This is a genomic window from Bifidobacterium sp. MSTE12 (genome assembly GCF_000513015.1).
GTDB classification, from domain to species: domain Bacteria; phylum Actinomycetota; class Actinomycetes; order Actinomycetales; family Bifidobacteriaceae; genus Bifidobacterium; species Bifidobacterium dentium.
In genome coordinates this window covers 1-51,278 of sequence record NZ_AZYA01000008.1, presented here as the reverse complement: position 1 = coordinate 51,278, position 51,278 = coordinate 1, and the positions used below count along the sequence as shown (strand labels likewise).

Genomic DNA, 51,278 nt, shown 5'->3' with positions numbered 1-51,278 from the left:
AACCACTCACCGTCGGTAGATTGAGCAACCACCCAATCCACCGACGCTCACAACCACTCACCGTCGGTAGATTGAGCAACCACCCAATCCACCGACGCTCACGGCCACTCAGCGTCGGTGGATTGAGGAAGTGCCTATAACTGCCGACGGTGAGAAGAGGCGTTACCGGAAGTCCTTGCCGTCGTAATCGGCCCAATCCGGGGGTTGCGTACCATTCTCATAACTGCTCTGCAGATCCTTGTACAGATGCAGCTTGCGCAACACGTGCATATACGCCTCCTCCAACGAGGCACGCTGTTCGACGATAACGTCACGGCGATTCTCCAACAGCTCCACCATGTCCGAAATATGCGTACGTTCGTCGCCTTCATAGGCGAAGAACCGCTTGAGCTCGTCGATACTCATGCCCGCATGCTTGAAGCAGGCGATCGCCTCCAGCCGCCCGATATGCTCGTCGCCATAGACACGACGCCCCGCATCGTCGCGGCCGACGTCGGTCAGCAATCCCTGATCTTCGTAGTACCGCAACGTGGACGGCTGCATGCCAAACTTCCTCGCCATCTCGCGAATCGTGTACGAGCCCATCTCCCCTCCTCAAATCCTTTTCCTGAGATTCCCTCATGGCAGAAGGTGCATCACCTGCCACGATTTGCGTTCAAGTTTACTTGAGGTGCGACGATGGATTCAACGGCGCCGCGCAACGCATCGCGGCGAACAGCCCCGTTTTTTCAAGGAGGAACCTTGCTCGAACCAACCACCGTCTACACGCCATCGCCTGCACGCTATGACAGCATGACCTACAACCACGTGGGCGCAAGCGGCCTGAAACTGCCGGCCGTCTCCCTCGGCTTCTGGCACAACTTCGGCGACATCACCCCATACGACACCATGCGGCAGATCGTGTTCACCGCATTCGACAACGGCGTGACCCACTTCGATCTGGCCAACAACTACGGCCCGGAACCCGGCTCAGCCGAAAAGAACTGCGGACGACTGCTGCACGAATATTTCCACCATCACCGCGACGAACTCATCATCAGCACCAAGGCCGGCTACGAGATGTGGCTCGGCCCTTACGGCGACCTCGGAAGCCGCAAATACCTGCTCGCCTCGCTCGACCAAAGCCTCGAACGCCTCGGTCTCGACTACGTGGACATCTTCTACCATCACCACATGGATTCACACACTCCGCTCGAAGAGACCATGGGCGCACTGGCCACCGCGGTACACAGCGGCAAGGCGCTCTACGTGGGCCTGTCCAACTACGACGGCCCGACGCTCGAACAGGCCACCGCCATCCTGGACGAATTGCATGTGCCGTTCATCATCAACCAAAACCGCTACAACATCTTCGACCGCACCGTGGAACGCAACGGATTGAAGGAGACCGCACATCGCCTCGGCAAGGGCCTGATCACCTTCTCACCGCTCGATCAAGGATTGCTGACCGACCGATATTTGAACGGGATTCCGGCCGATAGCAGAATCGCGCACGATGGGCGGTTCCTGCAGGAGAATGCCCTGACCCCGGCAAAGCTGCAGCAGATTCGCGACCTGAACGGTCTGGCCGCCGAACGCGGGCAGACGCTCGCGGAGATGGCACTCGCATGGCTGCTGCATGACGGCATGGTGACTTCGGTACTGGTCGGCGCCTCCCGCCCGCAACAGTTGCTCGACAATATCGGCGCGCTGCGGAACATCACGTTCACCGACGAGGAGCTACGTCGCATCGACGAAATCTCGTCACGCTGATCTGCCACATCGACTCGGCATAACACGGGATTCACGCATACGGGGGCTCACGCAAGACTGCGCGAACCCCCGTATATGTCCTCCGCATGCGCCCGCTTTTGCCCGCTTTCACGGAACCTCTGCGGATCCGCCGACGCCATAGGCTCGTCAGAAGGAGGAATTCATCATCTCGTCATAGATGCGCTTGCAATCAGGACACACCGGATACTGGGAAGGATCACGCTTAGGCACCCACACCTTGCCGCACAGCGCCACGACCGGGCGACCGGTGAGCTTCGATTCCTGGATGCGGTCGCGCGACACGTAATGCGCGAAACGGTCGGCATCACCGTTGCCGCCGTCATCAAGCTGCGTCTTTTCCTCCGGACGCTCCAGCACCGCAGTGCCGGTGCCCGCATCCGGGTCGGAAAGCGGCGAAACCGGGTCGGCGTCATCATAGACGCCATCAACAATCGCATGCCAAGCCATGGTGTGCTCCGTCCTTACAAAACCTCGGCAGCGGACTCCGCAGCCGGAATCCCATGCAATACGCTGCCATCAACTGTCCTCTATCATAACCTCGTAAACCACGCACCGTTCATATATAAAGGAGATGCTCAGCTTCTTCGCCCGCGCGCGGTACCCTTAAGACTATGACGATTGCAGTATGTCCCGGGTCGTACGACCCCGTCACCGCCGGCCATCTGGACGTTATCGAGCGGTGCGCGCATTTCTTCGACGAAGTGCATGTGGTGGTCGCGGTGAACGCGGCGAAAACACCGATGTTTTCGGAAGACACTCGTGTCGATATCATCCGCCAGGCGCTGAAAGAGCGCGGTTGCCGCAATATCAAGGTCGCTTCGACCACCGGGCTGATCACCGACTACTGTAAGCGGGTCGGAGCCACGGTCATCGTCAAGGGACTGCGTCAGAACGGCGACTATGAGGCCGAACTGGGCATGGCCTTGGTCAATCGCAAGCTCGCCGACGTGGAGACGCTGTTCCTGCCGGCCGCGCCGGATCTGGAACATATCTCCAGTTCCATCGTCAAGGACGTGGCGCGTCACGGCGGCGACGTCACCGGCATGGTGCCGGATTGCGTGATTCCGCTGCTTGGCGAGGCGCTGAAGAACGAAAAGAGAGCATGATGACAGACGAAACGCAACCCTATGACGTTGCGCAGGCCGATGATGACGACCAGACTTCGCAGCAGCCGGTGCAGGCCGCTTCCGTAGCCGCACGGACCTCCGGCAAGCCGTCCTTCTCGATGTCGGATCTGCCGGATTTGCGCGAGACCCTCGATCCGGACGCTTCCGCCGAGGGCCCGACCGGACACAGTCGTGAGGAGTTCACGACGGTGTACGACATCATCGACAATATGGAGGCCGCATTGACGGAGGCCAAACCAAGCCTGTTCGCTCCCAGCGTGGTCAAGGTGGATCGTGAGATGTTCACCGACCAGCTCGATCAGCTCAAGAAGATGCTTCCGGTACAGCTCGAGCGCGCATCGGCGCTGATGCGCGAGGCCGAACGTCGGTTGGAGAGCGCGCAGACGCAGGCGAATGCGATCGTGGCCTCCGCGCAGTCGCGAGCGGCCGATACGGTACGTGAGGCGAATGAGCAGGCGCAGTTCCTGGCCGGGCAAGAGAACGTCACCGAAATCGCACGGCGGAAGGCGCGTGATATTCTCGACCAGGCGCAGGCGAAGGCGGATCATCTCACGCAGGGCGCCGACAAGTACTGTTCCACGGTGATGGAGTCGCTGCAGCAGCAGCTCGGCAAGCTTGACCATGATGTTCAAGCGGGATTGCGGGTGCTGTACGACCGCCAGCGCGAGGCCGGCGAGCACCTGCCCCACCTTGAATCGAACGACTATCCGGAAGGCTGAATATGGCACGTATCGAAGACTCCCCTTGGGCGGTTTCCGTGGCGCAGGTGGCATCCCGCGCAGGTCAGAGCAAACCGCTCGACGCGATGTTCCCCGCTCCCAGCGGCATCGGCGATGAAATCGTCGGCGTTGACGAGAGTGCGGATGTGCAGGTCGTCGGCTCCTTCGATTCGATCGTCGACGGTCTGATTCTTTCGGCGCGCATCAGCGCACCGGTACATGCGGAGTGCACTCGTTGCCTGAAGCCGATTCAGCGCAACTGGGACGTGAACGTCACCGCCTTCTTCCCCTATGAAGACAAAACCGCCGTCAAGGGCGGCAAGAATGGCGCCAAGGCCTCCGAGGAGGAAGTCGACATCGTTGCGGGCGAAGACGAGTCCGAAGACACCTATCCGCTGCTCGAAGGCGGTTCATGGGCCGATTTGGAGGCGCTGCTGCGCGATACCCTGGTGGAGGAGCTGCCTCTGCAACCGCTCTGCAAGCCGGATTGCAAGGGACTGTGCTCGCAGTGTGGCATCGATCTGAACGAGCAGCCCGATCATCATCATGATGTGACCGATATCCGTTTCGCCGCGCTGGAAGGACTCAAGGCCCGTCTCGAGGGTACCGCCGATGGCGAATGATGCTCGATTTGGCGTTTGTACGGAGCTCACGTTAAGATACTGAACGCTTAAGCTCATATCGTTCGAACGAAATAGAGGAAACACCATGGCACTGCCTAAGTACAAGACCTCGCGCGCGAATACTCATTCCCGCCGCGCAAACTGGAAGGCCAAGGCCGCCCAGACCGTTACCTGCCCGAACTGCGGCGCCCCGGCGCTGCCGCACATGGCTTGCCCGAGCTGCGGCTCCTTCCGCGGCCGTGTGTACCGCGAGGCCGTCCGCTCCATTCACACCAAGTGAGTGTTGCCGACTAACGGTATATAGCATTGAAACCCTGCCATCGACGGGTGGCAGGGTTTTTGCTATTTGGGGCAGTGCGATTCGGTCCGCGATCCTCCGGTCCCCCATCTCGCTAGACTTGACCATGGTGCGGATCGGCGGAATCAACCTCCGCTCGACGATTATGCACGAATTCGTTGTTTGCGTAGCAATGAGACCAGGTGACTGGTCGCCTCGCCACGTGCGCAACGGCTGATTAACGAAGGAAGCAATCATGGCTCACCATCAGACCGGAACCAAGAACTCCACATCCAAGAACCCCCGGACGCCTGAAGCGTCCAAGACGTCCAAGGCCATACGGCCAACAGCGGTCAAGGGGAAGACGGCACCTGCCGACCCAACCGCCGCGTCTACGGGGAATACACGGGAGAGGACCCATATCTCCACCTCCATCACGACGGAAGGCGAGATGACCGCCAACGTGCTGCTGGAAGCACTCGGCACCACACTCGCCCCCGAGCTGCTGGTCGAGGCGCTCACCCACCGCTCCTTCTCACACGAGCATCCAGGCGCGAAGAACTACGAACGCCTGGAGTTCCTCGGCGATGCCGTACTTGAACTCGTCTCCACGGAAACGCTGTATGCGGCCCATCCCGACATGACGGAAGGCCAGCTCGCCAAGATGCGCGCCAAAGCCGTTTCCGAAGAGTCGTTAAGCCACATCGCCCGCGAGAAGCTGCATGTCGGCCCGTACATCCTGCTCGGCAACGGCGAGGCGGAACAGCATGGCGCGGAGAAGAGTTCCATTCTCTGCGACATCGTCGAATCGCTGATCGGCGCGACGTTCATTCAGCACGGTATCGATGAGGCGCGAAAAGTCGTGCACCATCTGGTTGATGACACTTTGGCCGAAGTCGCCACCGAAGGCCCGGCATTGGATTGGAAGACCTCGCTGACCGTCAAGGCCCATGACATGGGATTGGGCGAGCCGTATTACCGGATGTCGGTTTCCGGCCCGGAATACGCGCAGGTTTTCACCGCGAAAGCCATGCTCGAAGGCTCCGACGAGGTGATTGGCATCGGCAAGGGCTCCAGCAAGCGCAAGGCTCAGCTTGCCGCCGCCGAGGCCGGCTGGAAGGCTTTGAACAATCGCCACTGACCATGCTCATCGGCGAAGGGATGGCAGTGAACTCAGTAGACTACGCCGATGGCTTATACCACGCCCCTTCGCAACACGCCAGCATGTGGGCCGTTGCGGCTTTTCGCCGCTGTCAGCCGTTAGCATAGACTGATTACTAGCGAAGGAATTTGCACAGCCCAGTCGCCACAAGCGATTACGCCGCATTCCGAAAAGGGGCTTCGACACCCGGCGCTCACCGACGCGCCCGCACACGAAGCCCAGCGAGAAGATTCCACGAACGAGCATGAGAGGGAACATGGTGTTACCTACGCCTCTGCAGGCATTCAGCGGCATGCCCAAGGCATCCGCCAACACTGAAAAGCAGACCATTGTCGACGGCGAGAAGATGACCGGCGCCGAAGCGCTGGTTCGTTCGCTGGAGGATCTGGGAGTTCAGGACGTTTTCGGCATTCCGGGCGGTGCGATTCTGCCGGTCTACCATGCGATCAAGGACGATACGAAATTCCGATTCGTACTGATGCGCCACGAGCAGGCCGCAGGCCATGCCGCCGAAGGCTATGCCGTGGCGACCGGCCGTGTGGGCGTGTGCATCGTGACCTCCGGCCCGGGCGCCACGAACATGATCACCCCGATCGCCGATGCGAACATGGACTCCATTCCGTTGGTCGTGATCACCGGGCAGGTGGGCGTGAACGCGATTGGCACGGACGCCTTCCAGGAGGCCGATATCGTCGGAGCCACCTATCCGGTGGTCAAGCATTCCTACCTCGTCACGCGCGCGCAGGATATTCCGCGCGTGCTTGCCGAAGCGCACTACATCGCACGCTCCGGTCGCCCCGGCCCGGTGGTGGTGGACATCACCAAGACCGCACAGACCGGTGACATGTACTACTCCTGGCCGCAGCGCATGATTCTGCCCGGCTACAATCCGACCACCAAGGCTCACGGCCGCGTGCTGTCCGATGCTGCCAAACTGTTCGAGCAGTCCTACCGCCCGGTGCTGTATGTAGGCGGCGGTGCGGTGCGTTCCGACGCGGGCGAGCTCGTCAAAGAGCTGGCCGAGATCACCGATGCACCGATCGTCACCACGCTGCCGGCACGCGGCATCGTGCCGGATTCCGATCCGAAGGTGCTCGGCATGCTCGGCATGCACGGTACCATCGCCGCAACCGGCGCAGTGCAGCGTTGCGATCTGCTGGTCGCAATCGGCGCACGTTTCGACGATCGCGTCACCGGCAAGCTCGATGCTTTCGCACCGGGCGCGCGCGTCATCCATATTGACATCGATCCGGCGGAAATCGGCAAGAACCGTCAACCGGACGTGCCAATCGTAGGCGATGTGGCGACCGTGCTCAAGGATCTCATCCCGGAAATCAAGCGCGAGCAGGCCATGCACGGCAAGCCGGACATAAGTCACTGGTGGGAAGTCATCAACAAGTGGGTCGAAGACTATCCGATCAAGTGGGAGCAGCCCACCGACGGCTCACTCGCCCCGCAATGGGTCGTCAAGCAGCTGTCCGTTATGGCCGACCCCGACACCATCTGGGTTTCCGGCGTGGGCCAGCATCAGATGTGGGCCACCCAAATCATCGAATTCGACAAGCCGCACTCCTGGATCTCCTCCGGAGGACTTGGCACGATGGGCTTCGGCCTACCCGCGGCCATCGGTGCACGCGTCGGCTCCGCACGCGAGTTCGCCGACAAGAAGCCGGTGTGGCTGATCGACGGCGACGGCTCCTTCCAGATGACCTCCGAAGAGCTGGCCACCGCGTTCCTCGACCGCACTCCGATCAAGATCGCCCTGCTGAACAACTCCGTATACGGCATGGTGCGCCAATGGCAGACCCTGTTCTACGAGCATCACTATTCCGCCACGAATCTGCTGGATGGCGAAAACACGCCTGACATCATGGACGTGCCGGACTTCGTGAAACTCGCCGAGGCGTATGGTTGCGTCGGAATGCGCGCATTCACCGAGGAAGAGGCCATCGAATGCATCAAGAAGGCCAACGCGATCAACGACCGACCGGTACTCATCGACTTCCGTGTGTGGAAGGATGCCATGGTATGGCCGATGGTCGCCGCCGGCGCCTCCAACGACGACGTGACCTACATGCCGGGTATCAAGCCGCTGCAGCGAGCCGCGGCCGAGAACGAGTGAATGAGTAAGCGGAAGGAAGGTCCAATCATGGCAAACTATCCTGCATCCCAGCCGGGTTCCAAGCGGCATACGCTGTCCGTGCTCGTGGAGAACCGTCCGGGCGTGCTGGCGCGTATCGCCGGCCTGTTCGCCCGCCGTGCGTTCAACATCAACTCGCTGTCCGTCTCCCCTACCGAACGTCCGGACATCTCTCGCGTAACCGTTACGGCCGACGTGGAGGAGGTGCCGCTCGAGCAGATCATCAAGCAGCTCAACAAGCTGCTGCATGTGCTGAAGATCGTGGATCTCGATCCGAACACCACCGTGGAGCGCGAGCTGGTGCTCATCAAGGTGGCCGCCGATGAGTCCAACCGTTCCGACGTGCTGGAAATCGTACGCCTGTTCCGCGTACGCGTGGTCGACGTGAACCCTGAGTCGCTGACCATCGAGGCTACCGGTGCCGAAGGTAAGATCGACGCACTGCTTGGTCTGCTGGAACATTACGGCATCATCGAGCTGGTCCGTTCCGGCGCGGTGGCCGTGACCCGCGGTCCGAAAGCGCTGAGCGAGAAGGTGCTCGGTTCCGAGATCACCGGTCGCTAATCGGCGTCTGAGTTACATCGAAACACGATGAAGGGCGGTGCCTGCGATTCATCTCGCAGGCACCGCCCTTCATCGTCCTCAGCATCCGACGGCAACGCTGCCATCCATGTTCTGGGTCTATGTTCTTGGGCCTACTCGAGCTGTTCAGAGAGCTCCATCCACTCCATTTCGAGGGATTCGGATTCGTCTGCAACGGCCTGCAACTGCCCGTTGATCTTGCCTAGGCCTTCGTAATCGCTCGGATCATGTTCGGCCATCTGCGATTCCAACTCGGCTTTCCGCTCTTCCAGTTTGGCCAGCTTGCGTTCGATTGCGGCAACGCGCTTGGATGCCTCATGGAATGCCTTGCCGGTGAGTTTTGCCGAATCAGCGGCTGGACTGCCGGCCGAATCGCCGATTGCGCCGGTCGCCATACCAGCGGAAGCCGTAGCCGAGCCGACGTCTGCATGAGAATCGCCGGTATTGCCGTTCCTGCGTCCCTTGTCTGCAGACTTCTCATCGGCGAACGGATTCTTACCGTTCTTGATGGCTTCGGTCATATCAAGATAATCCTGCACACCACCAGGCAGATGACGCACCTTACCGCCGATCAGCGCATACTGCTGGTCGGTGACGCGCTCCAGCAGATAGCGGTCGTGGGAGACCACAATCAACGTGCCCGGCCAAGTGTCGAGCAGGTCCTCCATCACAGCGAGCATGTCGGTGTCGAGATCGTTGCCGGGCTCGTCCATGATGAGCACGTTCGGCTCGTCGAGCAGGATGAGCAGCAGCTGCATGCGGCGCTTCTGCCCGCCCGACAGGTCTTTGATCGGCGTCATGAGCTGCGCGGATTCGAAGCCGAGACGCTCCATCATCTGCCCCGGCGTGGTTTCTTTGCCGTCCACGATGTAGCTCGGCTTGTAGCGGCTCAGCACTTCCTTGATCTTGTATTTGCCGAGTTTCTCCAGTTCGTCGAGTCTCTGCGACAGCACCGCGAATTTCACGGTCTTGCCGATGTTCACATGACCGGCGGTTGGAGTGATCGTGCCGTCAAGAATCTTCAGCAGCGTCGATTTGCCGGCACCGTTCGCGCCGACGATGCCGAATCGGTCGCCGGGGCCGATCAGCCATGTCACGTCATCGAGGATCTTACGACCGGTGACGGTGATCTTCTGCGCGGCGGACGTCACTTGCGGCGCGGAATCGTCAGGCTCCGCACCGTCTTGCGATGGAACCGCAGCCGTCTGCTCAGCTGTTGTCCCGGCCGATTTTCCAACCGACCTTCCGGCTGCTTCAACGGCCTGTTGCGCGGCCGGAACGCCGGCATCTACCAGTCGCGGGTCGGTCAAATCGTCGACGGCGACTTCCACACTGCCGTGCACCTGCGGTTCGGCGTACATGGCCGGCACCACATCCACACGGGAAGCCGAGGCTTCCATTTCCGCCACATCGGGGTCGATGTCGGACTCGCCGTTGACATGCTCGAAAATCTGCGTCACATCGATCAGATCGACCACCTGCTTGCCTAGGCGGGAAGTCGCCATCTGCTTCAGTTCGAGCGTATTGCGCACTGGCGGCACGTCGGCGATGAGTTCGCGTGCGGCCTTCACGTGGAACTTCTGCTTGGTGGAACGGGCGCGGGCACCGCGGGTCAGCCAAGCGAGTTCCTTGCGGGCCAGATTACGGCGCTTCGTCTCACGCACGTCAGCCTGACGGTCACGTTCCACTCGCTGCAACATGTAGGCGGAATAGCCGCCCTCGAACGGTTCGATCACGCCGTCATGCACTTCCCACATCGATTCGCACACTTCGTCGAGGAACCAGCGGTCGTGGGTGACGAGCAGCAATGCGCCGGCGCCGGCGGACCAACGATTCTTCAGATGTTCGGCGAGCCAGTGAATCGTCACGACGTCCAAATGGTTGGTGGGCTCGTCGAGGGCGAGAATATCCCAATCCTTAAGCAACAGGCGGGCAAGGTCGGCGCGACGGCGCTGGCCGCCGGACAACGAGCCGATCCGCGCGTCCAGGCTGATGCCGCCGAGCAACGCCTCGACGATCTCACGTGATTTCGTTTCAGCGGCCCATTCGTAATCCTCACGACCCTCCAGCGCGGCTTCGCGCACGGTGGCGTCGTCATCGAGCGGATCGCGCTGATCAAGCATGCCGAACGTGAGACCGTTACGTTTGGTCACTCGACCGGAATCCGGTTCCTGCGTACCCTTGAACAGGTGTAGTAGCGTGGATTTGCCATCGCCGTTCTTGCCGACGATGCCGATGCGGTCACCTTCGAAAACACCTTGCGTCACATCGGTGAAAATCGTTTTCGTGGCGAAGGCGAGCGATACGTGTTCAAGTCCCAAATCATAAGTCGGCATAATCCACCAATGTAGCGGGAACGGCGGAACATGGAGGATTACCGGAACAATCCCCTTCCTCAATCTACCGACACTCACGGCCCCTCACCGTCGGTAGATTGCGAAGCATCCCAAACCACCGACGGAAATGACCTCCTCACCGTCGGTAGATTGGGGAGCATCCCAAACTACCGACGGAAATGACCTCCTCAGCGTCGGTAGTTTGAGGAGGGGCAGTTCAGCCCTGCAATGACTGCGCGTATGAATTGCATCGGGCAGCGAATCCGGAGAAAACCTGATCGGCAAGAGGCTGCAGTTGCGGATTGCATTCGACGTACGCCTCGCGCAGCTTCGATTTCGATCCGCCGGCGGCTTTCAGATCCTTGACCATACCCGGCTCGTCGAGCCACTCCTCCAGCAGGGTCGGCGTGACTTCCAAGTGAAATTGCAATCCGAGCGCGGAGCCGAATCGGAACGCCTGGTTCTTTGTCTTCTCACTGCGTGCCAGTGGCTGTGCGCCTTCGGGAAGCGTCACCACGTCGTTATGCCAATGCAGCACATCCACCGTCTTGTTCCACATCGAGAAGAAATCGTGTTTATCCACACGCTTGATCGGTGCAAAACCGATTTCCGGAGCATCCCCGCTTTTCAGTTTCGCTCCAAGCGCGGTCGCGATGATCTGGTGCCCCAGACATACGCCCAGCACGGGCTTGCCGACGCTGACCGCGGCACGCGTCAGTTTGGCTTCAGCCTTCAGCCCCGGATACTTGTCGTAGTCGAGCGCACCCATCGGTCCGCCCATGAGCACCACTCCAGCCACCTCGTCGAAATCAGGGAATTCCGGCTTCTTTTCCTTGGCCACATTCATGATCTGGTATGACAACCCCAAGTCATCCAAGCCATCCAAAATGCGTCCCGGTTTCTCCCACGGGACGTGCTGCAGAATCAACACCTGTGATTGCGTCATGCAACCATTGTTACATCACCCACGTAAACAACATTCACAAATTCGACAAATCAGCTACAATCGTTTTCCACTTAGCCTGCGGATTCCATGCATCAGTATGTCCGATTCTGGCAATACTCTCGTGGGTATGACGAACACGCAAGAACCGCAGAATACCAACACTTCCGGCGTTGCCGGCACAGTCCAAACGGTGGCTGGCGCCGCAACCGGACTGAAGCTGTACGACACCGCCTCGCACACGGTGTCAAGTTTCGTGCCGCTCAAACCCGGCCAGGTCGGTATCTACGTGTGTGGCGCCACGGTGCAGAGCTCACCGCATATCGGCCATATCCGCGCCGCCGTCGCATTCGACGTGGTACGTCGCTGGTTCCAGCGTCTCGGCTACAAGGTCACATTCGTGCGCAACGTCACCGATATCGACGACAAGATTCTCGACAAGGCGGCCGCCGCAGGTCAGCAATGGTGGGAACGTGCCTACATCTACGAACGCGAGTTCACTGAAGCATACGATACGCTCGGCGTCGAGCCGCCGACCTACGAACCTCGCGCCACCGGCCACATGATCGACATGATCGACCTTATTCGGAAGATCATCGACAACGGCCACGGTTATGTGGTGACCGACGAGAACGGCAATCCGACCGGCAACGTCTACTTCGACGTGGCCAGCTGGCCGCATTATGGCGAACTGACGCATCAGAAACAAACCGCCGTCTCCGATGATGCATCCAAGATCACCGACGCGATGGGACCGTCCGTCGACAATGCCGGCGACGACAAATACAACCCGATCGACCCGGCCGACATGTCGCCCGACAAGCATGATCCGCGCGATTTCGCGTTGTGGAAGGCCCCGAAGGATTCCGATCCGCTCGACGCCCGTTGGAACACACCGTTCGGTACGGGTCGTCCAGGCTGGCATATCGAATGCTCCGCGATGAGCCATCGCTATCTGAAGGACATGTTCGACATTCACGGCGGCGGCCTCGATCTGCGATTCCCGCACCACGAGAACGAGATGGCGCAGACGCGCGCCGCCGGTTACGATTCGGCCGCCCGTTGGATGCATTCCGCTTGGGTCACCGCAAAAGGCGAAAAGATGAGCAAATCGCTCGGCAACGGCCTGTCCGTTCCGGCGGTTCTGGCGGAAAATTCCGCCTGGGTGGTGCGTTACGCACTTGGTTCCGTACAGTACCGTTCCATGCTGGAATGGTCCGATCAGACGCTGGCCGAAGCGCAGTCCGCCTACGATCGCGTGGCGAATTTCATCGAACGCGCCGGCGCCGCCGTCGGCGAACAGCCGTCCCATGATGAGATCGCCGCGATTTCCGCGGATGCACTGCCGGCCGATTTCGTTGCCGCAATGAATGACGACATCAACGTTTCCGGTGCGACCGCTGCGATTTTCACGGCGATCCGTTCCGGCAACACGTTGCTGTCGAAACTGGCCGACCGCACCGATTCGGATGCCGCCAAAGCCGAAGTGCGCGAAGCACTCGTGAATGTGCGTGCGATGCTCGATACGTTGGGATTGGATCCGCTGGCCGAACCATGGGTGAATGGCGGCGTTGCAGGAGGCGCGGCTGGCGCTGCCGCCGATTCCGCCGAGCATGCGGCGCTCGACAAGCTCGTTTCCGAGCAGTTGGCCGAGCGCGCCGAAGCTCGCAAATCCAAGGATTTCGCCCGAGCCGACGCGATTCGCAACGCACTGAACGCGGCAGGCATCGCCATCGAAGACGGTCCGCAGGGCTCCACTTGGTCGCTGCAGTAGTCGTCCAATCGTCCATCGCATAGTCATCTATCCGAGCAAACGGCTAGACTGGGGAACATTATGGCAGCATTTAGTTCTTTGACAGACAGGCTCTCGAATGCCTTCAAGCATCTGAAGAGCAAAGGCAAGCTTTCCGAGGCCGATATCGACGGTACGATCCGTGAGATTCGCCGCGCGCTGCTCGACGCCGATGTGGCGCTCGACGTGGTGCGTTCCTTTACCGGCCGTATCCGCGAGCGTGCGCTCGGCACTGAGGTTTCGCAGGCGCTGAATCCGGCGCAGCAGGTCGTGAAGATCGTCAACGAAGAGCTCACTGACGTGCTCGGCGCCGGCGTGGATCGTCCGCTGAACTTCGCGAAGAATCCGCCGACGATCATCATGCTCGCAGGCCTTCAGGGCGCCGGTAAGACGACGCTCGCCGGCAAGCTGGGCTATTGGCTGAAGGATTCCGGCCATACCCCGCTGCTTGTCGCGGCCGATCTGCAACGTCCGAACGCGGTGACGCAGTTGCAGGTGGTCGGCGAGCGCGCCGGCGTACCGGTGTATGCGCCGGAAAAGGGTGTGCAGTCCGCCGGCGGTGAGGCCGTTGCCTCTCCGGGCCTGACCACCGGAGACCCGGTGAAGGTGGCCCGCGATTCCGTGGCGTTCGCCAGGCAGAAGCTGTATGACACGGTCATCATCGATACCGCAGGCCGTCTCGGTGTTGATGAGGAACTGATGAGGCAGGCCCGCGATATCCGCGATGCCGTGCAACCGAATGAGATCCTGTTCGTCATCGACGCGATGATCGGTCAGGATGCCGTGCAGACGGCGAAGGCGTTCGACGAAGGCGTGGACTTCACCGGCGTGGTGCTTTCCAAGCTTGATGGCGATGCTCGTGGCGGTGCCGCGCTTTCCGTCGCATCCGTTACCGGCAAGCCGATCCTGTTCGCTTCGACGGGCGAAGGATTGAAGGATTTCGAAGTCTTCCACCCGGATCGCATGGCTTCCCGCATCCTCGACATGGGCGATATCCTCACCCTGATCGAGCAGGCGCAGAAGCAGTTCGATGAGGAGGAGGCCCGTAAGGCCGCCGTGAAGATTTCCGACGGCTCCTTCGGTCTTGACGATTTCCTCGACCAGCTGCAGCAGGTGCGCAAGCTCGGCCCGATGAAGAATCTGCTCGGCATGATTCCTGGCATGGCCGCGCACCGTAAGGAACTTGAACAGTTCGATGAGAAGGAGATCGACCGTACCGAAGCCATCATCCGTTCGATGACTCCGGCGGAGCGACGCGATCCTTCGATTATCGACGGTTCCCGTCGCGCCCGTATCGCCTACGGTTCCGGCGTGACCGTCTCGCAGGTCAATGCGCTGTTGCAACGTTTCGAGCAGGCCTCGAAGATGATGCGCCGCATGAGCAACAAAGCCGGTGCTGGCATGCCCGGTTTCGGCGGCCCGTCCATGGGTGGCGGCAAGGGCAAGAGCAAGAAGGGTAAGAAGAAGGGTTCCAAGTCCGGCAATCCGATGAAGCGCGAGGCTGAGGAGAAAGCATTGCGGGACAAGCTCGCCGGCAAGAACTCCGGCGGCAAGTCGAGTGGCTCCGCTTTCGCCAAGAAACCGCAGAATCCGGCGCTTCCGGCTGGTTTGCAAGATGTGATGGGCGATTCGGGCACGGAGTTGCCGCCGAACTTCGGCGGCGGTCTGTCCGGTCTGCTGCACTGACCCGTTCCGACTGCAGGATCGCCCGCCTGCGGACCTATCCGCTATGGGGGTCGTCCGCTCACGAGCCATCCACCCCTACTGGGAACCACCCGCCTGCGGAACCACCCACCTACGGATCGGTTCACTCGCCAACAGAGGGCATCGGAAGCCAATCCGATGCCCTCTTCGCGTATGCCTTCTCATTCTCCTCAATCTACCGACGCTCATAGCACCTCACCGTCGGCAGTTTGGGAGAATATCCAATCTGCCGACACTCACGGACCATCACCGTCGGTAGATTGCGGTGCTGTCTCAATCTGCCGACGCTCAGGGTGCTGTAAGCGTCGGTAGATTGAGGATGCCGGATTATTTGAGAGTCAGGGTGGCGGCCAGCGCCAGATGATCGCTACCTTCGACGGTGAAGGACCGCACGTCGGAGGCGTCCAGCCCTGACGTGAACAATACATGGTCAAGAATGATGCGCGGCCACGGCAGCCATGAGGGGAACGTGGCACGGCGACCTTTCGCCTCGACCAACGCGGCATCCTTGAATCCCAGCCGCATTAGCTTTCTGAAACTCGGATGATCGGTACCGGAGTTCAGATCGCCCATCACCACGGTGATATCACCTTGATTCTGCGTAGTAGCGAAGGCGCCCAATCCGATAATGCCAGCAGACCAGTCGCGGCAGCCGCGCATCGGCGATTTCGGATGCGCCGACGCAAAGGTGATGCTCCGCATCGAATCAATCGGAAAGCATAGTCCCGGCACATCGGCGGCCGGAATCACCACCGTGACCGGTGAAGCATCACTTGGTTCCACACGAATCCAGACGCCGTTGAACCCGCCATTGTCCGATTCCTTCACCTCGCCCAGCTGACGATAAGGCAACAGATCGGCAAGGCCCGCCGCATCCAGCTCGGCGATCAGGTTCTCCGTAAGTTCCTGCAACGCAAGTACGGCGATGTCATATCGTTTGACGGCTTCCACAATCGCGGCAGCATTTGCACGGCCGAATCGGCAGTTCAGCGTCATCACGCGGAACTGACCATGTCGGGCGTCCTCCGCTCCAGTCTCGGTCTCCTCAGTATTGTTTTCACGCGATGTTTCACGCTTTTCCGCAAGCCTGTCGGCAATCATCTGCGCAGTGTTGTGCGTCTGCAGATTGTTGATCCAATACTGTTCCTTACGCAATAGTGATGCAAGGCAGACGCCCAGCGCAGTGCAGCCGAGAGCGATTTCATGCAGCGCGAACCCAGCAATCGAAATGGTCAGCGTCGGAATCCACATGAACGGAATCAGCGCAATCAGATACGGCAACGGTAGATGGCCGTCCCATCCGGCAGGCATTTCACCGAGCGCAATCCACACGATGCAGACCAGCAACACAATCCAAAGCGCGATAATCATCGAGGCAACTCCCTTTGCAAACCGTTCGTTGCAAGATCGAATACGTAGATTCCCCAGTGTATCCAATTTGGCTGATTCCGGAAGTCCGGACAATCAGACCCGCCCAAACACCTCACGGTTGTCCGATTCTCCAGAATCGGACAACCCGGCAAGTCGTTTCCCAATCCACCGACGCTAAAGGCACGCCACCGTCGACAGTTTGGGAAACCTCACAATCTACCGACGGCAAGGCGCTGCCAGAATCGGTAGATTGAGTGATCTTCACAATCCGCCGACACTGAGACGCTGTCACCGTCGGTAGATTGGGTGGCGCCATAATCCGCCGACGCTAAGGGCACGCCACCGTCGGTAGATTGGGAAAGCAGGAGGATTGCCGACGCGCGATGCCGGCGCGTCCAGACCCTACAGTTATAATTACCCAGTTATTCGCGCGCGCGAAGCCCTCTAACTATCGCGTGACGTGAGGAACACGTGGGTTTCGGATTCCGTGCCCCACACAGAACACGAAACACACACCCCTAGTTACAAGGAGAGCCATTTTGGCAACCAAGATTCGTCTGAAGCGCATGGGTAAGAAGTTCTACGCGTTCTACCGCGTGGTGATCATGGATTCCCGTACCAAGCGTGATGGCCGCGCCATCGAAGAGATCGGTACCTACAATCCGAACACCCAGCCTTCGACCATCAACATCAATTCCGAGCGCGCTCAGTACTGGCTCGGCGTTGGCGCCCAGCCGACCGAGCAGGTGCTGAACCTGCTGAAGATCACCGGTGACTGGCAGAAGTTCAAGGGTCTCGACGGTGCTGAGGGCACCCTGAAAACCGTTGAGGCTGGTCCGGATGCCGCCGCTCGTGTTGAGGCCGTCGAAGCCCAGGCCCAGAAGCTGAAGGCAGCAAAGTCTGAAGCTGCCGCCAAGGCCGCCGCCGAAGCCGAAGCCGCCGCCACTGAGGAAGCCCCGGCTGAAGAGCCGGCTGCGGAAGCTGAGTGATCATGCTCGCCCAGGCTGTGGAACATCTGATCAAGAACATCGTCGATTTTCCCGACGACGTTTCCGTCAAGTCCCATGAGAACGCGCGCGGCGAACTTATTCGCGTGCGCGTGAACCCGGAAGACATCGGTCGCGTCATTGGACGCAGCGGCCGCACGGCCAATGCGATCCGCACCGTGGTACAGGCGCTGTCCGACCATAAGGTGCGCGTCGACATCATGGATGTGCGCAGGTGAGATCCTAGCGTGGTGCGTGAGATGCATGTAGACGACCCTCAACAGCCTGAGCTGCTGAGGGTCTGTCGTATCGGACGTGCGCAGGGACTCAAAGGTGAAGTCACCGTGCAGATCTTTACGGACGAACCGGAATACCGATTCGCTCCCGGTGCTGTGCTGTACACGAAAGACGGCGAAGAAGAGTACGTGGTGGAACACTCCCGTACCTTCAAGAACCGTTGGATCATCAAATTCGAGGGCATCGACAATCGTGACTCGTCAGAAGCCGCCAACGGCACTGTGCTCTATGGCGAGGCCGACGATCCGGAGGAGATGCTTCAGGCCGACGAGTGGTATCCGAAAGACCTGATCGGTCTGGAGGCACGTCTTGCCGACGACAACACACTGGGGCTCGAACCCGGTATGGTAATCGGCAAGGTCGTGGATGTGATTGAGGTGGCCCAATGGCTGCTGAAAATCCGTCTCGCCAACCCGGTCAAGGATGCCGATGGCGTGGTCGTTGAGAACAGTGCGTTGGTGCCGTTCGTCGACGAGCTCGTACCGGACATCGATTTGGAGGAAGGCTATCTCACTTTGAATCCGCCAGGCGGACTCATTCCAGGACTGTAACGGCAATCCCTCAAAAAAACGGATTCCCGCCAAAGCAGATTCCCAGACGCCGCCCCCGAAGTATATTCAGCAGCATATCCCCGATATTCCATCGATTGAATCGGCTCATCCTACGGAGTATCGGGGATATATTCATCTTGTGCGATGTATTTCTTACGATTATGGTGAGCCATGGACCGGAAAACATCCGGCAACCAGGAGGAACACCATGGCACTGACACTGCATACCCCGCAGCGGCCCATCGCGCCGACCCGCAAGGCGCATCAGACCCGAATCGAACACGATTGCATCGGATCGGCCGAAATACCCGCCGAAGCCTACTGGGGCATTCACACGCTACGCGCCATCGATAATTTCCCCGTCTCCGGCATCACCGTCAGCGACCATCCGGAACTCATCCGCGCCTATGCGCAGGTCAAGCAAGCCTGCGCCCGCGCCAACGGCGAACTCAGCAATATCAACGCATATCAGGCGGCACTCATCGACAGAGCCTGCGAAGACGTGGCCTCCGGCGAGCTTAACGACCAATTCCCCATCGACGTGCTGCAAGGCGGTGCCGGCACCTCCACCAACATGAACGTGAACGAGGTAATCGCCAATCGTGCGTTGGAACTCGGCCACCACGCACGCGGCGAGTATGACATCATCCATCCCAACGACACCGTCAACAAGTCGCAATCCACCAACGACACCTATCCGGCGGCATGCCGACTCGCCCTGATCGGCGCTTCCGGCATGCTGGTCGACCGCACCAGCCAGCTCGTCGACGCCTTCCGTGCATTGTCGGAGCGCACCATGCCGATCGTCAAAATCGGCCGCACGCAACTGCAGGACGCCGTTCCAATGACCTTCGGCCAGGAGTTCGGCGGCTTCGCCTCGCAACTCGACGCCGACGCACGACTGCTGTCATCGCAACAAACGCCGCTTGCCGTAGTCAATCTTGGCGGCACCGCAATCGGCACCGGCATCTGCGCCGACGCACGTTTCCGCGAGCGTGCGATCCGGCATCTTGCGGCGCTGACCGATCTGCCGATCCGCGCGGCCGACGATTCGGTGGGAGCCACCAGCGACGTCGGCGATTTCGTCACCTTGTCCGGCGCCATCAAACGTACCGCCCTGCATTTGGGTAAGATCGCCAACGATCTGCGGCTACTGGCAAGCGGACCACGCGCAGGGTTTGAGGAGATTCATCTGCCGGCCCGTCAGGCAGGCTCGTCAATCATGCCGGGCAAGGTCAATCCGGTCATTCCGGAATGCGTGAACCAGTGCGTGTTCATGATCATGGGCATGGACGCCACCATATCCTGTGCCGCCGAAGCCGGGCAATTGCAGCTCAACGCATTCGAACCGGTAATGCTGCATGCGCTGCTGACCGGCATGCACACGCTCGCCAACGCCATGGACACGCTCCGCGAGCACTGCGTGAGCGGCATCACGGTGAACGAGCAAGCCGGCATGGATGAGGTCATGCGTTCCTCGTCACTGGCCACTGCGCTCATCGGCTATATCGGCTACGAACGGGCCATGACCATCGCGCAGGAGGCGCTCGTCAGGAACACCACCGTGCGTGAGATCGCGCAGAAGGAGAAGGTGTTGAGCCCCGAATTGCTCGATTCCATCCTCGATCCGCATAATCTGACCCACATGCATCGCATGCCGACCGGCGCCATGCATGGTTGTCTCAAGAAGTAGACATCGGATTGCCCCGGCATCCATGCTCCGATGCTCGCGGCGACGTTCACGCTTCGGGATCTTCCCGCTTCGATGACCCTTTTGGCAATCCTCTTGGCAGGCATCCCACTATTGTGGAGCAGTATGAAGATCGATATCGTGTCCGTGTTCCCGGAGTATTTCGAAGTGCTGAACCTCAGTCTTCTCGGCAAGGCGCAGGCGAAGGGCCTGGTCACCGTTCAGGCGCACAATCTGCGCGATTGGACGCACGACGTGCATCATTCCGTGGATGACACCCCGGTCGGCGGCGGCGCCGGCATGGTCATGAAACCGGAGGTGTGGAGCGAGTGCCTTGATGATTTGCTGGGACTTGCACCGGCCACGATTGCCGCGGATGCCGTCGATTGCGCTGCCGAACATGCTTGCGGCACTTGCGACGGTGAGGCATCGATTTCCACGGATGATACGACTGCCGAAGTTCCGGATGGTACCGCCGCTGATTCGCCTCGCCCGGTGCTGATCTTTCCGAATCCGTCAGCTCCCCTGTTCACGCAGCAGGATGCGACCGAGCTGAGCCACGCCGATCATCTGCTGTTCGGTTGCGGTCGTTACGAAGGCTATGATGCTCGCATTCCGCAGTATTACCGTGCGCAAGGCGTTGACGTACGCGAATATTCAATCGGCGATTATGTGCTGAATGGCGGTGAGGTGGCGGTTTCCGTCATGTTGGAAGCCATTACGCGCCTGATGCCGGGGTTCATGGGTAATCCGGCATCGATCGTAGAGGAATCCTACACCGGTGGCAATGCGTTGTTGGAGCACCGCCAGTACACGAAACCAGCCGAATGGCGTGGGCTCAAGGTGCCGGATGTGCTGCTTTCCGGCGATCATGGCAAGGTGGATCGGTTCCGTCGTGATGAGGCGTTGTCCAAGACCGACGAACTGCGCCCGGACCTGATCGAGGCTCTCGATTGCACCCAGCTCGACAAGGCTGACCGCAAAACACTGATGTCCTTGGGGTGGGAGGTTTCCGGTCCTCACCCACGCAAGCGCGAATCCCTCAATCTGCCGACGCTGACACACCCCTCACCGTCGGTGGATTGAGGATATACCCAAACTACCGACGCCCAGACACCCCTCACCGTCGGTGGATTGAGGATATACCCAAACTACCGACGCTGGCACGCCCGCCAGCGTCGGTGGATTGAGGACGTCAGAGATTACCGACGCTGGCGGGCTCGATGTAGTACACGGCGGTTTCGCCATAGTCACGGCGGTCGGCGATCGCCCAACCGTCCGGCGGAGTCGGGTCATCGGATCGTGTGGACCGTTCCAGCACGATGATGGTATCGGAGGATGTCATGTCGCCGCCCGCTAGGTCAGACAGCAACTGATTGCAGGCCTCGGTTTCGAAGATATACGGCGGATCGATGAAAATCACGTCGAACGATGCGACGGCGGCCCCTGCCGCATATTTTTCGGCACGCGCCTTGATTACACGCGCGCTCATGCCCGATTCCCATGAACGGTTGCGCTTCAATGCAGTCAGCGTACGCGCGATCAACGTTGCCGCCGGTGCGGAGGATTCCACCGCTATGAGTTCTCGCGCGCCACGACTCAACGCCTCGATGCCCAAAGCTCCCGTTCCGGCGAACAGGTCGAGTACGCGCGCATCGTCCAGCACTCCCCACGAATCCAGATGCGAGAATATCGCTTCTTTGGTCCTGTCGGTGGTCGGCCTGGTACCGGTTTTCGGCGTGGTCAGCGCCACACCCTTGAATCGTCCTGAAATAACGCGCATGGGCACAAGCCTAATTGCTGGTAAGGAAGGTTTCGTTGCCACGGGTGAAGTCGAGCACGGCACCGGCGAGCTGTACCTCTCCAAGCAGGTCGGGGTCGGCGGCCACCAACTCTTCTGCGGCGGTACGGGCGTGTTCGATGATTTTCACATCCTTGACCACGCGCAACAGCTTCAGACTCGACCGTCCGCCCGATTGGGCATCGCCCAGCACATCGCCGGCCCCGCGGAATTCCAAGTCAGCCTGGGCGATTTCCGCGCCGTCAAGCGATCCGCGAATCACTTCGAGACGTTGCGCGGCGTCACTGCCAGCCTCGGCACGTGAGATCAGGAACGCCCACGAATTGGTGCCACCTCGCCCGACGCGCCCGCGCAGCTGATGCAGCTGGGACAATCCGTACCGGTCCGCATCAAAGATCACCATGCAACTGGCCTGCGCCACATCCACGCCGACCTCGATCACAGTGGTCGCCACCAGAATCGGCGTGGCACCGGCTGCGAAATCGGCCATGACCCGCATTTTGGTCTCATCATCATCCCTGCCGGTCAATGTGGCAAAGCGAATGCCGGCGAACTGCGGCAATCCCGCCAGACGTTCCTTGATCTCGGCCACGGAATGCAATGGCGGACGCTGTGCACGCTGTTCGTCGTCCTCGCCCAGCTCATACAGTTCATCGAACGAGCGCCCCGGATCCTCATCAGGTGAGGTGTCGACTTCGGTGGAATCGGCATCGATGCGCGGGCATACCACATAGGCGCGCTCCCCTGCGTCGAGGCGGCTTCGAATCAACGCAAACATGCTGGCCATGGTATGCGCATCCGCTTCGGGCACCACGAAGGTGCGAATCGGTTTGCGTCCGCCCGGCAGTTCGGTAAGCCACGAGATGTCAAGGTCACCGAACCAGGTCATGGCGGCGGTGCGGGGAATCGGCGTGGCCGTCATGACCAGCAGGTGCGGTGCCTTGTCGGCCTTGGCATTCAGCGATTCGCGCTGTTCTACGCCGAAACGGTGCTGTTCGTCAATCACTGCCAGTGCAAGGTTCGGCGCTTGGAAAGTCTTGGAGAATGCGGCGTGCGTGGCTACGACGATGCACGGCGTGCCACTTGCCGCCACGGCGAGCACGCGCCGACGCGCCGACAGTTTCATGCCACCGGTGAGCAGCAGCACCGGAATGTCCCCGCCCGGCGGATTCCCGATGCCCGATTCCCCGGCAGCCAGTCCGCCACCTGTCGGCCCCGTACCAGCCGGTTCCCCACCAGCCGACCTTCCGCCGACTTGTGCACCGCCATCCACACCCTGATTGTGAGTAGATTGTTCGTGGGATTCCCCATATTCCGCAGTGCGTACGGCGACTCCCATACGCTGAACCATCTTGGAGATGCTCTCGTAATGCTGCTCGGCCAGCACCTGCGTCGGCGCGACGAGCACCGCCTGCAGTCCCGATCCGACGGCCTGCATCATCGCGGCAACGGCGACCACCGTCTTGCCGGAGCCCACTTCGCCTTGGAGCAGTCGTTGCATCGGATAATCGCACGCCATGTCGGCGGAGATGTCGGCGATGACCTGCCGCTGCCCGACGGTCAGGACGAACGGCAGGGATGCGATGAAATCATCCAGCAATGCGGTTTCGGAGCAGGCCGAAGCAGCCGCCTTGCGCGAGGCGTCGCGTGACTTGACGAGCGCGGTCTGGCAAATCAGCGCCTCCTCGTAGCGCAACGTATGCAATGCGGCATCACAATCCTTGGTATTCGTCGGATCATGAATCGCCATGAACGCTTCCGCACGATGCATCAGGCCTTCGGCGGCGCGCAGATGTTCCGGAACGATGTCGGGAACGGCTGCAGCGAGCGCCTCGGTCTGCGCGGCGCGGTCGATGTTCGGCTGGTCGAATTCCCCGGCTCGTCCGGATTCTACGGTTGCAACCCGTTGCGCGGCAAGGTATTCGTCACCGCGCAGCGCATCCATGTATTTCAGGATCGACTCGTGGATGTGCTCGCTGGAGATGCGCGAATTCGCATGATATACCGGTCTCGGCCGACAGACGCGGGTCAATGCTTCCTGTACCGTTTCCGCGTCGAATGTGAGATTGGATTGCGGGAGATTGGATTGCAGCGGATCGCACGCGGGCCCGTCGCCGGGCCCGTCGTTCCATTCCCCGGATTCCGCCGGCGATTGCATATCATGGTGCCTATCTGATTGCATATCCGTCGGATTGACGGTGAGCATGTCGGGATGGGTGAACTGCAGACGATCGTTGTAGACGCTCGGCTCCCCCGCGATTACCAGCAGTGCACCGTCATGCAACCTGCGTTGCACCCAGTCGACATATGATTTGCGATACGAGAAGAACACCAATGAGGCAAGCGATCCGGCGACGCGGCGGGATTGCGCGAATCGTGCATCGTCCACGGTGGCGATCAGGCGGAATCCCCGGCGGGCCATCGGGAACACGCGTACTTCCCGCACATGCGCCGCGAATGCCATCTTCTCCCCGATTTTCGCTTCGCGCAGGGCTCGCAACGGCACCGGTTCGGTCACACGGAACGGATAGTAGGTCAGCGCATCACCGATTGACACCACGCCCAATGACTTCAACGCGCCGACGCGGCGGCGATTCGTTTCGATCGAGGTAATCGGGGTTTCCAGTGTGGCGTTCATAACACTTCATTGTGTCACATACCCCATATTCGCTCCGCATCAATATGACCCCCGCAAGGGCGAACAGATAAAGCAAAACCCCGGTGGCCTTGGACCTACCGGGGTTTCAAGCTGTTATTTCGCGATTCACGCTTCAGCACGCTGAACCTTGCCAGCCTTCAAGCACTTGACGCAAACGCGAACGCGAACGTTCTCGCCGTCGATGGTGGTGCGAACCGGCTGCAGGTTCGGGCGGAAGGTGCGCTTATTGCGAATATGTGAGTGCGAAACGGTGTAACCGGTCTGCGGTCCCTTGCCGCACACTGCGCAACGAGCTGCCATAATGGACTCCCTATAATTACTATTGACTTGCAAGTCTGCGCGTTCGACGCCCGCAACTGAATGCGTGGCAGAACACACAACTTCTCAACTATACAACCAGCCCCGACCAATCGCAAACCCTACCGACATGGACCGGCAACATGAGCCGGCAACATGGACCGATGGCACGACTGCCCGATACGACCCGGCGGCACGCTCCTGCCACACGCCCTATGATTCCATCACGCCCATACGCAAACTGGCCGAAACGGAACCCATCACATCGCCTCCGACACGCGACCCCAATACCCAGACGGCATCTTGGGCGAACAGCGGGAATCCCGCATCGGTCAGCTCGATGGCCGCACGGGCCAGCACGTCCAGAACCTTCTCGCTCGGCGCCACCGGTATGCCGCCGGCGCGCATCGCGGAGCAGGCATCGTCGTACGACATCTCCGCAGAAGCCAGTCCCATCTGTTGGCTCAGCTCATATGCCTCGTCGCGGGCTGCGTTACGGAACGGGGTGCCGCCGTTGACCATCATCGTATAGCAGGCAAGCGCCTCCTGCAGACGGCCGATCTGCCACAGTGCGTATCCGAGCCGGTAGTAGAGCACTTCGCAGTCCACAGGCAGCACGGCCAGTTTGAGCGCTTCGATGAGCACATCCGCGGCCTTGCCGTATTCGTCGTTCTTGGCGTACACCTGTGCGAGTTCCTCGCGGAACCTCATGCAGGTCGGGCCGAGTTTGATGCATGTGAGTCCCTCGCTTTCGGCACGCTCCTTGCCGCCGTTGTCTTTGGCGAGCATGCCGAGGTTCTGGTGCACGTCCACCGCAGCGTCCGGCAGTTTCCAGTAACGCGTGTGTTCATCGCCTTCCAGCAACGACACCATAAGGCGGCCAGCCGAACGGCTGCAATATAGCGGAATCTCGCCGTTCGCGCCAATCTTCGCTTCGCCGGCCTCGCCCAGTTGGGTCAGTGCGACTTCAAGCTGCAGCTCCGCGACCATCGGGGAATCCTCGTTCTCCTCGACGATCGCGATCACATCGTCGGTGGAAATCGGCGACTCGTCGTGCATGACGTCCAGCTCGCAGGCACGGTCGGCGCGCAGGAACCCGCGCAACGATTCCGGAAGTTCACGCTGATCCTGCCATTCCGGTACGCGCTTCTGCAGGAACACAGCCGGCATGGTCAACGGTTCAATCTGCGTAAATCCTCGATTCGCGTCGAACTGGCCACGGTAACGCACCGGCTTGAGCAGGTTGAGCAGGGCCAGAGGATCGACGTCCAGCGACATTTCGTCGCATTGGCCGTTCTTCATGGCGGGAAGCGCGCTCATCATGAACGGCACGCGGTCGAATCCCATGGAAATCACGGGCGTACCATCCGTATTGCCGAGGCAGCCGGTCAGATCGACCTGCGTAACGCGCACTCCCGACGAAAATGCGGCCCACGCCAGCAGACCACCCAATCGCACGGCATAGGCTGAAGCGAAACCGTCCGCATGCTGGCGTTCAACCGGCATAATCGCAGGCTTCGGAACGCTGAAACGCACCACCATCACGCCGGCACGGGCGTCTTCGTCAAAACGGTAGCTCATGCGGAACGGCAGCGAGAGACTTTCGCATACGTTGGCGAAGCGAGTGCTGATGTCCCAGTCACCGCCACGCACGCCTTCGACGCCACGCATGGTACGGAACCGGTTTTCACCAGCTTGCAGCCCATCGATGATGCCGATCTTGTGCGATACATCGCTCATAAACTCCTGCGCTTTGCGCAGATAGAAGCGCTCATCGATACTGTCCGCGGACATGCCGCCCTGCACTGCGGCATGGGCCTCGTCATCGGCATAGTCAATGCGATTGAGGGCCGATTCGACCGCATGCAGCAGGTCGCATTGCTCCTGGCTCAGCTCTCCGGCGTCGAAGCGGAGCCAGAATCGTTTCGTGGTACTCAGCCGAATGGCCTCAAGATCGGATCCGGCTGCGATGTCGCGAATCCGCGCCGCACCCGCCTCGACGAGCAGACGGGCCGCGAACCGTTCGAACGGACCGGCTTGCTCGGCATTCGTGGAGCCGCGCCATATGATCATGTCGACGGCGTCCGGCAGCGGCTGGTTCACCAGCAACTGCAGCATATCCGCATTCGCATCCAAAACGTTCGGAACATCCGCGCCCATGTTCAGGCTCCTTGCAATCCGGCGGTCACAGGGCAATCATCGTCGCATAACCGTAACCTGCATCGATTCTCCGCCTGCATTCACCGGGCCTATCGGCCATCGGCGTGAGCAGGTCCTGTTACCCATCCTATCCGACGAAACGGTCCGTTCGGAGACAATCCTCACGCCCGATACCCCCGTAGTCGATGAGTACGTTCACCCGCTGTTCATCTCATGCAAGCGACAGCCCCGTGCGTCAGCCCTAAGATGAATAAGACAGACGAATAAGCCACAATGGAACTGACATTCACCCGAAAAGAGTCAGCGCATGACGTACAGCACCACTGCCGATACCACTTCGAAATCGCCGGAGGCGAATGCGAAGATGACCACCCGCGAGAAGAAATGGATCGTCTACGACGTCGGCAATTCCGCATTCGTACTGCTTTCCACAGCCGTGGTGCCGATTTATGCGAATTCGCTGCTCAAGGCCGCAGGCGAAACGAACATCGTGTCGACGTGGGGCTATGCGCAGACCATCGCATCGCTGGTCATCGCCGTGCTCATGCCGTTGCTCGGTTCCATCGCCGACGTGCAGGGCATGAAGATCAAGTTCTTTACCGGTTTCTTCCTCACCGGCGTGGTCATGTGCTGTGCGATGGCGTTGCCGCTCGGCTGGCTTGCGTTCCTTATCGTGTGTGTGCTGGCTACCATCGGACTCAACGGTTCGCTCACCTTCTATGACTCCATGCTGGTCGACACCACCACCAACGAGCGCATGGACCGCGTTTCCTCGCATGGCTACGCATGGGGCTATATCGGCTCCACCGTGCCGTTCATCGTATGCATCGCGCTCATTTTCGGTGGGCCGGGCCTGTTCGGATGGACCACTGTGGCCTGCACGCGCGCTTCGTTCGTGATCACCGCCGCCTGGTGGGTGGCGTTCACCATTCCACTGCTCACCAGCTACAGGCAGGTGCACTACCGCGCCACCGCCGACCAGACCGGCGAGGCGATCCGCCACACCTTCTCCGAATTGGCCTCCACGTTCCGCGCGATCCGCAAGAACAAGCCGTTGTGGATGTTCATGATCGCATTCTTCTTCTACATCGACGCCGTCAACACGGTCATCTCCATGAGCACCTCGTACGGCACACAGCTCGGCATCGACTCCACCCAGCTGGTCGTCGCACTGCTCGTCACGCAGTTCGTGGCGTTCCCGAGCGCCATCATCTACGGCAAACTGGCCAATCGATTCGGCGCGAAAACCATGATCACCGCGGCCGTGGTCGCCTACATGTGCATCGTGTTCTTTGCGTCGTTCCTTCTGCGTTCCGCCGTGGAATTCTGGATTCTCGCGATTCTCGTCGGCATGTTCCAAGGCGGCATCCAGGCGCTCTCCCGCTCGTATTACGGCAAGATCATCCCCAAACAGCACGCCAACGAATACTACGGCTTCTACGATATCTTCGGCAAGACGGCTTCGATCATCGGCACCTTTCTGGTGGCCACCACCACGTCGGTTACCGGCAACGCCTCGCTCGGCGTGCTCTCCATCGCGGTACTGCTGGTCGTGGCGCTCGCCTTCCTGCTCCTGCAGAAGGATCCGACCCGCGCATAGCCAAGCCACCACGAGCCGCCGCATGCCGCCGCACATGGAACGGACGGCCACGCTTCCCGTTCCATGTGCTAGGATGTCAAACGTTTGCAGCGATGACGCAAGGATGCGTCACTCAACGAAGAGGTGGAGAGAGGTAAACGATGTCATCCGTGGAGGAACTATTTGAGGCAATGCACGCATGGCCCGAAGTCGAGGCGATTGCGTTGGGCGGTTCGCGCGCAACCGGCAACGCCGACGAGAAGTCGGACTACGACGTCTACCTGTATGTGACCGCACCCGTACCGACGCAGCGCCGCAAGAAACTGCTGTCCGACTACTGCAGCCGCATGGAGATCGACAATAATTTCTGGGAGAACGAAGACAACTGCACGCTCAACGACGGCACCGACATCGACATCCTGTACCGTGACCTCGATTCCTTCATGAACGGCGTCGCCGATGTGGTCGAGCATTTTCACGCCAGCAATGGCTACACGACCTGCCTGTGGCATAACGTGATCACCAGCACGATCGTCTTTGACCGGAACGGCCGGTTCGCCGCGGCCCAACGGCGCTTCTCCGTGCCGTTCCCCGAACCGTTGCGCCGCAATATCATCGAACGCAATACGCGACTGTTGCATGGCAATCTGCCGTCGTACGATGCGCAGATCCGCAAAGCCGCGATCCGTGGTGACGAAGTCGCCGTGAACCACCGCGTGGCCGCGTTCATGGAATCCTATTTTGATGTGCTGTTCGCGTTGAACCGGCTTACACACCCCGGCGAGAAGCGCTTGGAAAAGCTCGCCTCCCGCAATTGCGCAATCCTGCCGAAGGATTTCGAAGCCAATCTGGACACGCTGTTCGGCACCATGTTCACCGACGTCGATCAGCTCAGCGGCACCTTGCAGATCATCGTCGACAATCTGCAGCGGAGCGTCGACACGAACCTGTAGGCACCGTAGTGTAGGCACCGTAGACGGACGTCCACGAACGACGCCCTGTCGGCAATCCGGTCTTGTCGGCAATCCGGTTTCGCAGGTAATCTGGATGCATGCACCACAGCATGACGACGGAGGCATCGTGGCTGGCCGTCGATACGATCATCATCGCGGCGGTCGCGAATTGCGTACTCCCGCTGGAGTCCGCCCATCTCGACGGGGCCGCGACGGCGATGAACGTTGCGGTCGCGGTCGTCCTGGCTGCGGCGGTGATCATGATTCCCGGCAATCCGACGCATCCGAAAACGTTGCGGGCGCGCAATCTGAAAATCTGCTACCGGGGAACGGCGGCGCTGAAGGCGTTCTGGTGGTCGGCCGCGTTGTCGATTGTCGTGCAGACCGTACTTGCCTTCCACCTGCTTCCTTCGGGTTGGAAGTTGTGGCTCGGCAGTGCGATCATCTGTTTTCTGGTGGAGAGCCTGCTGTTTTGGCGTGGCATGATCGCCGTGTACGTCAGTTCCGTGCAACTCGGCCTGAAGATTCGCGCCATCGGCCTGATCTGCGGCTGGATTCCGATCGCCAATCTGATCGCGCTCGTCAGGATCATTCGCACGACCGACGCGGAGGTCGTGTTCGAAGAGGCGAAGGAACGGCTTGACGCCGACCGCGAAGCCGAGCGGATCTGCGCCACGACATACCCGATCCTGCTGGTGCATGGCGTATTCTTCCGTGACTCGAACGTGCTCAACTATTGGGGGCGCATTCCCGACGAGTTGCGCAAAAACGGCGCGACCATCCACTATGGCAACCATCAGTCGGCGGCGTCCGTACGCAGTAGCGCATATGAGCTGACCGAACGCATCCGGCAGATCGTGGAACTGACTGGCTGCGGCAAGGTGCATGTGATCGCACATTCCAAAGGCGGTCTTGACATGCGCTACGCGATCGCCCGATGCGGGGCCGCGCCGTTCGTCGCCTCGCTGACCACCATCAATACGCCGCATCGCGGTTGCGGCTTCGCCGATTATCTGCTGTCGAACATTCCCGAGGCCGTGCAGCGTCAGGTGGAGGCCGCCTACAATGCCGCCGCCGCACGGCTTGGCGACCCCCAGCCGGATTTCATGGCCGCCGTACACGATCTCACGCAGGCCGGTTGTGCGAGGCTCAACGCCGAGATGCAGTCCGAATCCGCGAACCCGCCGCAGCGCAAGCAGACCGAAGCGCATGCCGATGCCGTTCGGAGCCCTATGCCGGAACCGTTGAACAACAGCCGTTTCGCGGGTATGGTGTGCCGTAGCGTCGGTTCACGCTTGAAGCATGCGACCACCGGCAAGTTCCCGTTGAATTTCACGTATCCGCTGGTCAAATGGTTCGACGGTCCGAATGACGGTCTGGTGGCCCGGTCTTCGTTCCTTTGGGGCGAGAGCTTCACATGGATTGAGCCGCAAGGCGATCGCGGCATTTCGCACGCCGACATGATCGATCTGAACCGCGAGAACATTCCTGGTTTCGACGTGCGTGAGTTCTATGTGCAACTTGTCGCCGATCTCAAACGACGGGGCCTGTGAGCGCATGCGGGAGGGCGCCCCGGCTATGCGACCCTAGAAGAATTTGAGCGCGCGGGCCACTTCGTCGACGATGTCGAGCATGGCCGTGCGGGCGCGTTCAGGCTCACCTTTGGCGATGGCATCGGCCACGGCGTCGTGCGCATCGAGCGCGGCCGGCTTCGGCTTCATCGGGTATTTGCCCAGTTCCACCCGCCCACGCAGCACGGTGGCGATGGTGCCGGCGAGCGCCGCGAACAGTTCGTTGCCGCTTTCACGCAGGATCAGACTGTGGAATTCCACGTCCAGCTCGTGGAATCGGGAGAGCCCGTCTTCGCCTTCCTCACTGGTTTCGGCGGCTTGACGCATCTGTGCCGCATAGACGGGGAATTTTGCCTTGACGTCGATGGGTGCGAGTCGGGCCGCCGAGGCGGCGGCGGCCGGTTCCACGGCCAGTCGCAGTTCGGTGAGTGAATAGAGCTGTTGTTCGCGTTGCGTGGAGTGCAGTCTCCATTCGATGACCTGACGGTTGAGTGCCTGCCACTCGCTGAACGGCCGCGCCACAAGTCCGACGCGTCTGCGTACCCATACTGCGCTTAGGGATTCGAGTGTTTTCGCGACTTCGCGCGCCACGGTTCGGGAGATGCCGAAACGGCTTTGCATGTCTTCCAGCGTCAGGCTGTCACCAGCCTGCCATATGCCGTCGAGCATTTCGATGGCCAGTGTTTGGCTTACCGAATCCTGCATCAGTTCGCCGCCTGCGTTTTCGGCGATTGCTGCCATGTCCCTCTCCTTACGCTTCCGACTTGTTCCGCATGTGTGCGGCACGCCGTGACGTCTGCATCATGACGAAGACCGCATGTTGCGCGGATTGTCCGCATGCCCTCTTTCCCATGGTGTCCACCATGTGTTTCCACCATTGATTTCCGCCATTTGTACTACCCGAATCATACCAAGTCACACGATTTTTCCGTTTCGTAGTACTTTTGATTTGACAGATACTACCTTTAAGATTTATAGTAGTCTCAATGTCGATGCGAAGCGGCAACGGCAGGCACACACTTGAAGGAGAGCGACAATGAGCATTCACGTAGTGGTGATGGGCGTTGCTGGCTGCGGCAAATCCACCGTTGCGGAGGCAATTCACGAACGACTCGGCTATGCGTACGCCGAAGGCGACGACTTCCACCCGCAGGCCAATATCGATAAGATGTCCGCCGGCATTCCCCTGACCGACGAGGACCGCTGGCCCTGGCTGCAGGTCATCAACAAATGGATGGTGGCACGCGAGGCACTCGGCGAGAACACCGTGGTCTCCAGCTCCGCACTGAAGCGCAGCTACCGCGAAGCACTGTCCGAGAACGTACCGACCTTCTTCATTCACCTCAGCGGCACGCAGGAACTCATCCAGCAGCGCCTGAACGAGCGCAAGGGGCATTTCATGCCACCGGCGCTTCTGCCGAGCCAGTTCGCCATCCTCGAGCCGCTCTCCCCCGACGAGAACGGCGTGGAGGTTTCCATCGAAGGCAGTGTGGACGCCATGGTGGAACGTGCGCTTGACGCTGTAAACGAGTATGCGCGATCCGTCACCCCGCAATCCCAGCAGCAGGCCGCCTAGACCGCAATCCCACGGCAATCCCGTCTTTTCCAAGCAACGCAGCACGTGAATCAAGGAGGATTCATGAATCTTATAGCCGCGGCGATCATCGGCATCGCCATCATCGTCATACTGATCGCGGTATGCAAGGTGCATCCGTTCCTTTCGCTCCTGGCCGGCTCGTTCGCCATGGCCGTATGCGCGGGAGTGGAATACGACAAGGCATTCGACAGCTTCACATCCGGCGTCGGATCGACGATCTCCAATGTGGGCCTGCTCATCGCGTTCGGCTCGATCATCGGCACGATCCTGTTCAAGTCCGGCGGTGCGGACACCATCGTCGACACCATCATGGATAAGACGCCGCTGCAACGCCTGCCTTGGGCCATGGCCCTGATCGCATTCATCGTCGGCATCCCGATGTTCTTCGAAGTCGGCGTGGTCATTCTCATCCCGGTGGTGCTCTTCGCCGCCCGCCGCGCCAAGACCCCGGTCATCCTGCTGGGCATTCCGGCCCTTGCCGGCCTATCCACCCTGCACGCTTTCGTGCCGCCGCACCCCGGACCGCTCACCGCCATCGGCGCACTGAACGCGAATCTCGGCATCACGTTGGCGCTTGGCCTGCTCGTAGCCATTCCGACCGTGATCATCTCCGGCCCGCTGTTCGGCAAGCTCGCCGCCAAGTGGGTGCCGATCTCCGCCCCCGAGAACAAGGCCGAAGCCGAAGCACCGAAATCCGCAGAGAACCGCCCGTCATTCGCTTCGGCCATCACCGTGATCATGTTACCGGTCGTGCTCATGCTCGCCGCCAGCGTGGTTGATCTGACCGGTCAGAGCGAAACCGTATGGGGCCGCGTGCTGGCATTCCTCGGCACCCCGCTCGTCGCACTGCTGCTCACCACGATCTTCGCGATGGTCGTACTCGGCTACCTGCAGAAGTTCACCCGCGACGCGGTCAACGGCATGGTCGGCCAGTCGTTCGGTTCGGTGGCCGGCATCATACTGATCGTCGCCGCCGGCGGCGGTTTCAAGCAGACCTTGGTCGATTCCGGCATCGGCGATGTGATTGCCAGCTCAATCACCGAGTCCGCCATGAACCCGCTGATCGCAGGCTGGCTGGTAGCCGTGCTCATTCGTCTCGCCACCGGTTCCGCGACCGTCGCCACCGTCACCGCATCCGGCATCATGGTGCCGCTCGCAACCGGCATGAGCCCGACGCATCTCGCACTGCTCGTACTCGCCATCGGTGCCGGATCCGTATTCTTCTCGCACCTCAACGACGCCGGCTTCTGGCTGGTCAAGGAATACTTCGGCATGACCGTCGGCCAGACGCTGAAGACCTGGTCGCTGATGGAGACCGTACTCTCGGTCGTCGGCCTTGGCGGAGTGATGCTGCTCTCGCTGGTCCTGTGACAATACTTGCCGTCCGTCCCGTCTTCCGCAACCTTCTTTCCTGCGTTGCGGAAGGCCAGGGAAGACGGAACGGGCGGCAACCTTTCCCAACAATCACCAATCGGATCCATATGCAATCCCCAACCCCTATCCCAACAGTAGAAAGAAGATCATCATGCAGCTCGGAATGATTGGCCTCGGCCGAATGGGTGGCAATATGGCGAAGCGCATCGCCGCGGCGGGCATCGACGTCGTCGGCTACGACCGTTCGCCCGAATCGGACCGCACCGTCGACAGCTTGGAAGCGCTGGTCGCCGCGCTCGACGCTCCCCGCATCGTATGGATCATGGTGCCGGCCGGCGAAGCGACCGACGGTACCGTCAACGAACTGGCCGAGCTGCTTGAGCCCGGCGACATGATCATCGACGGCGGCAACTCACGTTATACCGACGACACCCGTCATGCGGCACAGCTCGACGGCAAGGGCATTCGGTTCATGGACTGCGGCGTTTCCGGCGGCGTGTGGGGCATCGACCGCGGATATGCGCTGATGGTGGGCGGCAGCAAGGAGAATTTCGAATCGGCCCGCCCGATTTTCGAGGCATTGAAGCCGAAGGGCGACTCCGGTCTGGTGCTGGCCGGACCGGTCGGCGGCGGTCATTTCGCCAAAATGGTGCACAATGGCATCGAATACGGCATGATGCAGGCATTCGGAGAGGGTTTCGCCACCATGGTGAAGTCCGAGCTGGTCGAAGACCCTGCAGCCGTAATGTCTTCCTGGCGTGATGGATCGGTGGTGCAGTCGTGGCTGCTGGATCTGCTGGCGATCGCCTTCAGGACCGACCCGACGCTTGCCTCCATGCCGCCCGTCGCCAATGAATCCGGCGAAGCGAAGTGGATGATCGAGGCGGCGCTCGAGCTGGGCGTGCCTACGCCGGCGACCGCGGCCGCACTGTATTCCCGCCAGACCTCACGAGGCGGCGCGGACGACATTCTGCGCGTGGTGTCCACCATGCGCGCCCAGTTCGGCGGCCATGTCACCAAGATCGACGAAATCGCCACTCACTGAACGGCGTACGATCAACGGTACATGAGTGCTCCCTCATCAGAGGGAGCACTCGCCCGTCAACGCCCGTACACCTCGTGCACGAACCTTTCCAGTGCGGCGATGGAACGCTCCACCTTTTCCGTATCGATGCAGTAGGCCATACGGAAGTAGCCCGGCACGCCGAAGCTGTCGGACGGCACGAGAATCAGGTCGTAATCCTTGGCCTTCATGCAGAAGGCGTTGGCGTCGTCCTCCAACGCCTTCGGGAAGATGTAGAACGTGCCGCCGGGGCGCACCACTTCGAATCCGAGGCGGGTGAGCGCGTCGTACAGCAGGTTCATGTTCGTTTCATACACGGAAAGATCGCTGGTCTCGTCGACCACCTTGGCCACGCCCAGCTGGATGCTGGAACTCGGGCAGTTATGCCCGGTTCCGCGGCTGATCTGGCCGCACATCGGCACGATCAGCTCGGCATCGGTGGCACGTGGATTCACCGCCACATAGCCGATGCGCTCGCCCGGCAGGCTCAGCGACTTGGAGTACGAGTAGCACGAGAGCGTATTGTCGTAGAACGTGCTCGGGTACGGCTGGGTGCCGCCGTCGAATACGATTTCGCGATACGGCTCGTCGGAGATCAGGAAGATGTCGTGACCGTACTCAACCTGCTTCGCGCGCAGGAATTCAGCCAGTCGCGTCAACGTCTCGGCGGAATACACGGCACCGGACGGATTGTTCGGCGTATTGATGAGCACCGCGGCCACACCCGGGTTCATCGCGCCCTCGAACGCCTCGAAATTGATCTGGAAGTTCTGCGTATCGGCCGGCACCACGGTCAGACGCGCGCCGGTACCATCCACATACGGCTGGTATTCCGGGAAATACGGAGCAAAGGTGATCACCTCATCGCCCGGCTTGGTCACCACACGCAGCGCATGCGCCAGCGCGCCCGCCGCACCCGTGGTCGGGAAGATGTGGTCGGCCGTATAGTCCATCCCGAAGCGACGGTTCAGGCTTTCGGCGATCGCCGTACGCACCGACGGAATGCCCAACGACGGCGAATAGCCGTGCAGCGCCACCGGCTCGGCGGTGGCATACATGTCGGCCATCACATCGGTGAAGCTCTGCGGACACGGTACGCTCGGGTTGCCCAACGAGTAGTCGAACACGTTCTCGTAGCCGATTTCGGCCCCGCGTGCCGTCGCATACTCGCTGAGTTCACGGATCACGGATTTTCCGCCAAGCATGGCCTTGTAGGCTTCATTGATCATGGGCAACCTCCCTGTCGAGCTTTCGCGTAAACGGACGTAAACGTCTTCTTCGTTTCTACCACCGAAAAGTCACGACGGGCCGTCATGGTGTCATCTGACAGAATCACTGCCGGGGATTCGCACCGGGCACGAATCCGTTGCTGAAGATCCTGCGCCAATAGTCGAGCATGTTCGAGCGGGACATCGACATGAACATGCCTGCCGCGAGTACGGCGAGATCCTCGTTGAATACGGTGTCGATCGGCAGTTGCTCATGCGGTTTCGGCCAGCGCTGCAGCACCGCAAGCATGCCACCCACGGTGAAGTCGAGCATCAGATCGGTTTTGAGGTCCAGATGCTCGGCGTCGAGTCCGAGCACGCTGATCATGGTCAGGCGTCCGAAATCACGTAGCGATTCGATGAGTTCCGGCGAACTGTGCGGGCCGGCGAGCAGGGCCAGACGGTCCAGACGCTGACGTTGGTCGGGATCGCGCAGCAATGCGGTGATGTGCTTGCGCCATTCATCGTCAGGATTGAAGTTCGCACCCGGGCGGCTTGGGATCGGCGTGTTTTCCACTGCATGCAGGATGGCGGAATCGGCCAGTTCCGGCAGTCCGGAGAAATGATAGTAGAAGGAATTGCGATTCACGTCCGCAACGCGCACGATGTCGGTGACGGTGATCTTATGATAGTTGCGTTCGGCCAACAGTTCCCAAAACGCGTTTTCGAGACGTTCCTTGGCCGGCAGTATTTCGGAATCTCGACGTGGACGCGGCATAATTCCCCCTAAACCTAGCTAATTAGTCACGTTGCCTATACCCTCACTTTATTGTACAGACTGTCTACAACACTCCTCCGATGCGTGTCGTATTTCCCGCATTCCTCCCCTGCAGCAAGCGCGCCACTACTTGCGTTGTACCTTGGGATTGCGCGACAGCGCGGCCTGCAGCAGAATCATCAGCGCCTGATTGATATTGCGCCGATCCTCGCCGCTGAGTCCCACATATGTTCCGAGCATATCGGGAATCACCTTCGGCCCGGCCGCCACCATACCGGAGATGTTATCGGCCCCGGAGGCCGCCAATACCGAGAACAACGCGTCCACGGCATGCTCCCGTTGCTCTTCGGAAAGCCCCGAAAGCCAGCCGTTCAACGACTTGTTGAACGTCACGGAACTGTTCGCCACATCCTCGACCTTGGCGAATTCGCCGCCATGCATCTGCCACGAGAACGCGAAATGCTGCATGATGCCGTCCACATCGGACTTCACCACCATGCAACGCTCCGGCGTTTCAAGCACCATGCCCACCACCGAGGAATCCGGCACGATCTTGGTGATCCGCTCATGCACGCTCGCATACTCGAAACTGCGCACCACCGCCTCGGGGAAGCCGGGCCCGTCAAGCGAGTAGATGTGCTCAATGCGGTCCTTCACCTTGTCTTCCGCATTCATGGCGGCGTACACGGCAAGGTTGCCGCCCTTGGAATGGCCCGTCAGGATGATCGGCCCTCGCCATAGCTGCGCCACCTTGCCCAGATAGTCCGCCGCGGAGACCTGCGCCGGCACCGGATACCGGAAGGCCATGTTGAAGTCCTCTTTCCAGCCGACCAGCGAATCATCGGTACCGCGAAACGTCACGACCAACGTATTGTTCGGCAGCCGGTAGGTCACCGCCGCGAACTGCGTCTGTTCATCGCCGTCGAACTGTTCGCAGAACGCGCTCATCTCCACGTCCGCGAAACGTGGATTGGCCGCCACCGCACGGTAGAAGTCATGCGTGATCTGAGGATCGATCAGCCCCACGCTCTCGACATCATGGTCCGGCACGGCACGGTCATGATGCAGCTCGTCGTCGGCATGCGCGATGGTCACTCCGTGAAAAGGTGCGAACCGCAACGTTCTGAGCGATGCGATAGGCCTGCGGAACGAGAACGACTGCACTCGGCGGGCGAACGTACTGTACCTCGCATACAGTTCGTCAAGCGTCGGCACGCATTCGGGTACGTCGTCATACGAGAGCTGCGCCAGCACGAGCGCGTCGGCCGCACGGAACGGCAATGTTTCGAAACTACGCGTTTCGGTACGTGCATAGTCGATGATGTTGCCCATCCCCCGCTCCTTTCCGACGTTTGAGACGTTGCCAAATCAGGCCGGTCCGCGATAGAGGCCCTTATCGATGGCCGTCCCGGTGATCGCACTCCTTTCATTATGCGTCGATTTTCCCCTCCACCACCCGATATTCAGCGTTTTCCCAGCAATCTTCCGCGTAGAACCGAACCGACACTCGCTCACTGCAGGGTTTTCATCTTTCGGCGAGACAATCGCCCCATTCGACCGAACCATCGCGAAGGGTATAACCTGCGAATATGCGATTCGCGATTGAAAAGATTTTCCTGTGGTGGCTGTTCTACAGCGTGGTCGGTTGGGTATGGGAAACCGGCTTGAATCTGGTCTTACGCAAAAAATGGGTTGATCGTGGCATTCTGAACGGCCCGCTCTGCCCGATATACGGCTTCGGGGCGGCCTCGGTGATCGTTCTGCTGCATGATGTCGACAATCCGATCGCATTGTTCCTCAGTTCCGGCATGCTGGCCTGCACGCTGGAATATTTCTCATCGTGGGCCATCGAAAAGCTGTTCCACATAAGACTGTGGGATTACACCGGCAAACCATTCAATATCAACGGACGCATCTATCTGAACGGATTCCTGGCTTTCGGCATCGGCGCGGCCGTAGTCAAGGAATACGTGCAGCCGTGGGTTTCCGACGTACTTGATTCCTGGCAGCCGCTTACCTTGGATATTCTGACGATCATCTTCACACTCATACTCGTCACCGACATCTCACTTACGCTGTCCGGCCTGTTGAGTTTCGACAACCGCATCACCCAGCTGCAACGCGAACTTGCGCAATATGAGGCCCGCGGCCGCGAGCGCTTCGACGAGAAATTCGCCGCCACCGAGGCTCGCGCACGCAAGGTGCTGAGCTGGCAGCAGCAGCGTCTGATTCAGGCGTTCCCGACCATGACATCCGTACGGGACTCCCGCATCATGCAACGTGTGCGCGAATCCATGTCCCGCCACGATTCCCGCACACGCTAGCGCGGATCGAGGGCTTTGGCCGCACTGGCGGGAACGGCTTTGAGCACGTCGCGGATGAGCGCGCGGGTCTCTCGGTCCGTGCCTTTGGCCGCGGCGAGAATCTTAGGCAGCGAATCCGTCCAGTTCGCGGTCAGATCGGCGATATTCGCATACCCCGCCGCCGCGAAGATTTCGTATAGTTGGTCGATTGCCCGCCCGCGCCGTTCCCGCCCTACCGTGTCCAGCCACGTGTCGATGGTCTTCTTCACGACCTGCGCGCCGCCCGACAGTCCGCTCGCCCGTTCGAACGCACCGTCGGCCACCTGCCAGCTCGCGCCGAGATGCTGCATGATGCCGATGGCGTCGGCCTTGACCACGGTATAGTGTGCGGACGTTTGCAGCAGCATGCCCACAATCGACGATTCCGGTACCGTCTTGTCGATTCGCCCGCTGATGGCACGGTAGGCCTGACCATCCACCATGGCCTGCGGCAACCCGGGACCGTCATGCGAATAGATTCTTGGGATTCTGCCATTACGGCCTACCACCGTACCGCCCAACGCCGGCATCAATCCCAGATTCCTTGCCTGTTCGCAGGATTCCTCGATATCATGCTGCGCGACCAGCATGGCCGCATATGCGGCCATATTGCCACCCTTGGAATGCCCGCCGATCATGATGTCAGGTGCCGAAGAGACGGATAGGAATCCTGCGGAACGCTCCATGATCGAATCCACGTATCGGTATGCGGATTCCTGTGACGGCACCGGGCAACGCACCGCCATGTTGAAATCCTCCTTCCATCCGACGAGCGTACCGTCCGTGCCACGAAAGGCGACATACAGCAATCCCGCCGCGCCGGCCGACGAATCGGCCGAATCATCGGAGTCCGGCGAAGCCACGGCATGCGGGCAATCACCCAGATCGAATGTCATCGCGGCGAACTGCTGTTCCCTGCACGTATCAAGACGCTCGGCATACTCGCCGACGCGCAGTCCGCGGAATCGTGGCGATTCGCATACGGCACGCAGCAATGCAAGCCGATAATCGTTCATATCGCCGGAATTCGAAGCGAACATGGCCGGGTAGTCCTCGGCGCGCAGCAACCGCGCAATCGGCACGGTCGCCACTGATTTGGCCGCCTCGAACGCAGGCACCAGTCCGGAAAGACACATGTATGACAGTTCGGAAAGCACCAGCGAATCGACATTGCTGAATTCCAGCTCACCGAATGTGCGGAATTCCGAACGCACATAATCCACGACATTGCCCATACCACAACTCTAGTCCGTCAACGCCCATGCGGCGTGCGTTAGACTAAGCCACATGGATCCGCTTGAAATCATATGGAAATGGCTACAGTCCAACTATGGGAAGCTCGTATTCCTTGCCATCGTCGTGCTGATCGCCATCATCATCGACAAGGCGCTTACGCGCGTGGTACGCAAGATTCTCGACCGTTCGCAGGTGCCGAACGCCTCGATCTTCGTGAATATCCTGCGCGTGGTCGTATGGGTGCTGGCGGTGGCGACCGTGCTGCAGCCGGTATTCGGCGTGAATCCGACCACCCTGTTCACCGCCCTCGGCATCGGCGGTCTCGCCGTCTCCCTTGGCTTGAAAGACACGATCGCCAACGTGATCGGCGGCTTCGGCCTGATGCTCGGCCATGTGATCCAGCCCGGCGACTACGTAAGCGTTTCCGGCACGAAAGGCGTCGTCAAAGACATCAACTGGCGTCAGACCATCGTCAGGGAACGCAACGGCAATGAAATGGTGATCCCGAATTCGATTCTGAACACCGCTTCGCTCGAAAAGCTCGATCCGATCAACGAATGCCTGGTGCAGGTGCCGTTCACCGCGAAGGCCGGCATCGATCCCGATCAGATGGAACAAGACATCATCGCCGCCGTCGAGAAGGAGACGAAGGGCCTCGCGAATACGCAATACCCCACAAAGGTAAAGCTCACCGGATTCTCGCCGTATGGCATCGAAGGCATGGTCTATGCCTTCGCAAAAAGCGATCTGCTGCTTTCGACCATGGCCGACGCCGTAGCTCGCGCCATCGCCAACGCCGAGTATTTGGAGCATGGCGCCATCGCCACAGACGAGCAGTAACGCTCCTCTAGCTCAGGCGCATACCTTCCAATCGTCCATTCATACCATGGAGGCGATGAGCGTCAATGCGGTCAACGCCACCGTCAGTATGATGAACGCCACCATGCCTGAATTGCCCAGCGCCGTGCCGACCCGGGTACCACGCGGCAGTTCTTCCGGCGCGGTATAGAATTCCAGATGCTTGGCTTCACGTACCAGCAGTATGACGCCCGCAATGATCAGTCCCAGCATGCACAGGCCGTACAGCATCACGATAAGCACCACACCGGCCACCTGCGCGCCGGCACCGGCGCCATTCGAAGACATCATGCTCAACGTTTTCGCGTCCATGCGCGAAGCCACCCACGGCGCGATCACGCCCCCGTTGAAATTGAACAGCATGTGCATGGCCACGCTGTAGCGCAACCGGCTCGTGCGCGTGTACACATAGCCGAACATCAGGCCAAGCATGAACGCATACAGCGCCTGGTACAGGTTCATATGGAACAGTGCGAACGCCAATGCCGAGAACAGGATCGCGGTCTTCTCACCGTATCTGCGCAGTCTGCTGATGAGCTGTTTGCGGAACATCCATTCCTCAAAGATCGGTGCACAGATTACCAGGAACACCACATTCCAGATGTCGATCTGCGAGACGACGTCCGCAAGGTTGTTGTTCGCCCTTCCTCCTGACAGGAGCATCGCAAGTATGACGCTGACGATATTGGCCACATAGACGAGCGGCAGTATCATGACGAACAACATGAAGAAACGCTTCGGCCCAAGTCTGAATTCACGTGTCGGCAACGCCGGCACAGTGCGCATGAGCAGCCAAGCCAGCGGCATGGCAACGCAGTATAGAGGCATGCTGGAACACAGATAGATGGCCCAGTTCGGCATGCTGCTGGCATGCTGCAGTACGGTGGAGCGCAACAGCGCCGAAACGATGACCGCGAGCCCTTCCCACGCGACGACCATTGCGCACATGCCCCAGCCGATCCGTGAAAAGTTGCGTTTGGCGTCCTTCAGCCATGCATGGAAATCATAAGGCGATGCCGGTTGCGGGTACGGCTGCTGAGGCGGCATCTGTTGAGGATATTGCGACCGTGGCTGTGGATATTGCGGATACTGCGGCTGCTGCGGTGGGTACTGCGGATACTGCGGTGGGTATTGCGGCTGTTGCGGAAAAGTCATGGTCATCCTCGGCTTCACGAGAAACAAAATGCGTCGATGCTCAGGACTTTAGTACAAAAGTCTGAGCATCGACGCCAATCCCGTCATTTTTACACGGCGAGCGCGGCAATGGGCCGCGGAGCGACCATCACTTCGGAGCCAACGGTCAGACCGGACGGCAGCTCGTTGGCCGGCACCTGCACGGTCACGCGCAATGCCGCACCATCCTCGCCACCGAGTCCGCGGTATTCCGCTGCCATGATGCGCACGTCCACACGGGCCAGCGCCCCCAGGAAGTGCACCATCTCCACGCGTCCCACTTCACCGGCGCCGGAACCTGATCCGGCAACGCCGGCCTCATGCATCGCGATCGTCATGTTTTCCGGACGTACCAATACCACGGCGCCTTCCTTGCGGGAGAACCTTCCAGCAGCGGCACACGTTGTCCGAACACCACCGCCTCCGCACCGTTGGAGATGCCCGGCAGTCGGTTCGTCAAGCCGATGAATGTCGCCACATACTCGGTTTCCGGACGACGGTACAGCGTCTGCGGGTCGGCGATCTGCTCGATGCGTCCGTGGTTCATCACGCCGATCCGGTCGGCCACCGCAAGCGCTTCTTCCTGATCGTGCGTCACGAATACGGTGGTGGTGCCCGCCTCGAGCTGGATGCGACGGATCTCGTCGCGCAACTGCACGCGCACCTTGGCATCCAACGCGGATAGCGGTTCGTCAAGCAGCAGCACACGCGGGTTCACGGCCAACGCACGCGCCAACGCGACGCGTTGCTGCTGACCTCCCGACATCTGCTGCGTATACTTTCCGGCCTGGTCCGCGAGACCGACCAGATCAAGTTTCTCCATGGCAAGGTGACGACGCTCCGCACGGGTCACGCCTCGAATTTCCAGCCCGAATTCCACGTTCTGCAGGGCTGTCATATGCGGAAACAGCGAATACGCTTGGAACACCATGGCCATGTCACGCTTGTTGACGGGCACACCGGTCACATCTTGGCCGCCGACGAGAATACGGCCGGCCTGAATGTCCTCCAACCCGGCAAGCGAGCGCAATGCAGTGGACTTGCCGCAACCGGAGCCGCCGAGCAGTACGACCATCTCTCCCGGCTTGATTTCCAAGTTGAAATCATTAAGTGCCTTCACGTTCGAACCGGGGTAGATCTTATCGACGCCCAGCATCTGCACGCCGCCACCGCGCGCCTCGGAATCCTTGAGCACGGCCTTGGCGGCTTCGGTCACCATGTTGGCGTCGGGTTCGACATCGGTGAATGCTTCTGCGGTATGTGCCACCACCGCTTTCTGTTCGGCAAGAGACATTACTTGTCACCTTCCTTGGATCGACGTATCGCGTCGGAAATCAGATCGAGGGCCACCAGCAGGATCACGCCGAACAACAGTGCCAACAGTGACATTGCGGTGGAGATTTGGGAGTTGGATTGGCCAAGCTGATAAAGCGCGACCTGCAGATTCATACGGCCGAGCAGTGAGGCGACGGTGTATTCGCCCAGTACCACGGCGATGGAAATGAACGATGCGGACAGGATCGACTGCCACAGGTTCGGAATGAGCACGCGGAAGAATACGCGTGGCCATGATGAGCCGAGCGAGCGCGAAGCCTCGCATAGCGTCTTCACATCGATGGAGTTCAGTCCCACCGCAAGCGCGCGGAAGGCGAACGGCATGACCAGCACCACGTAGGCGAAGCACAGCCAGATCGGATTGGTGCTGAGTACGTCGGCCGACAGCCATCGGTAGATTGGCCCAAGACCAACCACGAGCACGATGGCCGGGATGGTCAGCGGCAGCGTGGCCACCCACTCGATGATGCGTTCGAGCCGTCGGGAACGGATGTGGACGATCACCATGGTCGGCACGAGCAACGCCAGCATGATCGCCACGGTCACCACGCACAGTGCGAGCGAAGTGCCGAGGCCACTCCACAACGTGGTCAGATCCGCACCGAGCGCACTGCCGTCGCCGGTGAAGATGGCAATCCACGGGTCAAGACTCCACTTGCCCGACAACGGATGCCGAATGGTGAACAGAAACATGGATACGAGCGGCACGAACAGGAACAGCAGCGTCACGCCAAGAATCACGGTTTTGATGATGCGTTGCTTGGCCACACGGGCCGCACGTAGCTGCGGCGGCATCTGCTTTGCCTGCGGTGATGCGGTTTTCTGCGATTGCGTCGTCATCGGTGTCGCGTTCACTGCCATTGTCCGGCCCTCTTTTCCACGGCGTGACTCATCAGCATGACCACCGCTACGACCACGATCATGGCGAAGGCGAGCACTTGCGCGAACCCCCTGCTGATTCGGATCCATTTCGTTGCGCATCGCGCCCTGAATCATCAGCGGCACAAGAATCGAGCGCTGTGAGAACAGCGCGGCCGCGGTGGCGTAGGCGGAGAACGCACTGGCGAACAGCAGCAGGAACGCGGAGATGAAACGGGGCGCGAGAATCGGCCCGGCTACACGGGTCCAGTATTGGAAGGTGTTGCCGCCGAGGCTTTCGGTGGCTTCACGCCACTGCGGGCGAATCGAATCGACCGCAGGCAGGAAGATGATGATCATCAGCGGAATCTGGAAGTAGCAGTAGATGGTGATCAGGCCCGGCAGTGAACTCAGCCAGTTCGGGTTCACGGTAAGTCCGGTCAGTTGCTTGATCAGCACAGTGCCCATGCCGTTGATGCCGATGGTGGCGATGAACGCGAAAGCAAGCATCACACCGCCAAACTGGGCGAGCACGGAGGAGATGGCGGAGATCATACGGCGAAGCAGACCGTTGGGTTTGGAGCCAATCACCAAGGCATAGCTGGCAAGCGCACCCACGATCGCACCGATCACGGCGGATGCCAGCGATACGAGAATCGACGTAGCGAACGCCGCGATGGTGTTCGCTTCGAACAGTTTGGCGAAGTTGGCTATGGTGAAACCGCCGTCGGCCGCCTGGAAGGCGCCGATCACCACGATGGCGGTCGGTGCGAGCAGGAAGCATGCGGTGTAGGCGAAGAACGGGATGGATACGGCGAAGGTGCCGAGTTCACGCTTGTGCGCGGAAAGCGAGATGGCGGAGGAGCCCGCGCGGTTGGCGCGAGCTCCTGAGGTGAGAGCTGCGGTCATGTCAGTTACCGATGGTCTTGTCCCAATTGTTCTGCAGCCACTCGGTGATGCGGGTGGAGTCTTCGTTGGTGTAGCTCACCGGATCGCCTTCGATGGTGATGGCGGACTTCAAGGTGTCCTGGTCGACGGTGCCATCTTCCTTCATGGAGTCGAGCAGAACCGGGTTGGCACCGCCCTTGAACCATTCGTTCTGGGCGTCGGCGCTGTACAGATATTCCTCCCACAGGCGGGCTGCGGCCGGATGCGGGGCGTCCACGTTGATGGCCTGGTTGTAGTAGCTGACCACCTGCGCGTTCTTGAAGGTCTTGTACTTCCAGTTCACGCCCTTTTCCTTCAGGCTCTTCTGATAGGAGGCCTGATTGTAGGTCCAGTCCATCACCACGCCGGTCTGGCCGGAGTCGATGGTGCCATCGGTCACGTCGACGGTGGTAAGGTTGCCGCAATCCTTGAGTTTCTTGAAGAAGTCAAGGCCCGGCTGCAGGTTGTCGATGTCGCCGCCGGCAAGCTGGTTGATCATCAGGTAGCCGTTGAATGCGGCGCCGGCTTCGGCGGGCTTGCCATTCAGGGCCACGGTTCCGGCGAATTTCGCATCGGTCAGATCGTCGATGGAGTTGATGTCACCGTACTTGTCGGCATTCCAGCCGATCGACATGATGCCGGTGTAGTCGGCGTAGTACTTGCCGTCCTTATCCTTGGCGGAGTCCGGAATCTTGTCCCAGGCCTGCACCTTGTAGGAGGCGAAGTTGTCGGTGCTGGTGGAGGCCACCGCCAAGCCGAGATCATACACGTCCGGGGCGGCGTCGGTGCCCTTGTTGGTCTTGCCGGCGTCCACTTCCTCCTTGGAGGATGCGTTCGGGTTCTGTTCGTTGACCTTGATCTTCGGATACTTCTTCTTGAAGCCGTTGATGACCTCACCATAGTTGGACCAGTTGTGAGGCAGGGCGATGACGTTGAGCGCGCCTTCCTTTTCGGCGGCGGCCACGAGATCGTCCATGGTGCCGAAGTCTTCAAGTGAGGTGGCGGAGGCGGACTTCTCGTCCACGCTCACGGCCTTGCCGCTGGTTTCAAAGGAACTGTTGCTGCTCGAGCCGCAGGCGGCCATGGAGAATGCGAGCACGGCGGCGATCGAGCCGGCGGCGAACTTACGCAGAGAAATCATGTCTTTCCTTGTTGTCTTTCTTCGTACTGACAACAAGGAACTTAACGATGATGATTAACGCCGGGCTGTCGTTACAGTGAAGCCGAAGCAATATTTAGGAATATTTCCATGTCACTTCGGCAAATTTCCGGTAAACCTGTCGTGCCGACTTCGCCGGTCGACTACTCCAGCACGCCTTCGATGAGGGTGGAGATCAGATCGGTATAGCTTACGCCTGTGGCGTCCCACGCCTTGGGATACATGGAAATCGGCGTGAAGCCCGGCATGGTGTTGATTTCGTTGACCATCACCTTGCCATCGGCCGTCACGAACGTGTCCACACGGCTTAGGCCTGTGCCATCGACCGCTTTGAACGCCTTCTTCGCGGTTTCACGCACCAGTTCGAGCGTCTCCTGAGGCAGGGCCGCAGGCACTTCCACATGGCTCGCCTCGGCGTCCATGTATTTGCTGTCGAAATCGTAGAACTGATCGTCGCCGCCGGCACGCTTGTCAAGCACAATCTCACCCGGCCAGCTGGCACGCGGTTCGTCGCCGGCTTTCGGGCACAGCACCGCACATTCGATCTCACGAGCGTCGATGCCTTGCTCGACCAGCACACGCCAATCATGGTGGGACGCTTCGAATACGGCGGCGACCAGTTCGGCGGCGTCACCCTCGCGTTCCACCTTGGTCACGCCGAAGCTGGAACCGGCACGGGACGGCTTGACGAACAGCGGATACCGCAATCCCACAGCCTGTACCGCGGCCAACATCGTTTCGCCGTTTGCGGCAAATGCGCAAGCTGCATCGTAATCGCGTGCATCCAACGTAATGCCGGGGGCGACCGGAATGCCGGCGGCAGCCAGCAGCACCTTCGTATAGTGCTTGTCCATGCAAGCGGCGGAGGCGAACACACCGCAACCCACGTACGGCACGTTCATCATTTCGAACAGACCCTGGATGGTGCCGTCCTCGCCATACGGGCCGTGCAGCACCGGCAACACCGCGTCCACATGGCCAAGGGAGGTCAGCGTACCGTCGGCCTCATGCGCGAAGAAACCGTCTTGGCCGAGAGCCACGTCAAGCACCACGTCCTTGGCGGTATCGGTTTTCCTGACGATTGGCATGCCTTCGCTCATGTTCCAGCCGCGCGGATCCTCACCGTCGACAATCCACTGGCCGGTTTTGGTGATGCCGACCGGAATCGCCTCGAACTTCTCCACATCCAGCGCACGCAGCACCCCTGCGGTGGAGATGCACGAAATCGAATGCTCATCGGCCTTGCCGCCATACATCACCACAATGCGCTTCTTAGCCATGTTCCGCCCTTTGACTAGCCTTTGCGTTTACCACACCAGCATACTATTCGCCGCTTACTCCGTCTTCTTACTCTTCGCTGATGCCTTCATCGAAGAGTTCGGAGAGCATCTGGGCGCAGGAGATGCCGTCGGAGAGCACGTGGCTCATGGCGGTGGCGAGCGGGGTGGCCACGCCGTATTGCTTGCCCAAGACCACGACCGCATCGGTGGTCGGCACGCCTTCGGCCACACCGTTGCTGACCTTGGTGGCTTCTTCAACGCTCAGGCCCTTGCCCAGATTGGAGCCGAACGTGTAGTTGCGGCTCAGTGGGGAACCGCAGGTGGCGATCATATCGCCCACGCCGGCGAGTCCGGCGAAGGTCTTCGGATCGGCGCCGGCCGCCGCACCCAGTGCGGTCAGTTCGGCGAGGCCTCGGGTCTCGATCATGGCCGCGGTGTTCTCGCCGTAGCCGGCACCGCGGGCCATGCCCACGGCGAGTGCCACCACGTTCTTGAGCGATCCGCACATTTCCAGGCCGATCACGTCGCGCGTCACGAAGGCGCGGAAATAGTCGGTGGAGCAGGCGGCGGCGATGGTGCGGGCGTTGTCGAGGTCGGTGCAGCCCACTACGGTGGCGGCCGGTTCGCGGTCGGCGATCTGCTTGCTCAGGTTCGGTCCGGAGATGGCCGCGAAACGTTCCGCCGGCAAATCCAGGGTTTCGGTGACGACTTCGTCCATACGCTTGCCCGTGGAACGTTCGATGCCCTTCATCAGCGATGCCACGAGCGCCGTCTTGGGAATGAGGTCCTTGAATTCCTGCAAGGCCACGCGCGCGAACTGCGCCGCGATGGCCACGATGATGATGTCGGCGTCACGCACGGCCTCGGCCCGGTCGCCGGTCGCGGTCATGTTGCTCGGCAGCACCGCCACGCTGGGCAGGCGCACGCCGTTGTGATGGTGGTCGCGGATGCCTTCCACGATTTCCGGCTCGATGGCCCACATGGTCACGTTGTTGCCCGCGTCGGCCAGCACCTGGCCGAAGGTCGTTCCCCAAGCACCTGCGCCCAGTACCGTCACGTTCGTCATTGTTTCGCTCCTTGGATCGCTCCCGCGGATTACCGCCTTCAACGTTGCTTCCCCTATGCTACAGCCGACTCGGTATGGAATCCGCCGTTTGCGCCGGCAAAGGTGAGCCCCGCTTACTCCCTCACGCGCCTCATGGTGCGGTAGTCCCAATAGCCGTCAGGTGCTTGCTCGCCGCGGATTTCGGCCATGATTTCGGTCATGCGCACGCGGATGCGGCGGGTCAGCTCATCGGCCAGGTGTTCCGGCACGCTCTCGCCCCACTCGGAAGAGCCCTCCAGCAGATCCGCATAATCCAGCGCCGCGTCGTAGCACATCACCACGTTCTTGCGCGGCCACGGCCAGAAGTGGTTGATGCTTGCCGCACCCCACGTCACGGAGCAGAACAGCGGTACTTGGTAGCCGAGTCTGCGTGAGGATTCCAGCGCTATCACGCCCACGCCGTTCTTCATGCTCATCGGCCACTTCTGGGGGTCGCGCGTCACGGTGCCTTCCGGCCACACGGTCAGCGGTCGTCCGGAGGTCAGAATTTCGATCGACGTCTCTTCGATGGCCTTTGCCTTACCTGAACGTCTCTGCACGGGCTGCATGCCGACCAGCTGGAACCATTTGCCGATCAGCGGCCAGGTCGCCATTTCGGCTTTCGCCATGTAACGGGGGCGGCGTCCCTGATGGAACAGGCCGACCATCGGCACGAACACGTCGTACATGGTCACATGCGTCGCCGCGGTGATGAACGGACCGGTTTCCGGCACATGCTCAAGCCCCCACGCGCGCACCTTGCTGCGGTTGCGGAGCACCACGTCGCAGCCGGTCAGCAGCCGGTGCGTAGCCTTGGGATTCTGCGCTTCGATTTCCGCCGTATTGGCCGTTCGCGGTCCGGTCGGAAAGTCACGGGTGGGATCGACCAGATGATGTGCCGCCGCCAGTTTCGCCACCTGCGCGTCGCTTAAGGGCTTTACCGCCGACCTCGGTGAGGGTTTTCCTTTAGATGCCATACCCACCATTGTAGGTGGAGATGCCCGACCACCCCGCACAGGTCAAACAAAAGACGACGGGCGTAGCGGCCGCTTCACTTACCGCTACTACCCGTCGTCTTTTGGATTGGTTGGCTACAGGCTCGCCTCATGTCCGCAGTTCGCACATCTACCAACCTGGTCTTGTCAGTCCCCTCAGTCGGTCGCCGCCGCGGTTTCGGTCGCGACATTCCTGGCAGCGGCGACATCGGTCAAATGTTCGATGCGACGCTGCAACTCGGCCACCTTCTCTTGCAGGGCGGTGATCTGCTGCACCTGCTGGTAGATGATCAAGTCGCGCACGTCGAACATTTCGCGACCGGATTTGCTGGTGCTGATCGCTGCGAACGCCGCGTTGGCGATGTCGTAGCTATCAAGCACGGATTTCGCATCGATGCACCCCACCCGCCCGGAGGCAGCGGTATCGACGCCGTCTTCGCCACTGGCGTTGGCATCGATCCTTGCGGCTTCATCGACAATGGATTTGGTGGTCTTCCAGCGTGCAATGCAACGTTCGATGCGCTTCGCCCCGATAAGGGACGGATCGAGCCCCGCATCGCGGAAGATCTTGCGGGCCGATTCCCCCTTGAGGTAACGGCGTACGCATTCGACCTTGAATCGGTCGGAATAGGTGATGCGAGTGGCACTCACCTCTTTCACAGCCGGAAGAGACCGCAGGTAAGCGGCCTCTTTGAGCGTGAACAGCCCTTGACTGCCTGCCATAATAACCCCCTTGAAAACTGCCTAGGGTTATTTCTACGCCACGAAGCGTATCAAAACCGTACCTCACCGGTGGTTTTGAACGGCCATTATCCCCCGATAACACCCTTCGTTATCATCCATTCCACCCTTTCGTATTCAAGAAAACCCCTGAAATAGGGGAAACGGGGGTGCGATACCCAAAAACAGCACCCCCCC

General features: G+C 60.3%; 43 protein-coding genes and 4 pseudogenes. 23 read left to right on the top strand and 24 right to left on the bottom strand.

Features of this window, described 5'->3' with window-relative positions:
* Window positions 1-162: 162 nt before the first annotated feature.
* A complete protein-coding gene (locus tag HMPREF1494_RS02865; RefSeq protein WP_003837551.1) occupies window positions 163-585 on the bottom strand; it encodes a MerR family transcriptional regulator in 423 nt (140 codons plus the stop codon).
* A 156-nt stretch (window positions 586-741) separates the two neighbouring features.
* Between HMPREF1494_RS02865 and HMPREF1494_RS02860 the strand changes: the two genes are divergently transcribed.
* Window positions 742-1,752, top strand: a complete 1,011-nt coding sequence (locus tag HMPREF1494_RS02860) for an aldo/keto reductase (protein ID WP_033489133.1) — start codon at window positions 742-744, stop codon at window positions 1,750-1,752.
* Window positions 1,753-1,899: 147 nt separating this feature from the next.
* On the opposite strand, the gene HMPREF1494_RS02855 is transcribed toward HMPREF1494_RS02860, so the two are convergent.
* Entirely contained in the window at window positions 1,900-2,220 is a 321-nt protein-coding gene (locus HMPREF1494_RS02855; protein ID WP_003837555.1) for a DUF3039 domain-containing protein, read from the bottom strand.
* 164 nt (window positions 2,221-2,384) lie between these two features.
* On the opposite strand from HMPREF1494_RS02855, the gene coaD reads away from it, so the two are divergent.
* From coaD to ilvN, 7 genes are all read left to right on the top strand, one after another.
* Window positions 2,385-2,879 carry a pantetheine-phosphate adenylyltransferase gene (coaD, locus tag HMPREF1494_RS02850; protein ID WP_003837556.1) on the top strand — a complete coding sequence of 165 codons (495 nt, stop codon included), beginning with the start codon at window positions 2,385-2,387 and terminating at the stop codon, window positions 2,877-2,879.
* Complete coding sequence (locus tag HMPREF1494_RS02845; RefSeq protein ID WP_003837557.1) at window positions 2,876-3,619, top strand: hypothetical protein; 744 nt, start codon at window positions 2,876-2,878, stop codon at window positions 3,617-3,619. Before coaD ends, HMPREF1494_RS02845 begins: the two co-directional genes overlap by 4 nt.
* Window positions 3,620-3,621: 2 nt before the next feature.
* The gene (locus HMPREF1494_RS02840; protein WP_034519321.1) at window positions 3,622-4,242 is read left to right on the top strand and encodes a YceD family protein; all 621 of its coding nucleotides are present in this window, start codon (window positions 3,622-3,624) and stop codon (window positions 4,240-4,242) included.
* An 85-nt stretch (window positions 4,243-4,327) separates the two neighbouring features.
* The gene (rpmF, locus tag HMPREF1494_RS02835; protein ID WP_003837559.1) at window positions 4,328-4,522 is read left to right on the top strand and encodes a 50S ribosomal protein L32; all 195 of its coding nucleotides are present in this window, start codon (window positions 4,328-4,330) and stop codon (window positions 4,520-4,522) included.
* Between the two features lie 448 nt (window positions 4,523-4,970).
* A complete protein-coding gene (gene rnc, locus HMPREF1494_RS02830) occupies window positions 4,971-5,660 on the top strand; it encodes a ribonuclease III (RefSeq protein ID WP_171843695.1) in 690 nt (229 codons plus the stop codon).
* 277 nt (window positions 5,661-5,937) lie between these two features.
* Complete coding sequence (locus tag HMPREF1494_RS02825) at window positions 5,938-7,803, top strand: acetolactate synthase large subunit (protein WP_012901850.1); 1,866 nt, start codon at window positions 5,938-5,940, stop codon at window positions 7,801-7,803.
* Window positions 7,804-7,830: 27 nt separating this feature from the next.
* Complete coding sequence (ilvN, locus tag HMPREF1494_RS02820) at window positions 7,831-8,385, top strand: acetolactate synthase small subunit (protein WP_003837563.1); 555 nt, start codon at window positions 7,831-7,833, stop codon at window positions 8,383-8,385.
* A 131-nt stretch (window positions 8,386-8,516) separates the two neighbouring features.
* Here the strand turns inward: ilvN and HMPREF1494_RS11945 are convergent.
* The 3 genes and pseudogenes from HMPREF1494_RS11945 to HMPREF1494_RS02810 form a co-directional block, all read right to left on the bottom strand.
* Window positions 8,517-9,554, bottom strand: a pseudogene (locus HMPREF1494_RS11945) (ATP-binding cassette domain-containing protein); the annotation flags it as partial.
* A gap of 123 nt (window positions 9,555-9,677) precedes the next feature.
* Window positions 9,678-10,739: pseudogene (locus HMPREF1494_RS11940) on the bottom strand (ABC-F family ATP-binding cassette domain-containing protein); the annotation flags it as partial.
* Between the two features lie 217 nt (window positions 10,740-10,956).
* Window positions 10,957-11,685 carry a type 1 glutamine amidotransferase gene (locus tag HMPREF1494_RS02810; RefSeq protein ID WP_003837565.1) on the bottom strand — a complete coding sequence of 243 codons (729 nt, stop codon included), beginning with the start codon at window positions 11,683-11,685 and terminating at the stop codon, window positions 10,957-10,959.
* A 127-nt stretch (window positions 11,686-11,812) separates the two neighbouring features.
* Between HMPREF1494_RS02810 and cysS the strand changes: the two genes are divergently transcribed.
* Together cysS and ffh are read left to right on the top strand one after the other, a co-directional pair.
* Window positions 11,813-13,456, top strand: a complete 1,644-nt coding sequence (gene cysS / locus HMPREF1494_RS02805; RefSeq protein ID WP_034519340.1) for a cysteine--tRNA ligase — start codon at window positions 11,813-11,815, stop codon at window positions 13,454-13,456.
* Between the two features lie 60 nt (window positions 13,457-13,516).
* A complete protein-coding gene (gene ffh, locus HMPREF1494_RS02800; RefSeq protein WP_003837567.1) occupies window positions 13,517-15,160 on the top strand; it encodes a signal recognition particle protein in 1,644 nt (547 codons plus the stop codon).
* Between the two features lie 345 nt (window positions 15,161-15,505).
* On the opposite strand, the gene HMPREF1494_RS02795 is transcribed toward ffh, so the two are convergent.
* Complete coding sequence (locus HMPREF1494_RS02795) at window positions 15,506-16,549, bottom strand: endonuclease/exonuclease/phosphatase family protein (protein WP_034519309.1); 1,044 nt, start codon at window positions 16,547-16,549, stop codon at window positions 15,506-15,508.
* Between the two features lie 539 nt (window positions 16,550-17,088).
* Here HMPREF1494_RS02795 and rpsP point away from each other — a divergent pair.
* From rpsP to trmD, 5 genes are all read left to right on the top strand, one after another.
* The gene (gene rpsP, locus HMPREF1494_RS02790; RefSeq protein WP_003842744.1) at window positions 17,089-17,538 is read left to right on the top strand and encodes a 30S ribosomal protein S16; all 450 of its coding nucleotides are present in this window, start codon (window positions 17,089-17,091) and stop codon (window positions 17,536-17,538) included.
* Window positions 17,539-17,540: 2 nt separating this feature from the next.
* A complete protein-coding gene (locus tag HMPREF1494_RS02785; protein WP_033489160.1) occupies window positions 17,541-17,774 on the top strand; it encodes an RNA-binding protein in 234 nt (77 codons plus the stop codon).
* A 21-nt stretch (window positions 17,775-17,795) separates the two neighbouring features.
* Window positions 17,796-18,383 (top strand): ribosome maturation factor RimM, encoded by a 588-nt coding sequence (gene rimM, locus HMPREF1494_RS02780; protein WP_034519336.1) that lies wholly within the window; start codon window positions 17,796-17,798, stop codon window positions 18,381-18,383.
* 208 nt (window positions 18,384-18,591) lie between these two features.
* A complete protein-coding gene (locus HMPREF1494_RS02775) occupies window positions 18,592-20,076 on the top strand; it encodes an aspartate ammonia-lyase (protein WP_034519303.1) in 1,485 nt (494 codons plus the stop codon).
* A 123-nt stretch (window positions 20,077-20,199) separates the two neighbouring features.
* Window positions 20,200-21,159: a tRNA (guanosine(37)-N1)-methyltransferase TrmD gene (gene trmD, locus HMPREF1494_RS02770; RefSeq protein ID WP_012901847.1), complete on the top strand. Its 960-nt coding sequence runs from the start codon at window positions 20,200-20,202 to the stop codon at window positions 21,157-21,159.
* A 109-nt stretch (window positions 21,160-21,268) separates the two neighbouring features.
* Here trmD and rsmD read toward each other — a convergent pair whose 3' ends face one another.
* From rsmD to HMPREF1494_RS02750, 4 genes are all read right to left on the bottom strand, one after another.
* Window positions 21,269-21,856: a 16S rRNA (guanine(966)-N(2))-methyltransferase RsmD gene (rsmD, locus tag HMPREF1494_RS02765; RefSeq protein ID WP_034519300.1), complete on the bottom strand. Its 588-nt coding sequence runs from the start codon at window positions 21,854-21,856 to the stop codon at window positions 21,269-21,271.
* 10 nt (window positions 21,857-21,866) lie between these two features.
* Window positions 21,867-24,512: an ATP-dependent DNA helicase RecG gene (locus HMPREF1494_RS02760; protein WP_034519297.1), complete on the bottom strand. Its 2,646-nt coding sequence runs from the start codon at window positions 24,510-24,512 to the stop codon at window positions 21,867-21,869.
* Window positions 24,513-24,638: 126 nt separating this feature from the next.
* Window positions 24,639-24,833: a 50S ribosomal protein L28 gene (gene rpmB, locus HMPREF1494_RS02755; protein ID WP_003837580.1), complete on the bottom strand. Its 195-nt coding sequence runs from the start codon at window positions 24,831-24,833 to the stop codon at window positions 24,639-24,641.
* Between the two features lie 210 nt (window positions 24,834-25,043).
* Entirely contained in the window at window positions 25,044-26,990 is a 1,947-nt protein-coding gene (locus tag HMPREF1494_RS02750) for a tetratricopeptide repeat protein (protein WP_034519293.1), read from the bottom strand.
* Between the two features lie 307 nt (window positions 26,991-27,297).
* On the opposite strand from HMPREF1494_RS02750, the gene HMPREF1494_RS02745 reads away from it, so the two are divergent.
* The 3 genes from HMPREF1494_RS02745 to HMPREF1494_RS02735 all read left to right on the top strand — a co-directional run bounded on the left by HMPREF1494_RS02745 (window position 27,298) and on the right by HMPREF1494_RS02735 (window position 31,075).
* Window positions 27,298-28,590 carry an MFS transporter gene (locus tag HMPREF1494_RS02745; protein WP_003842753.1) on the top strand — a complete coding sequence of 431 codons (1,293 nt, stop codon included), beginning with the start codon at window positions 27,298-27,300 and terminating at the stop codon, window positions 28,588-28,590.
* A 170-nt stretch (window positions 28,591-28,760) separates the two neighbouring features.
* Entirely contained in the window at window positions 28,761-29,522 is a 762-nt protein-coding gene (locus HMPREF1494_RS02740; RefSeq protein ID WP_231495298.1) for a DUF4037 domain-containing protein, read from the top strand.
* A 110-nt stretch (window positions 29,523-29,632) separates the two neighbouring features.
* A complete protein-coding gene (locus HMPREF1494_RS02735) occupies window positions 29,633-31,075 on the top strand; it encodes an esterase/lipase family protein (RefSeq protein WP_231495297.1) in 1,443 nt (480 codons plus the stop codon).
* A 33-nt stretch (window positions 31,076-31,108) separates the two neighbouring features.
* Here HMPREF1494_RS02735 and HMPREF1494_RS02730 read toward each other — a convergent pair whose 3' ends face one another.
* A complete protein-coding gene (locus HMPREF1494_RS02730; protein ID WP_034519281.1) occupies window positions 31,109-31,834 on the bottom strand; it encodes a FadR/GntR family transcriptional regulator in 726 nt (241 codons plus the stop codon).
* Window positions 31,835-32,129: 295 nt separating this feature from the next.
* On the opposite strand from HMPREF1494_RS02730, the gene HMPREF1494_RS02725 reads away from it, so the two are divergent.
* The 3 genes from HMPREF1494_RS02725 to gnd all read left to right on the top strand — a co-directional run bounded on the left by HMPREF1494_RS02725 (window position 32,130) and on the right by gnd (window position 35,109).
* The gene (locus tag HMPREF1494_RS02725; RefSeq protein ID WP_034519277.1) at window positions 32,130-32,669 is read left to right on the top strand and encodes a gluconokinase; all 540 of its coding nucleotides are present in this window, start codon (window positions 32,130-32,132) and stop codon (window positions 32,667-32,669) included.
* Window positions 32,670-32,732: 63 nt separating this feature from the next.
* On the top strand, window positions 32,733-34,061 hold the full coding sequence (locus tag HMPREF1494_RS02720; protein ID WP_003842758.1) for a GntP family permease: 1,329 nt from the start codon (window positions 32,733-32,735) through the stop codon (window positions 34,059-34,061).
* A 154-nt stretch (window positions 34,062-34,215) separates the two neighbouring features.
* On the top strand, window positions 34,216-35,109 hold the full coding sequence (gene gnd / locus HMPREF1494_RS02715) for a phosphogluconate dehydrogenase (NAD(+)-dependent, decarboxylating) (protein WP_003837598.1): 894 nt from the start codon (window positions 34,216-34,218) through the stop codon (window positions 35,107-35,109).
* A 56-nt stretch (window positions 35,110-35,165) separates the two neighbouring features.
* Here gnd and HMPREF1494_RS02710 read toward each other — a convergent pair whose 3' ends face one another.
* The 3 genes from HMPREF1494_RS02710 to HMPREF1494_RS02700 all read right to left on the bottom strand — a co-directional run bounded on the left by HMPREF1494_RS02710 (window position 35,166) and on the right by HMPREF1494_RS02700 (window position 38,445).
* The gene (locus tag HMPREF1494_RS02710; RefSeq protein WP_003842762.1) at window positions 35,166-36,356 is read right to left on the bottom strand and encodes a pyridoxal phosphate-dependent aminotransferase; all 1,191 of its coding nucleotides are present in this window, start codon (window positions 36,354-36,356) and stop codon (window positions 35,166-35,168) included.
* A 103-nt stretch (window positions 36,357-36,459) separates the two neighbouring features.
* Window positions 36,460-37,113 carry a TetR/AcrR family transcriptional regulator gene (locus HMPREF1494_RS02705; RefSeq protein ID WP_034519270.1) on the bottom strand — a complete coding sequence of 218 codons (654 nt, stop codon included), beginning with the start codon at window positions 37,111-37,113 and terminating at the stop codon, window positions 36,460-36,462.
* A 126-nt stretch (window positions 37,114-37,239) separates the two neighbouring features.
* On the bottom strand, window positions 37,240-38,445 hold the full coding sequence (locus HMPREF1494_RS02700) for a DUF2974 domain-containing protein (protein WP_003837604.1): 1,206 nt from the start codon (window positions 38,443-38,445) through the stop codon (window positions 37,240-37,242).
* Between the two features lie 257 nt (window positions 38,446-38,702).
* Here HMPREF1494_RS02700 and HMPREF1494_RS02695 point away from each other — a divergent pair, with 257 nt between their 5' ends.
* Window positions 38,703-39,437, top strand: a complete 735-nt coding sequence (locus tag HMPREF1494_RS02695) for a putative ABC transporter permease (protein ID WP_003837606.1) — start codon at window positions 38,703-38,705, stop codon at window positions 39,435-39,437.
* On the opposite strand, the gene HMPREF1494_RS02690 is transcribed toward HMPREF1494_RS02695, so the two are convergent.
* Complete coding sequence (locus HMPREF1494_RS02690; protein WP_034519264.1) at window positions 39,434-40,690, bottom strand: Mbeg1-like protein; 1,257 nt, start codon at window positions 40,688-40,690, stop codon at window positions 39,434-39,436. The two genes, HMPREF1494_RS02695 and HMPREF1494_RS02690, sit on opposite strands and share 4 nt — an antisense overlap.
* 52 nt (window positions 40,691-40,742) lie before the next feature.
* On the opposite strand from HMPREF1494_RS02690, the gene HMPREF1494_RS02685 reads away from it, so the two are divergent.
* On the top strand, window positions 40,743-41,531 hold the full coding sequence (locus tag HMPREF1494_RS02685) for a mechanosensitive ion channel family protein (protein ID WP_003842766.1): 789 nt from the start codon (window positions 40,743-40,745) through the stop codon (window positions 41,529-41,531).
* Window positions 41,532-41,570: 39 nt separating this feature from the next.
* On the opposite strand, the gene HMPREF1494_RS02680 is transcribed toward HMPREF1494_RS02685, so the two are convergent.
* The 9 genes and pseudogenes from HMPREF1494_RS02680 to HMPREF1494_RS02640 all read right to left on the bottom strand — a co-directional run bounded on the left by HMPREF1494_RS02680 (window position 41,571) and on the right by HMPREF1494_RS02640 (window position 51,083).
* Window positions 41,571-42,704 (bottom strand): CPBP family intramembrane glutamic endopeptidase, encoded by a 1,134-nt coding sequence (locus HMPREF1494_RS02680; RefSeq protein WP_034519325.1) that lies wholly within the window; start codon window positions 42,702-42,704, stop codon window positions 41,571-41,573.
* An 89-nt stretch (window positions 42,705-42,793) separates the two neighbouring features.
* A pseudogene (locus HMPREF1494_RS02675) lies at window positions 42,794-44,016 on the bottom strand (ABC transporter ATP-binding protein).
* On the bottom strand, window positions 44,016-44,897 hold the full coding sequence (locus HMPREF1494_RS02670; protein ID WP_003845142.1) for an ABC transporter permease: 882 nt from the start codon (window positions 44,895-44,897) through the stop codon (window positions 44,016-44,018). The pseudogene HMPREF1494_RS02675 and the gene HMPREF1494_RS02670 overlap by 1 nt, the downstream one beginning before the upstream one ends.
* 11 nt (window positions 44,898-44,908) lie before the next feature.
* Window positions 44,909-45,824 (bottom strand): annotated as a pseudogene (locus HMPREF1494_RS02665) (ABC transporter permease).
* Window position 45,825: 1 nt separating this feature from the next.
* Window positions 45,826-46,983, bottom strand: a complete 1,158-nt coding sequence (locus HMPREF1494_RS02660; RefSeq protein ID WP_034519259.1) for an ABC transporter substrate-binding protein — start codon at window positions 46,981-46,983, stop codon at window positions 45,826-45,828.
* A 161-nt stretch (window positions 46,984-47,144) separates the two neighbouring features.
* Window positions 47,145-48,281 (bottom strand): D-alanine--D-alanine ligase family protein, encoded by a 1,137-nt coding sequence (locus HMPREF1494_RS02655; RefSeq protein ID WP_034519255.1) that lies wholly within the window; start codon window positions 48,279-48,281, stop codon window positions 47,145-47,147.
* 67 nt (window positions 48,282-48,348) lie between these two features.
* Entirely contained in the window at window positions 48,349-49,347 is a 999-nt protein-coding gene (locus tag HMPREF1494_RS02650) for an NAD(P)H-dependent glycerol-3-phosphate dehydrogenase (protein WP_034519251.1), read from the bottom strand.
* Window positions 49,348-49,460: 113 nt separating this feature from the next.
* A complete protein-coding gene (locus HMPREF1494_RS02645) occupies window positions 49,461-50,342 on the bottom strand; it encodes a lysophospholipid acyltransferase family protein (protein ID WP_033489142.1) in 882 nt (293 codons plus the stop codon).
* Window positions 50,343-50,516: 174 nt separating this feature from the next.
* Window positions 50,517-51,083 carry an HTH domain-containing protein gene (locus HMPREF1494_RS02640; RefSeq protein ID WP_034519247.1) on the bottom strand — a complete coding sequence of 189 codons (567 nt, stop codon included), beginning with the start codon at window positions 51,081-51,083 and terminating at the stop codon, window positions 50,517-50,519.
* Between the last annotated feature and the right edge of the window lie 195 nt (window positions 51,084-51,278).

Excerpts from the sequence above, each read along its gene's own strand:
- HMPREF1494_RS02865 (WP_003837551.1), bottom strand. The coding sequence starts at position 585 with ATGGGCTCGTACACGATTCGCGAGATGGCGAGGAAGTTTGGCATGCAG.
- HMPREF1494_RS02855 (WP_003837555.1), bottom strand. The coding sequence starts at position 2,220 with ATGGCTTGGCATGCGATTGTTGATGGCGTCTATGATGACGCCGACCCG.
- coaD (WP_003837556.1), top strand. The coding sequence starts at position 2,385 with ATGACGATTGCAGTATGTCCCGGGTCGTACGACCCCGTCACCGCCGGC.
- HMPREF1494_RS02845 (WP_003837557.1), top strand. The coding sequence starts at position 2,876 with ATGATGACAGACGAAACGCAACCCTATGACGTTGCGCAGGCCGATGAT.
- HMPREF1494_RS02840 (WP_034519321.1), top strand. The coding sequence starts at position 3,622 with ATGGCACGTATCGAAGACTCCCCTTGGGCGGTTTCCGTGGCGCAGGTG.
- rpmF (WP_003837559.1), top strand. The coding sequence starts at position 4,328 with ATGGCACTGCCTAAGTACAAGACCTCGCGCGCGAATACTCATTCCCGC.
- rnc (WP_171843695.1), top strand. The coding sequence starts at position 4,971 with ATGACCGCCAACGTGCTGCTGGAAGCACTCGGCACCACACTCGCCCCC.
- HMPREF1494_RS02825 (WP_012901850.1), top strand. The coding sequence starts at position 5,938 with ATGGTGTTACCTACGCCTCTGCAGGCATTCAGCGGCATGCCCAAGGCA.
- ilvN (WP_003837563.1), top strand. The coding sequence starts at position 7,831 with ATGGCAAACTATCCTGCATCCCAGCCGGGTTCCAAGCGGCATACGCTG.
- HMPREF1494_RS02810 (WP_003837565.1), bottom strand. The coding sequence starts at position 11,685 with ATGACGCAATCACAGGTGTTGATTCTGCAGCACGTCCCGTGGGAGAAA.
- cysS (WP_034519340.1), top strand. The coding sequence starts at position 11,813 with ATGACGAACACGCAAGAACCGCAGAATACCAACACTTCCGGCGTTGCC.
- ffh (WP_003837567.1), top strand. The coding sequence starts at position 13,517 with ATGGCAGCATTTAGTTCTTTGACAGACAGGCTCTCGAATGCCTTCAAG.
- HMPREF1494_RS02795 (WP_034519309.1), bottom strand. The coding sequence starts at position 16,549 with ATGATTATCGCGCTTTGGATTGTGTTGCTGGTCTGCATCGTGTGGATT.
- HMPREF1494_RS02785 (WP_033489160.1), top strand. The coding sequence starts at position 17,541 with ATGCTCGCCCAGGCTGTGGAACATCTGATCAAGAACATCGTCGATTTT.
- rimM (WP_034519336.1), top strand. The coding sequence starts at position 17,796 with ATGCATGTAGACGACCCTCAACAGCCTGAGCTGCTGAGGGTCTGTCGT.
- HMPREF1494_RS02775 (WP_034519303.1), top strand. The coding sequence starts at position 18,592 with ATGGCACTGACACTGCATACCCCGCAGCGGCCCATCGCGCCGACCCGC.
- trmD (WP_012901847.1), top strand. The coding sequence starts at position 20,200 with ATGAAGATCGATATCGTGTCCGTGTTCCCGGAGTATTTCGAAGTGCTG.
- rsmD (WP_034519300.1), bottom strand. The coding sequence starts at position 21,856 with ATGCGCGTTATTTCAGGACGATTCAAGGGTGTGGCGCTGACCACGCCG.
- HMPREF1494_RS02760 (WP_034519297.1), bottom strand. The coding sequence starts at position 24,512 with ATGAACGCCACACTGGAAACCCCGATTACCTCGATCGAAACGAATCGC.
- rpmB (WP_003837580.1), bottom strand. The coding sequence starts at position 24,833 with ATGGCAGCTCGTTGCGCAGTGTGCGGCAAGGGACCGCAGACCGGTTAC.
- HMPREF1494_RS02750 (WP_034519293.1), bottom strand. The coding sequence starts at position 26,990 with ATGGGCGCGGATGTTCCGAACGTTTTGGATGCGAATGCGGATATGCTG.
- HMPREF1494_RS02745 (WP_003842753.1), top strand. The coding sequence starts at position 27,298 with ATGACGTACAGCACCACTGCCGATACCACTTCGAAATCGCCGGAGGCG.
- HMPREF1494_RS02740 (WP_231495298.1), top strand. The coding sequence starts at position 28,761 with ATGCACGCATGGCCCGAAGTCGAGGCGATTGCGTTGGGCGGTTCGCGC.
- HMPREF1494_RS02735 (WP_231495297.1), top strand. The coding sequence starts at position 29,633 with ATGACGACGGAGGCATCGTGGCTGGCCGTCGATACGATCATCATCGCG.
- HMPREF1494_RS02730 (WP_034519281.1), bottom strand. The coding sequence starts at position 31,834 with ATGGCAGCAATCGCCGAAAACGCAGGCGGCGAACTGATGCAGGATTCG.
- HMPREF1494_RS02725 (WP_034519277.1), top strand. The coding sequence starts at position 32,130 with ATGAGCATTCACGTAGTGGTGATGGGCGTTGCTGGCTGCGGCAAATCC.
- HMPREF1494_RS02720 (WP_003842758.1), top strand. The coding sequence starts at position 32,733 with ATGAATCTTATAGCCGCGGCGATCATCGGCATCGCCATCATCGTCATA.
- gnd (WP_003837598.1), top strand. The coding sequence starts at position 34,216 with ATGCAGCTCGGAATGATTGGCCTCGGCCGAATGGGTGGCAATATGGCG.
- HMPREF1494_RS02710 (WP_003842762.1), bottom strand. The coding sequence starts at position 36,356 with ATGATCAATGAAGCCTACAAGGCCATGCTTGGCGGAAAATCCGTGATC.
- HMPREF1494_RS02705 (WP_034519270.1), bottom strand. The coding sequence starts at position 37,113 with ATGCCGCGTCCACGTCGAGATTCCGAAATACTGCCGGCCAAGGAACGT.
- HMPREF1494_RS02700 (WP_003837604.1), bottom strand. The coding sequence starts at position 38,445 with ATGGGCAACATCATCGACTATGCACGTACCGAAACGCGTAGTTTCGAA.
- HMPREF1494_RS02695 (WP_003837606.1), top strand. The coding sequence starts at position 38,703 with ATGCGATTCGCGATTGAAAAGATTTTCCTGTGGTGGCTGTTCTACAGC.
- HMPREF1494_RS02690 (WP_034519264.1), bottom strand. The coding sequence starts at position 40,690 with ATGGGCAATGTCGTGGATTATGTGCGTTCGGAATTCCGCACATTCGGT.
- HMPREF1494_RS02685 (WP_003842766.1), top strand. The coding sequence starts at position 40,743 with ATGGATCCGCTTGAAATCATATGGAAATGGCTACAGTCCAACTATGGG.
- HMPREF1494_RS02680 (WP_034519325.1), bottom strand. The coding sequence starts at position 42,704 with ATGACTTTTCCGCAACAGCCGCAATACCCACCGCAGTATCCGCAGTAC.
- HMPREF1494_RS02670 (WP_003845142.1), bottom strand. The coding sequence starts at position 44,897 with ATGACGACGCAATCGCAGAAAACCGCATCACCGCAGGCAAAGCAGATG.
- HMPREF1494_RS02660 (WP_034519259.1), bottom strand. The coding sequence starts at position 46,983 with ATGATTTCTCTGCGTAAGTTCGCCGCCGGCTCGATCGCCGCCGTGCTC.
- HMPREF1494_RS02655 (WP_034519255.1), bottom strand. The coding sequence starts at position 48,281 with ATGGCTAAGAAGCGCATTGTGGTGATGTATGGCGGCAAGGCCGATGAG.
- HMPREF1494_RS02650 (WP_034519251.1), bottom strand. The coding sequence starts at position 49,347 with ATGACGAACGTGACGGTACTGGGCGCAGGTGCTTGGGGAACGACCTTC.
- HMPREF1494_RS02645 (WP_033489142.1), bottom strand. The coding sequence starts at position 50,342 with ATGGCATCTAAAGGAAAACCCTCACCGAGGTCGGCGGTAAAGCCCTTA.
- HMPREF1494_RS02640 (WP_034519247.1), bottom strand. The coding sequence starts at position 51,083 with ATGGCAGGCAGTCAAGGGCTGTTCACGCTCAAAGAGGCCGCTTACCTG.